At 59.1% G+C, this 46,371-nt stretch carries 50 protein-coding genes; 45 read left to right on the plus strand and 5 right to left on the minus strand.

Going from position 1 to position 46,371, the window contains the following annotated elements; translation table 11 throughout:
- Positions 1 to 86: 86 nt before the first annotated feature.
- From spoIIAB to HIJ39_RS08770, 19 genes are all read left to right on the plus strand, one after another.
- A complete protein-coding gene (gene spoIIAB, locus HIJ39_RS08680) occupies positions 87 to 527 on the plus strand; it encodes an anti-sigma F factor (protein ID WP_338055121.1) in 441 nt (146 codons plus the stop codon).
- Positions 528 to 534: 7 nt separating this feature from the next.
- Positions 535 to 1,281: a SigB/SigF/SigG family RNA polymerase sigma factor gene (locus HIJ39_RS08685; RefSeq protein WP_338055122.1), complete on the plus strand. Its 747-nt coding sequence runs from the start codon at positions 535 to 537 to the stop codon at positions 1,279 to 1,281.
- 73 nt (positions 1,282 to 1,354) lie between these two features.
- The gene (gene spoVAC / locus HIJ39_RS08690) at positions 1,355 to 1,804 is read left to right on the plus strand and encodes a stage V sporulation protein AC (protein ID WP_169098732.1); all 450 of its coding nucleotides are present in this window, start codon (positions 1,355 to 1,357) and stop codon (positions 1,802 to 1,804) included.
- On the plus strand, positions 1,804 to 2,829 hold the full coding sequence (locus tag HIJ39_RS08695) for a stage V sporulation protein AD (protein WP_243239462.1): 1,026 nt from the start codon (positions 1,804 to 1,806) through the stop codon (positions 2,827 to 2,829). Before spoVAC ends, HIJ39_RS08695 begins: the two co-directional genes overlap by 1 nt.
- The gene (spoVAE, locus tag HIJ39_RS08700) at positions 2,826 to 3,176 is read left to right on the plus strand and encodes a stage V sporulation protein AE (RefSeq protein WP_169098734.1); all 351 of its coding nucleotides are present in this window, start codon (positions 2,826 to 2,828) and stop codon (positions 3,174 to 3,176) included. Before HIJ39_RS08695 ends, spoVAE begins: the two co-directional genes overlap by 4 nt.
- 25 nt (positions 3,177 to 3,201) lie before the next feature.
- Complete coding sequence (locus HIJ39_RS08705; protein ID WP_169098736.1) at positions 3,202 to 3,771, plus strand: stage V sporulation protein AE; 570 nt, start codon at positions 3,202 to 3,204, stop codon at positions 3,769 to 3,771.
- On the plus strand, positions 3,758 to 5,293 hold the full coding sequence (locus HIJ39_RS08710; RefSeq protein ID WP_169098738.1) for a spore germination protein: 1,536 nt from the start codon (positions 3,758 to 3,760) through the stop codon (positions 5,291 to 5,293). Before HIJ39_RS08705 ends, HIJ39_RS08710 begins: the two co-directional genes overlap by 14 nt.
- 92 nt (positions 5,294 to 5,385) lie before the next feature.
- Positions 5,386 to 6,708, plus strand: a complete 1,323-nt coding sequence (lysA, locus tag HIJ39_RS08715; RefSeq protein WP_169098740.1) for a diaminopimelate decarboxylase — start codon at positions 5,386 to 5,388, stop codon at positions 6,706 to 6,708.
- On the plus strand, positions 6,708 to 7,385 hold the full coding sequence (locus HIJ39_RS08720; RefSeq protein ID WP_169098742.1) for a hypothetical protein: 678 nt from the start codon (positions 6,708 to 6,710) through the stop codon (positions 7,383 to 7,385). Before lysA ends, HIJ39_RS08720 begins: the two co-directional genes overlap by 1 nt.
- Entirely contained in the window at positions 7,366 to 7,890 is a 525-nt protein-coding gene (gene scpB, locus HIJ39_RS08725; RefSeq protein ID WP_169098744.1) for an SMC-Scp complex subunit ScpB, read from the plus strand. The genes HIJ39_RS08720 and scpB overlap by 20 nt, the downstream gene beginning before the upstream one ends.
- Before the next feature lie 28 nt (positions 7,891 to 7,918).
- A complete protein-coding gene (locus tag HIJ39_RS08730) occupies positions 7,919 to 8,533 on the plus strand; it encodes a hypothetical protein (RefSeq protein WP_169098746.1) in 615 nt (204 codons plus the stop codon).
- Positions 8,496 to 8,963, plus strand: a complete 468-nt coding sequence (ytfJ, locus tag HIJ39_RS08735) for a GerW family sporulation protein (protein WP_169098748.1) — start codon at positions 8,496 to 8,498, stop codon at positions 8,961 to 8,963. The genes HIJ39_RS08730 and ytfJ overlap by 38 nt, the downstream gene beginning before the upstream one ends.
- A 4-nt stretch (positions 8,964 to 8,967) precedes the next feature.
- Positions 8,968 to 9,738, plus strand: coding sequence for a non-homologous end joining protein Ku (gene ku / locus HIJ39_RS08740; RefSeq protein WP_169098750.1), 771 nt, complete (start codon positions 8,968 to 8,970; stop codon positions 9,736 to 9,738).
- A complete protein-coding gene (locus tag HIJ39_RS08745; protein WP_169098752.1) occupies positions 9,710 to 10,585 on the plus strand; it encodes an ATP-dependent DNA ligase in 876 nt (291 codons plus the stop codon). The genes ku and HIJ39_RS08745 overlap by 29 nt, the downstream gene beginning before the upstream one ends.
- Positions 10,512 to 11,384, plus strand: a complete 873-nt coding sequence (locus tag HIJ39_RS08750; protein WP_207711562.1) for a DNA polymerase domain-containing protein — start codon at positions 10,512 to 10,514, stop codon at positions 11,382 to 11,384. The genes HIJ39_RS08745 and HIJ39_RS08750 overlap by 74 nt, the downstream gene beginning before the upstream one ends.
- Positions 11,374 to 12,975, plus strand: coding sequence for a DEAD/DEAH box helicase (locus tag HIJ39_RS08755; protein WP_338055123.1), 1,602 nt, complete (start codon positions 11,374 to 11,376; stop codon positions 12,973 to 12,975). Before HIJ39_RS08750 ends, HIJ39_RS08755 begins: the two co-directional genes overlap by 11 nt.
- Positions 12,976 to 13,027: 52 nt before the next feature.
- The gene (locus HIJ39_RS08760) at positions 13,028 to 13,717 is read left to right on the plus strand and encodes a thioredoxin family protein (protein ID WP_169098758.1); all 690 of its coding nucleotides are present in this window, start codon (positions 13,028 to 13,030) and stop codon (positions 13,715 to 13,717) included.
- Positions 13,692 to 14,546 carry a pantoate--beta-alanine ligase gene (panC, locus tag HIJ39_RS08765; RefSeq protein WP_338055124.1) on the plus strand — a complete coding sequence of 285 codons (855 nt, stop codon included), beginning with the start codon at positions 13,692 to 13,694 and terminating at the stop codon, positions 14,544 to 14,546. The genes HIJ39_RS08760 and panC overlap by 26 nt, the downstream gene beginning before the upstream one ends.
- 41 nt (positions 14,547 to 14,587) lie before the next feature.
- The gene (locus tag HIJ39_RS08770) at positions 14,588 to 15,199 is read left to right on the plus strand and encodes a nucleoside recognition domain-containing protein (protein WP_169098760.1); all 612 of its coding nucleotides are present in this window, start codon (positions 14,588 to 14,590) and stop codon (positions 15,197 to 15,199) included.
- Here the strand turns inward: HIJ39_RS08770 and HIJ39_RS08775 are convergent.
- Entirely contained in the window at positions 15,196 to 15,732 is a 537-nt protein-coding gene (locus tag HIJ39_RS08775) for a spore maturation protein (protein ID WP_169098762.1), read from the minus strand. The genes HIJ39_RS08770 and HIJ39_RS08775 overlap by 4 nt on opposite strands.
- A 136-nt stretch (positions 15,733 to 15,868) precedes the next feature.
- Here HIJ39_RS08775 and HIJ39_RS08780 point away from each other — a divergent pair, with 136 nt between their 5' ends.
- From HIJ39_RS08780 to HIJ39_RS08790, 3 genes are read left to right on the plus strand one after another with little or no spacing between them, the layout of a single operon-like run.
- Positions 15,869 to 16,330, plus strand: coding sequence for a RidA family protein (locus HIJ39_RS08780; RefSeq protein ID WP_169098764.1), 462 nt, complete (start codon positions 15,869 to 15,871; stop codon positions 16,328 to 16,330).
- Positions 16,331 to 17,191, plus strand: coding sequence for a pseudouridine synthase (locus HIJ39_RS08785; protein ID WP_169098766.1), 861 nt, complete (start codon positions 16,331 to 16,333; stop codon positions 17,189 to 17,191).
- Positions 17,076 to 18,143: a nicotinate phosphoribosyltransferase gene (locus HIJ39_RS08790; RefSeq protein ID WP_169098768.1), complete on the plus strand. Its 1,068-nt coding sequence runs from the start codon at positions 17,076 to 17,078 to the stop codon at positions 18,141 to 18,143. The genes HIJ39_RS08785 and HIJ39_RS08790 overlap by 116 nt, the downstream gene beginning before the upstream one ends.
- Here HIJ39_RS08790 and HIJ39_RS08795 read toward each other — a convergent pair.
- Positions 18,103 to 19,194 (minus strand): hypothetical protein, encoded by a 1,092-nt coding sequence (locus HIJ39_RS08795; protein WP_169098770.1) that lies wholly within the window; start codon positions 19,192 to 19,194, stop codon positions 18,103 to 18,105. The genes HIJ39_RS08790 and HIJ39_RS08795 overlap by 41 nt on opposite strands.
- A gap of 121 nt (positions 19,195 to 19,315) precedes the next feature.
- Here HIJ39_RS08795 and HIJ39_RS08800 point away from each other — a divergent pair, with 121 nt between their 5' ends.
- The 10 genes from HIJ39_RS08800 to HIJ39_RS08845 all read left to right on the plus strand — a co-directional run bounded on the left by HIJ39_RS08800 (position 19,316) and on the right by HIJ39_RS08845 (position 27,370).
- A complete protein-coding gene (locus HIJ39_RS08800; protein WP_169098826.1) occupies positions 19,316 to 19,468 on the plus strand; it encodes a DUF2197 domain-containing protein in 153 nt (50 codons plus the stop codon).
- 22 nt (positions 19,469 to 19,490) lie between these two features.
- Complete coding sequence (gene aroH, locus HIJ39_RS08805) at positions 19,491 to 19,868, plus strand: chorismate mutase (protein ID WP_169098772.1); 378 nt, start codon at positions 19,491 to 19,493, stop codon at positions 19,866 to 19,868.
- Entirely contained in the window at positions 19,861 to 20,547 is a 687-nt protein-coding gene (gene cmk, locus HIJ39_RS08810) for a (d)CMP kinase (protein WP_169098774.1), read from the plus strand. Before aroH ends, cmk begins: the two co-directional genes overlap by 8 nt.
- Positions 20,548 to 21,132 (plus strand): lysophospholipid acyltransferase family protein, encoded by a 585-nt coding sequence (locus tag HIJ39_RS08815; protein ID WP_169098776.1) that lies wholly within the window; start codon positions 20,548 to 20,550, stop codon positions 21,130 to 21,132.
- A gap of 103 nt (positions 21,133 to 21,235) precedes the next feature.
- Positions 21,236 to 22,483, plus strand: a complete 1,248-nt coding sequence (gene rpsA / locus HIJ39_RS08820; RefSeq protein ID WP_169098778.1) for a 30S ribosomal protein S1 — start codon at positions 21,236 to 21,238, stop codon at positions 22,481 to 22,483.
- Between the two features lie 162 nt (positions 22,484 to 22,645).
- Complete coding sequence (locus HIJ39_RS08825) at positions 22,646 to 23,602, plus strand: inorganic phosphate transporter (protein WP_338055125.1); 957 nt, start codon at positions 22,646 to 22,648, stop codon at positions 23,600 to 23,602.
- A 28-nt stretch (positions 23,603 to 23,630) separates the two neighbouring features.
- Entirely contained in the window at positions 23,631 to 24,260 is a 630-nt protein-coding gene (locus HIJ39_RS08830; protein WP_169098780.1) for a DUF47 family protein, read from the plus strand.
- Positions 24,261 to 24,504: 244 nt separating this feature from the next.
- On the plus strand, positions 24,505 to 25,503 hold the full coding sequence (locus HIJ39_RS08835; protein ID WP_169098782.1) for an NADP-dependent oxidoreductase: 999 nt from the start codon (positions 24,505 to 24,507) through the stop codon (positions 25,501 to 25,503).
- A 9-nt stretch (positions 25,504 to 25,512) separates the two neighbouring features.
- On the plus strand, positions 25,513 to 26,892 hold the full coding sequence (locus HIJ39_RS08840; RefSeq protein WP_169098784.1) for an aldehyde dehydrogenase family protein: 1,380 nt from the start codon (positions 25,513 to 25,515) through the stop codon (positions 26,890 to 26,892).
- Between the two features lies 1 nt (position 26,893).
- Positions 26,894 to 27,370 (plus strand): YbaK/EbsC family protein, encoded by a 477-nt coding sequence (locus HIJ39_RS08845; protein ID WP_169098786.1) that lies wholly within the window; start codon positions 26,894 to 26,896, stop codon positions 27,368 to 27,370.
- On the opposite strand, the gene HIJ39_RS08850 is transcribed toward HIJ39_RS08845, so the two are convergent.
- Positions 27,360 to 28,652: an MFS transporter gene (locus HIJ39_RS08850; protein ID WP_169098788.1), complete on the minus strand. Its 1,293-nt coding sequence runs from the start codon at positions 28,650 to 28,652 to the stop codon at positions 27,360 to 27,362. The two genes, HIJ39_RS08845 and HIJ39_RS08850, sit on opposite strands and share 11 nt — an antisense overlap.
- Positions 28,653 to 29,322: 670 nt before the next feature.
- Between HIJ39_RS08850 and HIJ39_RS08855 the strand changes: the two genes are divergently transcribed.
- The 3 genes from HIJ39_RS08855 to HIJ39_RS08865 all read left to right on the plus strand — a co-directional run bounded on the left by HIJ39_RS08855 (position 29,323) and on the right by HIJ39_RS08865 (position 32,323).
- Positions 29,323 to 30,297: a sulfotransferase gene (locus HIJ39_RS08855; protein ID WP_169098790.1), complete on the plus strand. Its 975-nt coding sequence runs from the start codon at positions 29,323 to 29,325 to the stop codon at positions 30,295 to 30,297.
- Positions 30,298 to 30,404: 107 nt separating this feature from the next.
- Positions 30,405 to 31,529: an acyltransferase gene (locus HIJ39_RS08860; protein ID WP_169098792.1), complete on the plus strand. Its 1,125-nt coding sequence runs from the start codon at positions 30,405 to 30,407 to the stop codon at positions 31,527 to 31,529.
- 59 nt (positions 31,530 to 31,588) lie between these two features.
- Entirely contained in the window at positions 31,589 to 32,323 is a 735-nt protein-coding gene (locus tag HIJ39_RS08865; protein WP_169098794.1) for an SGNH/GDSL hydrolase family protein, read from the plus strand.
- Positions 32,324 to 32,325: 2 nt separating this feature from the next.
- On the opposite strand, the gene HIJ39_RS08870 is transcribed toward HIJ39_RS08865, so the two are convergent.
- The gene (locus HIJ39_RS08870) at positions 32,326 to 33,558 is read right to left on the minus strand and encodes a metal-dependent hydrolase family protein (protein WP_169098796.1); all 1,233 of its coding nucleotides are present in this window, start codon (positions 33,556 to 33,558) and stop codon (positions 32,326 to 32,328) included.
- A 121-nt stretch (positions 33,559 to 33,679) separates the two neighbouring features.
- On the opposite strand from HIJ39_RS08870, the gene HIJ39_RS08875 reads away from it, so the two are divergent.
- The 10 genes from HIJ39_RS08875 to HIJ39_RS08920 all read left to right on the plus strand — a co-directional run bounded on the left by HIJ39_RS08875 (position 33,680) and on the right by HIJ39_RS08920 (position 45,539).
- Positions 33,680 to 35,791, plus strand: coding sequence for an MMPL family transporter (locus HIJ39_RS08875; RefSeq protein ID WP_169098798.1), 2,112 nt, complete (start codon positions 33,680 to 33,682; stop codon positions 35,789 to 35,791).
- Between the two features lie 16 nt (positions 35,792 to 35,807).
- A complete protein-coding gene (locus tag HIJ39_RS08880; RefSeq protein ID WP_169098800.1) occupies positions 35,808 to 36,059 on the plus strand; it encodes a hypothetical protein in 252 nt (83 codons plus the stop codon).
- 245 nt (positions 36,060 to 36,304) lie between these two features.
- Positions 36,305 to 37,591 carry an ergothioneine biosynthesis protein EgtB gene (gene egtB, locus HIJ39_RS08885; RefSeq protein ID WP_169098802.1) on the plus strand — a complete coding sequence of 429 codons (1,287 nt, stop codon included), beginning with the start codon at positions 36,305 to 36,307 and terminating at the stop codon, positions 37,589 to 37,591.
- Complete coding sequence (gene egtD / locus HIJ39_RS08890; RefSeq protein ID WP_169098804.1) at positions 37,584 to 38,522, plus strand: L-histidine N(alpha)-methyltransferase; 939 nt, start codon at positions 37,584 to 37,586, stop codon at positions 38,520 to 38,522. The genes egtB and egtD overlap by 8 nt, the downstream gene beginning before the upstream one ends.
- Before the next feature lie 151 nt (positions 38,523 to 38,673).
- A complete protein-coding gene (locus HIJ39_RS08895; RefSeq protein ID WP_169098806.1) occupies positions 38,674 to 39,459 on the plus strand; it encodes a COG4705 family protein in 786 nt (261 codons plus the stop codon).
- Positions 39,460 to 39,852: 393 nt separating this feature from the next.
- On the plus strand, positions 39,853 to 40,218 hold the full coding sequence (locus tag HIJ39_RS08900; protein WP_169098808.1) for a metal-sensing transcriptional repressor: 366 nt from the start codon (positions 39,853 to 39,855) through the stop codon (positions 40,216 to 40,218).
- Positions 40,215 to 43,079, plus strand: a complete 2,865-nt coding sequence (locus HIJ39_RS08905; RefSeq protein WP_169098810.1) for a heavy metal translocating P-type ATPase — start codon at positions 40,215 to 40,217, stop codon at positions 43,077 to 43,079. The genes HIJ39_RS08900 and HIJ39_RS08905 overlap by 4 nt, the downstream gene beginning before the upstream one ends.
- Before the next feature lie 88 nt (positions 43,080 to 43,167).
- Entirely contained in the window at positions 43,168 to 43,347 is a 180-nt protein-coding gene (locus HIJ39_RS08910) for a YHS domain-containing protein (protein WP_169098812.1), read from the plus strand.
- Between the two features lie 405 nt (positions 43,348 to 43,752).
- A complete protein-coding gene (locus HIJ39_RS08915) occupies positions 43,753 to 44,772 on the plus strand; it encodes an LLM class flavin-dependent oxidoreductase (RefSeq protein WP_169098814.1) in 1,020 nt (339 codons plus the stop codon).
- 50 nt (positions 44,773 to 44,822) lie between these two features.
- Complete coding sequence (locus HIJ39_RS08920; RefSeq protein ID WP_169098816.1) at positions 44,823 to 45,539, plus strand: SDR family oxidoreductase; 717 nt, start codon at positions 44,823 to 44,825, stop codon at positions 45,537 to 45,539.
- Between the two features lie 161 nt (positions 45,540 to 45,700).
- On the opposite strand, the gene HIJ39_RS08925 is transcribed toward HIJ39_RS08920, so the two are convergent.
- Positions 45,701 to 46,371 (minus strand): hydrolase (locus HIJ39_RS08925; protein ID WP_420824568.1); only part of this gene is annotated, 671 nt, incomplete at its 5' end.

The raw sequence follows: 46,371 nt of genomic DNA on the forward strand, positions 1-46,371 counted from the left end.
CTGACCACCGCTACATGTGTTGTAGTTGCGTCAGTTCAGGCCCTAAATACGGTACAACAAATCTTTTTTCAAGGGAGCGAAGCCAGGTGAATCGCGTGCAGTTACGTTTTCTTTCGGTTGCGGACAACGTCGGGCTGGCCCGGGTAACAGCGGCCGCGTTGGCGGGTCAGGCCAATTTTTCTCTTAACGACATTGAGGAAATTAAGGTGGCCGTGTCAGAGGCGGTATCCAATGCGGTCATTCATGCCTACCGAGGCCGGCCGGATGGCTGGATCCAAGTGGATTTAGAGCTGGATTCGACCGGTATCACCATTGACGTGGAAGACTGGGGCGTGGGCATCAAAGATATCGAGCAAGCCCGCGAGCCGGCCTATTCCGAAGATCCTGAACGGATGGGGTTGGGCTTCGTATTCATGGAGTCCTTTATGCACGGTTTCGATGTGGAGTCGACCTTGGGCAAGGGCACGCGAGTCCACATGCGCCGGTTCGTGACGTTGTCTGGGGAACTGTCGCGCGATGCCCAATGAGGAGGTTGTGGGCGAAGGCGGAGTGGACGAGCCCGGTCTCTACCGTCGAGCCCAAGCTGGGGACGAAGCCGCTCGTCAGCAGCTGGTGGAGCGTCATTGGAACCTCATCTGGCACATTGTGCACCGTTTTTCAACGCGAGGGTATGAGCCGGACGATTTGTTTCAGGTGGGAGCCATTGGCCTCTTAAAGGCCATTGACCGTTTTGACGTGGATCGCGGTCTCAAATTCTCGACTTATGCGGTTCCGCTCATTATGGGGGAAATTCGCCGCCATCTGCGAGACGATCAGCCTATCCGGGTCGCTCGTTCGCTGCGTGAACTGGGAATGAAGGTCGAGGCCACGCGTGCGCAGATGGCCCAGCGGCTGGGGCGGGATCCGACCGCCCAAGAAATTGCGGAGGCCCTGAACGTTGAGGTGAGTGACATTACCGAAGCGTTGGAAGCGGTGCGCCCTTTAGCATCGCTCAATCAGACGGTGGAGACGCCCAACGGGTCGGAAACGCCCATTGGAGACAACATTAGCGACTCCCGCGCGGAGGGCGAATGGCTAGAGCAATTGGCCCTCTCACAAGCCTTTCAACTGCTGGATGAGCGCGAACGCTTTATTTTGCGCCTGCGCTTTGTGGAGGGCCGGACACAGGTGGAGGTGGCGCGCCGCCTTAATGTATCCCAAGTGCAGGTGTCACGGTTAGAGCGGCGTGCGCTGGAGCGGCTCAAAGCGGCCCTGAGTGACGAGGAAAGTCAAAGCTCCTGAGTAGGCGCTAGCACCTTTGGTCACACTACTCCCGAACCCAAGTTCGGGAGTTTTCTATGACCGGAGGGGACTTATGGATTCCGAGAAGAAGCAATATCAAGAGCTAACCCAGCGCATGATGCCTAAGCGGCCCATTCTGCGCAATGTGTTGTGGGCCTTTTTTGTTGGCGGGATTATTTCCGAGGTGGGTCAATGCGTCCAGTGGTTCTTTATGCACCAGGCTCATCTAAGTGCGAAAGCTGCGGGAGCGCCGACGTCGGTGGTGATGATTGGGGTCGGAGCCCTCTTGACGGGGCTCGGTTGGTACGACCGAGTCGTCAAACGCGGGGGCATGGGGGGCTCGCTGCCCATTACTGGGTTTGCCAACGCCATGGTCGCGCCGGCGATGGAATATAAGACGGAGGGCCTGGTTATGGGCATTGGGGCCCGTCTGTTCACCGTTGCCGGACCGGTATTGGTCTATGGTATGGCAGCGGCTTTTGTGGTCAGCGGGATTCGTTACCTGATTACGGGGGTCGCCTGATGGCGGTGGATAAAATTGGCCAGGCCACCTACGCCGTGCAAGGAGTGTACATCCAAGGAACCGGTTCCGTGGTGGGACCCAAGGAGGGTCAGGGTCCGCTTGGTCAACAGTTCGACCGCGTGTGGAAGGATGAGCGGGCTGGGCAAGCCACGTTTGAAAAAGCGGAGCAGGCGCTCTTGATTGAGTCCTATGACGAAGCCCTCAAGAAGGCCCAAAAGCGTTGGGAGGATATTGAACTGGTGGTGGGTGGCGATCTGCTGGATCAAATTATTACCACCAACTTCAGCGCCCGCCAACATGGACGGCCCACCTTGGGGCTGTTTTCCGCATGTGCCACCTTTACGGAAGCGTTGGCAGTGGGCGCACTACTCATAGGTGGGAACGGTCCCAAGACTGTCCTGGCTTCCGCGGCTAGCCATCATCAAACCGCCGAGCGGCAGTTTCGCTTTCCAGTGGAGTTGGGGTATCAAAGGACCCCGACCACCGCTTGGACCGCGACGGCAGCCGGCGCGGTGGTGTTGTCGGAAGATGTGGGGCCCTTAGCCATCGAGGCCGTGACCGTGGGGCGGGTAGTCGATATTGGCGGGAAGGATCCCAACGACATGGGCAGCGCCATGGCGCCGGCCGCCTTTGACACCATCTCCCAGCATCTTCAGGATACCGGCCAAGAGCCCGGGGATTTCGACAAGATCTATACCGGGGATCTGGGCCACTTCGGCATCAAAATGCTCATCGAGTATGCGGCCCAAAAAGGTCTTCAGTTTGGGGACGAATTGGATGATTGCGGCCGGTCCCTATATAACCAGGCAACCCAAGATACGCATAACGGCGGATCAGGGCCTGGTTGTTCCGCTAGTGTCTTTGCAGGTCCGCTAGCCCGACGACTGGTTCGGGGCGACTGGGACCGTATTTTGCTGGTGGCCACCGGCGCTCTCTTTTCCCCCACCACCTATCAGCAGGGCGAGACCATTCCCTGCGTGGCCCACGCTGTGGCGATCAAAGCGGTAAGGGGGGCAGGCCAATGATGTTTTTGTGGGCCTTTATCATCGGAGGGCTCTTGTGCGTGATAGCCCAGCTGGTGATGGACTTTGGTCGGTATACGCCCGGGCAAGTGCTGGTGCTGTTTGTAGTGTTGGGCGCCATCGCGGGCGGGATCGGGCTCTATGGCAAGCTGGTGAACTTTGCCGGAGCCGGAGCCACGGTACCCCTTCCGGGATTTGGCTACACGATGGTGGAGGGAATTGGGCAAGCTGTTCGCGAGAAGGGGCCGTTAGGGCTTTTTACCGGAGGACTGACGGCAGCGGCTGGCGGCATTAAAGCGGCCGTACTGTTTGGTTTGGCGGCGGCATTAATCTTCAAGCCGAAAGCCTAGTATCCGACAGACGGGAGGTTACAGGGTGGAAAAGAAGCGTGTCATCATACTGACGGATGGAGATCAAACCGCTTACCGGGCGCTGTCCGAAGCCTGCGACGAGTTGGCATGCCACCCGCTGCGAGCCTCGGAAGGGAACCCCACGCCCCTTTCAGGCCAGGAATTGGTGGAAAGGATATTAAAGGCGCCTAAGGAACCGGTGGTGGTCATGGTGGATGACCGGGGCGACGCCGGATTGGGCCAAGGCGAGCGCGCCTTGGACGTACTTATCAACTCCCCGGAATTGGATGTGATGGGGGTGGTGGCCGTGGCGGCGAATACCCATCCCGTCGAGGGGGTCCAGGTGGCGGAGTCTGTAGACCAGGACGGCCGTGTGGTGGAAAAGGCGGTCGACAAGGACGGACATCCGGTGGCTGATGCCGTGCTGCGGGGCGATACCGTGGATGTGCTTCAGGGTTATAAGGGACCCATTGTGGGACTCGGCGACCCGGGGAAAATGGAGGGCCACGATGCGGTAGGCCGGGGCGTACCGGCCACCCGCAAGGCATTGGAGGAAATCTTGCAAAAGGGGGGCAGCGGCCGTGCCCACGGTTAAATACAAAGTGCATGGCAAGGGGGCCGTTGCCACCCCGGAGATTTCCGACAAGCTTGAAGACAATCTCAAGTGGATGAAACGGTATTTAGGATATAAGGAGTCCTTCGATATCTTAGTTCGGGAGTTCGAGGTGGCGGGGCACAAGTGCGCGTTAATCTGCGTGGACTCCTTTATAGACTCTACCGTGCTGACACTTATCATGAAAGAGCTGGAGGCTCTGCCCGAGAGCGCCCTCACGCACCCGACCATGAACGGGCTCTTGAACCACGCGATTCCCTACATTGAGGTCTCGCCGGTGAGTGAATTGGATTCAGCTGCCAACCAGGTGCTGGCTGGGCCCGTCGCCTTTTTGGTCGACGGCGTAAAGCATGTGGTGGTTGTGGATGTGCGGAAGTATCCGGACCGAAAGCCCAGCGAGCCGTCGTTGGAGCGTGTTTTACGGGGACCGCACGATGGATTCGTTGAGACTTTGGTGTTCAACACCATATTGGTCCGCCGCCGGCTTCGCGATCCTAATCTCCGCATGGAGGCCCTGCAAGTAGGTCGCCGATCCAAGAGCGACGTGGTGATAATGTATATCAAGGACATTGCCGATGATCGGTTGGTGAAACTCATCCGGCAACGTTTGAAAACGATTGATGGCGATGCTATGACCATGTCAGAAAAGGCGCTGCAGGAGTGGGTTATCAAAAAGCCCTGGTGGAATCCATTCCCCAACGGAAAATTCACTGAACGTCCGGACGTGGCCGCTGAGCATCTAACCGAAGGGCATGTCTTAATCATGATTGACACGTCCCCCAACGCCCTGATCCTGCCGGTGACGCTGTTTTCCTTCTTGCAGTCGGCCGAGGAGTACCACGAAGATGTGATGGTTGGGACCTATCTCAAATGGGTCCGATTTCTGGGCATTTTGTTTGCCTGGGTGGTTCCGCCGCTCTGGTATGCTCTGGTGATCACCCATACTCACTTGCCTGGCAAGATGGATATTCTGATGAAGCCCAAAGTCACTGACATCCCGCTCTTCTGGCAATTGGTGGGCCTGGAGATTGGCGTGGACCTCTTGCGGTTAGCCCTGACCTTTAGCCCGGATCCGCTGACCCAATCCATGGGATTTTTTGGCGCCATCCTTTTAGGCAACGTGGCCATCAAGGCCAAACTGATTGACGCTGAGCCCATGGTGCTGGTTGCTCTGGCGGCCGTGGGAACATTCACAGCGCCCGACATTGACTTCGGCATGGCGATCCGCATGCTGCGCGCCTTCCTCTTGGTGTGTACGGGTATCGGCGCGATGATTGCGCTCCCGTGGGGGGGCTTTGCCGCCGGCATGATTATCCCCTTGATCATCATGTTCACCAATGATTCCTTTGGCGTCTCCTACATCTGGCCCGTGATTCCGTTCAACGGTCCGGCAGCGTTGGCTCAGTTCACCCGGAAGCCGCTCAACATGAAAATCTATCGCCCCTCCTTAACCCATCCCAAGGATAAAACCCACCGGCGGCCGCCGGGAAAGGAGTCGGTTTAGCGGTTGACCCAATGGGGGGGCGATGCTAGTCTGGAGACAGAACGGGACGCGATCCGTCGCGTCCCTTACTCTCTGGATAGGGGTTGGGCAGTTTGCGCCCGGACACATACACGAAAAATCCCGATGGCTCGATCGCCATTGGCGGGATTTCACTACAAGATTTAGCACGGGAATTTGGTACCCCCTTATATATATTGGATTACGCGTCCATTGTGCGGCGCATGCAGCACTATCGCGATGCACTCCAGTCCATGAGGCCCGCTGGCCGGGCGGCGTACGCCGGCAAGGCTTTTCTGTGTCGGGCCATGGTGGAAGTGGTGCAGCAGCAAGGGTTGATGCTCGACGTGGTATCTGGCGGAGAGCTGTTCACGGCCCTCAAGGCGGGATTTCCGGCTGAGCAAATTATTTTTCATGGCAACGTCAAGACAGATGAGGAATTGGAATTAGGCTTAACCGCCGGTGTCGGACAGTTTGTAGTGGATTCCCTTAGTGAGTTGGAACGCTTGGATCGCTTGGCGCGGCGGTTTTCGCGGCAGGCACCGGTGCTGCTCCGCATCACCCCCGGTATTGATGCCCACACGCATGATTTCATCCGTACGGGTCACTTCGACTCCAAGTTTGGATTTGGCCTGGCCGACGATATCGCCGATCAGGCTATGGAATTGGCGCTGGCGTCGGAGCATGTGACGACAAACGGATTTCACGCCCATATCGGCTCGCAAATTCTTGAGACCGACCCGTTTGTGGCCAATGCGGAAGCCCTGTTGCGCTTTAGTCGCCGGTGGCACGAGCGAGCGGGCTTTTGGCCGCGGGTGTTGGACATTGGCGGAGGCATCGGTGTGCGTTACGACGAGACAGACACGCCACCCGTGTTGGACGTCATTGTGCAGCGTGTGGAACGCGCTCTTGAAGCCCTCACGCCGCCCGATCTTGAGCCGCCTCAGGTGATTATGGAACCGGGGCGGTCGATTGTCGCCGAGGCGGGCGCGACTCTCTATACGGTGGAGGCTGAAAAGACGGTGGCCGGCGGCAAGATGTATGTGGCCGTGGATGGCGGCATGGGCGATAATATTCGTCCGGCCTTGTATCAAGCGCGGTACGGAGCCGAGGTGGATGGCAAGCGGGACGACGCCCCCGACTGTGTGGCAACGCTGGCCGGCCGCTATTGCGAAAGCGGCGACATTCTCATTGAGGGGGCGTCCTTAAAACGGCCTCAGGTTGGCGACCTTGTCGCGGTTTGGGCGACGGGCGCCTACAATTACTCCATGGCCTCAACCTATAACCGTGTACCGCGTCCCGCGGTCGTGGCGGTTTATGAAGGAACAGCGGACTTGTGGGTGGAACGGGAGACTTGGGAGGACGTCATGCGGTTGGACAAGCCTTTGAAGTTCGCCCAGCGGCGCGTGAACGCCTAATGGCTTCTGAGGAGGGGCTAGGACTGTACGCCCTGGCCGACCGCATTCGCCGTCATCCAGAATTGGCCCGAGAACTTCAGGTCTCTGCGCTGGCCCAGGAAGTGGGTGAGCACTGGCGCGAGCATAGCGACATGCTGGCCATTAGCGAGGAAATGCCGGTGGCGGCCTGGATTGTCAAAAAGAAGGTCGAGGGACTCATTCGTCCTGAGGAACCCCAGGTAGAGGAACCCGGGTTTGATCTAAGTCTGCGGCCCCCTTGGCTTGACGAGGCACTCTGGGTGCTTCAGGAGCAGGTACAGCGCGCTGCCGCCCGATGGGATCGGCCGGGGCAGGAAATTGTCCGCCCTGCCGCGCCGGTGAAGGACAGCAGCCCCTGGAAGTTATCCTGGGCCTATCCTAATGTGCGTCCTAAGCCCGTCCCGCCGGAACGTCGGGTAGCACGGGAGGTCGAGCCCCTCAGCGACCATATTCGGTCATTATCGGAGGCGGTTGCTCGCCTCGGCCGGGTGAATCTTCAGGCCAGCTTGGCGGATCGGCCACGCCCGGAATGGGTGGCGCGTTTTTTGGCGGCCGTTCACCTTTGGCACACGCGGGCGGTGGAGGTCGAGCAATCGGCGGCGTTCGCCCCTATTCATCTGACCCCCGGAGGTGAGCGTCGTGAATTTGGACCTTCTTGAGGCCCTGTTGTTCGTTCATGGCGATCCGGTCTCGGTTGACCAACTGGCGCTATGGTTGGACCTGCCCAGCACCGGCGTGGAGCAGCAATTGCAGGCGTTGGATGAAGCCTTGCAATCTCGCCAGTCAGGCCTCAGTGTTCAGCGCGTCGCCGGTGGGGTGCGACTGACCACGCATCCTCGGCTTCAAGATGCACTGGCCGCACGGCTCGGCCGGCGCGCGCCGGAACCGCTGTCGCATGCCGCCTGGGAGGTACTGGCGATTGTCGCCTATCGCCAACCCATCACCCGCCTGGAAATTGAAGCCATTCGTCAAACCGGATCGGAACGGGCCCTGGACACCCTCCTAAACCGCGAGCTGATTGAGGAAGTCGGACGCAAGGAAGCTCCCGGCAGGCCCATTTTATATGGTACTACGGCGCGCTTTTTGCGGGAATTCGGATTGGACAGCCCCTCGGATTTACCGCCGCTCAGTGTCGGTGGCGAGACAACCTCGTCCCAGGAATAGAAACCAATCGCAGGGGCACGCTAGCGCCATGGACTGGACTTGGGCGGTAATTGTGGCGGCTTTAGCGATCGTTGTCATTTGGGCGGTTTCCCGTCCCATCCGCCTGGTTATGGCGGCTGAGGTTGACGGTCTTACAAGTCGTCTCTCCATAGAGGTCCGCTATGCCTACATCCACCGCCAAAAGGAGTGGAATCCGCCGGTATGGCCGCAGTCTTCAAAGCATCATAACCCCAAGGAACCGTCTTTTTCGCTCACGCCGCACCTCATCGACGAAGCCATTTGGGCGTTTCGCGTTCTCAATCGCATCACCGACCAGCTCTGGCACCGCATGCGAGTGGAGAGGTTCGACTTATGTATTCGCGTGGGACTGGGCGACGCGGCCGCCACTGCGCTATGGATGGGACGGCTGACAGATCTTGCCGCATGGTGGATTGGTTTGCGCATCGCGCCGCGCGCCCAGTCGGCTCCCTCCTGGGTGGTCGTGCCGAGCTTTGACGAGCCGCTCGTGGCAGGGGAATTTACCAGTATAATTCGGCTTCAGCCCTCCGATATTATCCTCGCGATCGTATACGGCCTCTTAGGCCAGCCTAAAGGAGGGCACACCTATGGACAATCCGTCCAACACCACCAGCAGCACGCCTAATCCGTCCGTGCATCCCATTGAAGGCTTGATGAAGACCGCCATGGAGTCCATCAAGGGGATGATTGATGTCAACACGGTGGTCGGTCAACCGGTCGAGACCCGCGACGGCGGCACCATCATTCCTGTTTCACGGGTATCGTTTGGGTTTGCGGCTGGGGGCGGCGAATATTGGAGTCGGCCTACGGACAACGACGGCCACCCGTTCGGGGGCGGCAGTGGGGCGGGGGTTACCGTACACCCAGTGGGGTTCTTGGTCATGCATGGCGACAACGTCCGCCTCCTGTCCGTGGACAAGGGCGATATCTGGGAGTCGCTGGCGAACAATGTGCCGCAGTTGATTGACCAGCTGCAGAGCATGTGGAAGGACCGCGAGAATCCAGCCAGCAAGCGGCAGCGGAGCACCATCATCAACCCAGATACGGTGTCCTGAGCCTATGAGGAGCCTTTACAAGGGGATTATCGGCTTTGGGTTGGTCTCGATCCCTATTCAGGTTTTCAAGGCGATGGAAAGTGAGCGGGTGACCACCCATTGGATCCATGAACCATGCCGAACCCGCATCCAATACCAGAAGTTTTGCCCGACGTGCGAGCGCCCCGTCCCCGCCGAAGAAGTGGCGACGGGGGCGCCGTTGCCGGATGGGCGTTTTGTGGTTTTGCCTCCAGCAGATAAACTGCAGCCGGGCGACCATACCATCACCATTGTCAACTTTCCCGAACTGAAGGAAATTGATCCGGTGTTCTACGAGACCGCCTATTGGTTGAAGCCGGGTCCCGGAGGACAAAAGGCCTACCGCTTGCTGACCCGCGCCATGCGCGACATGGGGCGGGTTGCCCTGGCTGAAATGACATTACGGCAGCGGCCCTCGCTGGCGGTCGTGCGCGCCTACAACGAGACAACCTTGATGCTGCACCGCATGTACTATCCCGAAAGCCTCCGCCAGGACGGGGCATCGTTTGGGCCGCCGGTCGAAGAAAATATTCCGGACAAGGAATTGGCGATGGCTCGCACCCTGATTGAGCATATGGCCGAGCCATTTGAGCCGGAGCGCTACCCCAATCGCGCCCGCCTCGAACGTCTGAAACAAATCGAGGAGCTGATGCCCTCGGCAGTCATGCCTCAGACCACCCCCGAACGCGAAGTCATGGACCTGATGGAAAAGTTGAAGGCCTCGGTGGATGCGCGGGAAAAACATGGCGCCGGCTAATCTTTCACCCGGCGACTTTGTCCCGCCCATGTTGGCGGTGACAGCCGATCGCCCCTTCTCGCGCGCCGGCTGGTGGTTTGAAACCAAGTGGGACGGGTACCGCGCCATCATCAGCCACGGCCGGACGTTTCATGTCTACTCCCGCCGCGGACATGATTTGATGCGCTGGTATCCGGTTTTGCGCCAGGCCGCCCCATACGTACCGCAAGACACCGTCTTGGATGCGGAGCTGGTGGCCTGGGAGGACGGCCAGCCTAATTTTAGCGCGCTTCAGCAGCGACGGGCGGGCCACTATTTGCTGATGGTCTTCGACTGCCTGTATGCCCACGGCCGATGGCTGATGCATGAACCTTTCAAGACGCGCCTGGAAATTTTGCATCAAGTGGTGGCCACCCGGGGAATGATTGTGGTGTCAGAGGGCGTGGCGGAGCGTGGCGAGGACTACTTTCGCGCCATTGAAGACATGAACCTTGAGGGTGTAATGGCCAAGCGGCTGGATGGCGCCTACTTGCCTGGCCGCCGAAGTCCCAGTTGGCAAAAGTTTTTAGCGTTAAAAAGCGCCTGGTTCTGGGTGACGGGCGTCCAGCAAAGCGACCATGAGCACTGGCTTTGGCATTTGGCCCGCGAGCAGGAGGGACGGCTGGTGGCAGCGGGCCGGGTGTCGGCGCCCGCGGGATGGACGGCATCGATGGAAACTGGGGCTGGCCGGCTATCTTCACCCTTGGCCGTTGAGGTCGCATATCGGGAAATCACGCATGAGGGGCATTTACGGCATGCAAGAGTCAGACAGTGGCGTCAAGGCAGCGTGGCCCAAAGTCTCCCACCCATACCGGATTCTCTATCCTAAGCCTGGGCTGACACGGATGGACGTCCTGGGGTACTACGCGGAGGTGGCGCCGTATCTTCTACGGCTTGCCAAGGGCCGAGCCATTACGGTTAAGCGATGGCCGCACGGCGTGGATGGGACCATGTTCTATCAGAAGCATCCGCCGGAGGGCGGTCCCATCCTGGTTGAGGATCTGCCCAGTCTGTTAACCTGGGTGGCACAAGGGGCCCTGGAGTTTCATGCGCCGCTGGGGCATGTGGACCAGCCCTTGCAACATGATTGGGCCATTTTAGACCTCGACCCCAACCCACCAGCCGGTTGGGAGAGTGTGATGGCGGTGGCCCGCGTGTTCCGGTCCCTCTTGGACTTGTTGGAGATCCCCTTTCTTTTAAAGACCTCGGGGCAACGGGGCCTACATTTTTACATTGCTATAGAGCCATTAGACCATCGGGAGGTCATGGCCATTATGGGGCGGTTGTCGGAAATGATTTGCCAGACGGTGCCTGAACTCGCCACGCTGGAACGGTTGAAGCGCGACCGCGGCAATCGGGTATATCTCGACTATCTGCAAAATGGCTACCAGCGCACCACCGTGTTGGCGTATAGCCTGCGTGCGACCCCCAATGCCACCATATCCACACCGATTAGATGGGAAGACCTGGCGACTCCGGCGGACGGCTGGACCATGGAGCGGGTGCGGGCGCATCTCGGACGTCATGGGAATCTGTTTGAGTGGCAAGGACCTCGGGTCGATTTAGAGGGCGTGGCCCGCCGCCATGGCCTGCGGGCACAAGAGAGGAGGATGCCGAGTGACCGTTGAGCCGGAGGCGCTGGCGATGGCCCGGCAACTGGAAGCCTGGCCTCATCTGAAAGGGCATGTGAAACAGGGATTAGATTTGCACGCCTATCAGGTGGAAAGTGTTCTCAAGGTTGTCAACGATTTGCAGGGACGGGCCATTTTGGCGGACGAGGTGGGGCTCGGGAAGACCATTGAGGCCGGATTGGTCGCGGCGGAGTTGAAGGCGCGCGGCGCCGTTCAGAACGTGCTGATTTTGGTCCCCGCCGGTCTGCAAACGCAATGGGTGGAAGAGCTGGGGGCCAAGTTCGGTTGGCAAGCGATGCGGGGGCCCAAAGATCCGGGATGGCTTTGGGTTCTATCCATCGACACCGCCAAGCGGCCGCCGCTTTTGCACCAGTTGCAATACGTGCAATGGGATTTGGTGATTGTTGACGAGGCGCATCACTTAAAGAACACGCGTACGCAAAACTATCAGCTGGTGGAGGGGTTGAAGTGCGAACATCTCTTGTTGCTCACCGCCACTCCGATGGAAAATCAACTCACCGAACTATATACCCTGGTGAATCTCGTCAAACCGGGGTTGTTTGGCCCGTATCTTCGCTTCTACCGCCAATTCATTCTTGATAAGCGCACGCCCAAAAATGCCGCCGAACTCCGAAAGCTGTTGAGTCAGGTGATGGTGCGAAACCAACGGCAATCGGTGGGGATTCCGTTTCCCGAGCGGGAAGTGACGCTGGTGCCGCTGAAACTGGGCCAAGCGGAACAGATGTTATACGATGAAATCTCGCATGCGTTGAAGCTGGAATATCGGCAGCGCATCGGGGCCGACCAGACGGTGCTGCCTCTTCTCATTTTGCAACGGGAGCTCTGTTCCTCGCCCCGGGCGCTGCTGCCGACATTGCGCTCATCGAGCTGGATCGGGGAGGGGCTTAATGGGTTGGTGGCCTTGGCCGAATCCATTGGCATCACGGCCAAAATGCGAGCGGTGCGCGATTTGGCCCGCCATGTGCAAGACCGCATGCTCATTTTCACTGAATATCGCGGCACCCAGGAAGCGCTAGTCGAATTTCTGCGCGACCAAGGGTTTGAGGCGGAGGCGTTCCACGGTGGGTTAAGGACGCGCGATCGGGATCAACTGGTCGAGTGGTTCCGGTCCGGCAAGCGCATTTTGGTTTCCACGGAGGCCGGCGGACAAGGCATCAACCTGCAGTTTTGCCACGTGGTGGTAAATTTCGACTTGCCCTGGAATCCCATGCGGATTGAGCAACGCATCGGCCGCGTCCATCGAATCGGTCAAACCCATCCGGTAGAGATTTATAATCTTTACGCCGTCAATACCGTGGAGGAGAACATCTTGCGGCTCTTACACGAAAAAATTGACCTGTTCCGCACCGTCATTGGGGAACTGGATGTGATTCTTCGCCATATTGAACGCCGCGGCAGTCTCGAAAAACGGCTCATTGATATTTTCTTCTGGGAGGATGACCAGGACAGCGTAATCGCACGTCTTGACCAATTGGGCAACGAGTTTTTGGCCGCCCGCCGGCGGCTGAGTTGGCCCAACCCTGATACGGTGGTCGACGCCTCCGAGAGTGGCCAATCCCTGCTCTAGCCGATACAATGGGGCGAGGAGATGGTGGCATGAGAGTGTCCCGAGAGCGGGGATGAGTGTATTTAGTGTCCGAGACCGCCGCATGTTGCGTGAGATGTTGGCCGATGTGACGCGACCCGTGGGCGTTTTGGCCTATGCAGAGGATAGCCAGCGACCGGCGGTGGAAGATTTGATGGGGGAATTGGCGCGCTTAACCCGTGGGCCGCTGTCCGCCCAGGTGTTGAATGACGACCACGATGGCGCGCTTATCCGTGCTATTGGATTTCAGAGAACTCCAAGCTTTGCCTTTGTTAATGCGCATGGCGAAATCGCCCCCGTGGAGATGGTGGGCTTGCCGACCGGCTACCAGTTTGGGGCTTTCTTGAACATGCTTTTAGTGTTGAATCGCGGTCGCCTGAATCTGTCCCATGCCGTACAGGGGGCCTTAAAAAACGCCGGGCGCGACGTTCGGCTTGAGGTTGTCGTGGCCGCGACCTGCCCTAACTGTCCTGGGGTGGTGCGGTTGGTTCAGCAGTGTGCGCTGGCCAACCCAGCCCGTATACGGGCGGTGAGCATCGATGCCATCCAGCATCCCGATTTGGCAGGCCCTGGGGTGGAGGCGGTGCCGCTCACGCGTATCTGGGTTGAGGGTCGGATGGCCGGGGAGCACACCGGTCTCATGTCAGAACAGCAATTATATCAGCTGATCCAAGGAGCGCTGAAAGGAGTACGGTGGCGTGACAGAACGATTGGACAACATTGAGGAGGCGCGGGCCTGGGCGCGGCGCCAGCGATCGCGGGGCGATTCGGTGGCGTTGGTTCCGACCATGGGGGCGCTCCACCGGGGCCATTTAGCGTTGGTTGAAGAAGCCCAGCGGCGAGTCGAGCGGGTCGTGGTGTCGATTTTCGTCAACCCGCTGCAATTCGGGCCGATGGAGGATTTGGCCCGCTATCCCAGGACCTGGGAACAAGACTGGGAGCGGTTGGCATCGTTGGGTACGGATGCGGTTTTTGCCCCCTCCGTGGACGTCATGTACCCCAACGGGCCGGCCTTGACGCGCGTCAATGTGGAACCCCTGTCGGGGGTGCTCTGCGGGCGGACCCGCCCTACCCATTTCCAAGGGGTGGCCACGGTGGTTAGCAAGTTGTTCAACATCCTTCAACCAGATGTCGCGGTCTTTGGGGAAAAGGACTGGCAGCAGTTGGCAATTATTCGTCGGATGGTGGACGATTTGAATTTTCCCGTGTCGGTGGTGGGGGTGCCGACGGTGCGGGAAGAGAGTGGATTGGCGCTGTCCTCGCGAAACCAATATTTGACCGATGACCAGAAAACGCAGGCCACCGCCCTTTATCGTGGGCTGGCGACGGCCCGGGACCGTTATCGCGCCGGTGAGCGTCGGCGGGAGCCATTGCGCCAAATCGTGCTGGACGTATTGAGCGGGGCGGGCATCGAGCCGGAGTACGTGGAATTGGTTCATCCTGACACCCTCGCTCCCGCGCCGGACATATTGGACGGGCCGACCCTCTTGGCGCTTGCGGCGCGCCTCGGCAAAGCGCGGCTCATTGACAATGTGATTCTTGGCAGGAGTTAAGCCAAGCCCGCATATACTCCCCTGGACAAGGGGGGAGCGGTTTGGTCAATGTTGTCTGGCTGGTTCTGATTGTCGGCGGCATTATTGTCTCAGGACTCCACCACACCATGTTGCCGGTCACGCAAGCGGTTGTCACGGGAACAGAAAAAGCCGTGGAGGTCGCTTTTGGGTTCATTGGCATCTTGACGCTCTGGCTGGGCATGGCCCGTATTGCCGAGGAATCGGGGCTAATGCGCGCCTTCGCCCGTTTTCTGGCGCCTATTGTTTCACGGCTCTTTCCCGGCATTCCCGCCAATCATCCGGCGATGGGCAATATGGTGATGAACATGGCGGCCAACATCTTGGGCATGGGAAGCGCCGCCACGCCGTTTGGCCTAAAGGCCATGGAGGAGCTGCAAAAACTCAACGATGTCAAAGATCGGGCATCGGCCAACATGATTACCTTTTTGGCCATCAACACCGCATCGATCAATCTGGTCCCAGCCACTGTCATTGCACTCCGGGTGGCCGCCAATTCTAAGGATCCAACCACTATTGTCGGTCCGACCATTATTGCCACCTGCTTTTCCACGTTGGTCGCGGTGGTGGCCGACCGCATCTTCCGCCGGATGAGCCGAGATGATACGGCTCCGCCTCCAGATGGCGGCGTCTAATGATACATCCAGTGAGAAACAGCCACGGCGGCCACGAAGCCGGCCAAATCGCCAATCAAGGCCACGGGCAGCGCATAGCGGGTGCGTCGGACGGCAATGGATCCGAAGTAGAGGGTAATGACGTAAAACGTCGTGTCGGTGCTGCCCTGAAGTGTTGAGGCGAGCCGCCCCACAAAAGAGTCAGGGCCAAAGTGGTGCAGGATGCCCGTGGTAATGCCGAGTGCCGCCCCGCCGGAGAGCGGCCGGACCAGCATTAGCGGCACCACCTCGGCGGGAACGCCGACGTAGGCGAGCGGTTTGGAGAGCATCCGGATGACAAAGTCTAAGGCGCCGGACGCTTGGAAAATGTTTAATGCCACCAAGATGCCCACCAGGAAGGGGATCATTTTGATGGCCATCTGAAAGCCTTCCTGGGCGCCCTCGACAAAGACATCATAGATTTTGATGCCCCGAAGCCAGCCATACAGCGGGATGGCGGCCAATAAGAAAGGGATGGCCCAAACCGAGATTGTATCAATAATGTGATTGAGCATTTGTCTCCTCCGGACATACCCCAAAGCAATGGCTCCTGGTATACTGAACCCGCGCTGGTTAAATGCTAAAGAGTGGATCAGGGCCTGTCTCAACATATACAAAAGTGGGCCGATCCAGAACGGAAGGAGCGTCATCATGTCTATCAGCGAACGGTTGGAGTCCTTGGGACTTACTCTGCCTGAGCCTCCCAAAGCCGTAGCCGCATACATACCCGCCCTCGTGAGTGGGACGCTTTGCTATACGTCGGGGCAGCTGCCCTTCAAGGACGGCAAACTGGTTGCCGAGGGGCAAGTTGGAGCCACGGTGGAGCCGGCGGCCGCCTACGAAGCTGCTCAACAGGCGGCTTTAAACGCCATCAGCGTAGCGGCGCAAGCGGCAGGAGGATTGGAGCGCTTGAAGCGAGTGGTCAAAGTGGTCGGATTTGTGCAAAGCCACCCGGATTTTCATGGGCAGCCGCAGGTCATCAACGGAGCCTCTGAACTCTTGGAGAAAGTGTTTGGCGACAACGGACGCCACGCCCGTTCGGCGGTGGGGACCAATGCCTTGCCGCTCAATGCTGCCGTTGAGGTGGAAATCATTTTCGAGGTTGACGCTTAGATGGTGATGCGCGTTCAGCGGGTTTTGCAGCAAGCTGGTTTGGCATCGCGCCGTACGGCGGAGGCCTGGATTCAGGCCGGGCGGGTGAAGGTTAACGGCCGCGTCGTGGAGCTCGGTGCGACGGCAGACCCCGAACGCGACACCATTACGTTGGATGGGCGGGTGGTGGCGCTCGGCGAGCGCCCCCCGGTCTATTTGGCCTTGCACAAGCCTCCCGGCTATACCACCTCGCTCAAGGATCCGCATGCTGAACACTTAATCACGGAGCTGGTACCCGAAAAGTTTGGACGTGTGTTTCCCGTGGGCCGGCTGGATCGCGATAGCGAGGGCCTTATTTTGCTGACCAATGACGGACAGTTGGCGCATGCGCTCATGCATCCCTCCAGCCGCATTGAAAAAGTCTACGAGGTGTGGGTTGAAGGGGTGCCGCGAAAGGCGCACTTGAACCGCATTCGGGACGGGATTGAGCTGGATGACGGTCTAGCTCAAGCTGATCAGGTGGACCTGGTCAAGAAAGAACCTCAGCGTGCGTTGCTACGCATGACCCTTCATGAGGGGCGCAAGCGTGAGGTGCGGCGCATGTTGAGCTCTATCGGACACCCGGTGCAACGATTGGTGCGGGTGCGGTTTGGCAACATCCGCCTCGAAGGGCTAGAGCCGGGAAAAAGTCGGCCGTTGACGCATCGTGAGGTGCGAGAACTAAAAGCGCTGGTCCGGGAAGGACAAGAAAGGAATCGAAGAACCCATGGATTCACGAAGCCAGGTGGTAGCCAACATTACCGCCGTGAGCCAATTTCACCCCGAGGATCGCGGAATTCGCTCGGCCACGCCGGAGGAGATTCGCGCCGGCCTCACCGCTGATGTGTACTTTGTCGGCACACAGCAGATATTGCAGCATCTCCATAAACAAGAGCAGGTGGTTGCCGCTGAAGTGTTCGCGAACCATGCCGGGATATTGGCGGGGGTCGAGGAGACGCTGGCCTTGCTGGCGCCGCTGCCCGTAACCGTAGAGGCTCTGGAGGAGGGCCGGGCGGTCGCGGAGAAGGAGGTGGTGATGCGCATTACCGGGCGCTATGGCGACTTTGGGTTGTTTGAAACAGCCATCTTAGGGATTTTGGCGTCATCCTCGGGCTGGGCCACCGCCGCCCGTGAAGTGGTGGAGGCCGCCCATCCTGTGCCCGTCTTTTCCTTCGGCGCCCGCCATGTGCACCCGGCCGTGGCTTCGGTCATGGATCGGGCTGCACTGGTAGGCGGCGCGCAAGGTGCCAGTTCCATTTTAGGGGCTCGCCAGGCGGGTGAAACCCCCTCCGGGACCATGCCGCACGCGCTGTTGTTGATGGTGGGGGATACGGTTGAGGCGGCCCGCGCCTATGACCAGGTCATGCCCCCCGAGGCCCCCCGGGTGGTGCTGGTGGATACCTTTAAGGATGAGGCCGAGGAAGCCATTCGTGTGGCGGAAGCGCTTGACGGGCGGCTTGGGGCGATTCGGCTCGACACCCCGCGTGAGCGGGGCGGCGTCACCCCGGGGCTGGTGCGCGAAGTGCGGGCGCGCCTGAAGCAGGCCGGATATCCCGATGTCGGGGTGTTTGTTTCCGGGGGGTTGACCCCGGAGCGGATTATCGCCTTAAAGGAGGCTGGGGTGACGGGGTTTGGCGTGGGCAGCTACATTGCTGCAGCCTCTCCTTTGGACATGACCATGGATCTCAAGATGGTGGAGGGGCGGCCGGTGGCCAAACGTGGACGTATCCCGGGACTGACCGATAATCCCCATCTTACCGTGAAACTGGCCAACGCTCCTGAAATGCGCGGTTAAAGCGCTCCCAGTCGCCGCGGGGCATGTGCTCGGCCACACCATTAAGCCATTCGCGGGATCCGGTCTCCAATGCCTGGGCTAGTCGATGCGGCAACGCCTCTGCCGGCGGCAACCAGGCGATGAGGCGGGCCCGCGCTCTCTGGCGGGCTTCGAATGAGGTGGGCAAGTGCTCTTCCAACAGTCGACAGGCGGCCTGGGGATCCCCCGCTAGGTAATAGGCCTCGGCTTCGGCCAGGAAGTCCGGGTCGTCATGTCGAAAGAGATTCCAAAGAGGTGCCGCTTCGGCACTGACCAGGGTGAGCGACCGCAATATGATGCGTCGGCGTTCGGGGGTGGAGACCCAGTAGCTTTCGGTGCTGAAGAGGCGTGTCGCCAGAGCACGCGCCACATGCGGCAGCTTCCCCCAGTGGATCCACACCGGATCGAGGGGCAAGCCAGGCTGAAACCAGGCCAACGCAGCCCACTCCTCGGGGTCTTTGAGGCCCCGCTCGATGCGGCGGTCTCGCCATCGCTGGACGCGCTCTTGAACTGCCGCTGAGGATAGCCACGCGGGGTGCATGTCCGCCCAAATTTCCGCGGCGGGATCCCGCTCAACCGGTAAGGACGGATCACCGTCGGTTAGCCAATCGGGACCTTTCTCCCCCGGCGGGTAACGCCAAGCGGGGACTTCGGCCGGGATTCGATCCCAGGGAAATCGCTGGTCCAGCAACCAAAAAGTCGGCATGTTGCCAATGTGCGGGCGAATGCGCCAGGAGAGCTCCGGGTAGAGACGCTCAGGCCGGGCGAGATCGAGTAGCAGGGCGACGGCATGGGCACACGGCATGCGTCGTTCGCAGCCGCAGCGAATCCGAATATCTCCGGTGCCAGCGTCGACGGCCGGATGATATCGATCTTGATATCCCATGAGCTCTGCGGTATAAAGAGCCCCCATGTGCACCCGGCGATTCAGCCGCTCGTCACGGAGATAGTCGCGGGCTTGGTTGACCACTGCGATGGGAGCCCGGTCAACCCAGCGATATAGCGCATCAGCCTCGGGAGGCATGCTTCCCATTCCCTTCCGTTGTGTTCAATGCGATTCTACCAGATTTGTGCCTTCCCCTTGCGGAACGGCCAGAATGTCGGCACAATGGGAAAGATAGGCGGCAGAATTGCGAAAAAGGGGGGATCTGGTGATGGAACTCAAGTGCCGAATTTGTGGGCAAGCGGTGGAGGTGCCTGTATGGTCGGAGGAGTACGAGCGGCTCAAGTCGTCGGACGATCCCGCATATATTTGCAGTGCCTGCCAAGAAAAGATTCGTTTTGATGCGCAAAAGGAGCAGCAATAGGCTAAAAGGGGGATCGATTCGGGTGATTCGGGGAATTCGCGGCGCGACCACGGTGGACCAGGATGATGCGGATGAAATATTGACCCGTACCGGGGAATTGCTTAAGGAAATGGCGCGGGTAAATCGCTTGGATCCTGAAAACATGGCCAGCATTTGCTTTACCCTTTCCCCGGACTTGCGGGCCACGTTTCCGGCGGAAGCGGCTCGTCGGATTGGTTGGCAATATGTGCCTGTTATTTGTATGCGCGAATTGGACGTGCCGCATGGGCTCAAAAAGGCCGTGCGGGTGTTGATGCACGCGGAAACGCCCCTTGGACAGCGAGAAGTTCAACACGTGTATCTTCGCGGAGCCGTGGTTTTGCGAGAAGATTTGAAGGCAGACGTGGGAGCCCGTGACTAAAGAGACCGGCGCCGGCGTCATTGCTGTGGATGGGCCGGCGGGCGCTGGCAAGAGCACGGTGGCTCGTCGATTAGCCGCCGAGTTGGGGTTTTTATATCTCGACACCGGGGCCATGTATCGGGCCCTGGCCCTGAAGGCGTTGCATGAGGGCGTGGATTTGCGGGACGAGGCGGCACTCGCTTCACTGCTGTCTGACACAACCATTGATCTCTATCCTGCGCCCGAGGGGCGGGTCCGGGTGATTGTCGATGGTGCCGATGTGACGGATCACCTGCGCTCGCCGGAGGTCAACGCGAGTGTGGCGCTGGTGGCAGGATTCGCCTCGGTTCGCAGCGAAATGGTGTCTCGGCAACGGGATATGGCCCGGCAGGGAGCGGTGGTTATGGATGGTCGGGATATTGGAACCTTTGTGCTTCCCGATGCGGAGGTGAAATTCTTTCTGACCGCGTCGTTGGAAGCGCGGTCGGAGCGGCGTTGTCAAGAGTTGACGCGGCTAGGGTATGACGTCTCCCTAGAACGCATTCGGGAGGAAATCCAGCACCGGGATTTGCTGGATTCCAGTCGGCCCTACGCGCCGCTCGCTATGGCGGAGGACGCGGTCTTGATCGACACTACCCACATGGAGGTTAATGAGGTCGTGGCGCGCATGTTGGCAATTTGCCGCCATCGGCTGGGATAAATGGTCGTATATTGGGCTTTATATTGGGCTGTACGCGTAGTCTTGTCGCTCTATTTCCGCGTGCGAGTGTATGGCTTGGAAAGGGTTCCGCGAGAGGGACCGCTTATTGTGATCGCCAATCATCGAAGCGGCTTCGACCCGCCCATGGTGGGCGCCTTAATGCCTCGGCCGGTGCATTTTATGACCAAAGTCGAGCTCTTTTCCTATCCTCTTCTGCCTCTTGTCTTTAAGTACGTTCAAGCCTACCCGGTGCGCCGAGGTCGGCCCGACCGCCAGGCGATTCGCCACTCGCTGGATATTCTCCGGCGGGGCGAGGTGATTCTGCTGTTTCCGGAGGGCCACCGCACGGAGACCGGGGATTTACAGGAGGCGCGCTCGGGTGTGGTATACCTGGCACAAAAGACGGCGTGTCAATTAATTCCGATTGGTATTAGCGGCGAGTATCGATTTCGCCGCACTATTCGTTACGTAGTTGGGGAACCTTTTACCATCGATCCGCAGATGTCGAGACGGGAAGCCCAGACACTTGTGATGGAGAAAATTCGGGACCTCGTGCAAGAAGGCGAATCGATGGGACGCCGTTGAGCTTTTTGGGTGAAATGGTTGGATATTCCTTCAATCCGTTGTAAGATGTGAGAGAATAGCCTTCCCTGGCTGTTTGGGAATGGAACTTGGGAGGTCGGCACTGATGGATGAGCGTAAGGAACAGGAAGGAGCTTCGAACGGCGCCCGCAATGAGATGGAGGAAGCCCTGAACATGGAAGATTCGCTGGCATATGGGCCCGCAGGCGACGCGCGCCCCGGCGATATCCTCCAAGGCAAGGTGGTGCACATCTCACAGGATGGGGTGCTCGTGGACGTCGGGGCAAAGTCCGAGGGCATCATCCATCTGCGCGATCTCAGCCATCGGCGCGTGGAGCGGGCTGAAGATGTAGTGCAGTTGGGTGACGTCATTTCCGTCTACGTTTTGGGCCACGAGGGTGAGGAGGGCGCCTTGAAGCTATCCAAGCGCCGGGCCGATGAAGAGGTGGCCTGGGAGCGGTTGGAGGAGGCCCAGAAGAACAACGAGGTCCTGGAAGCCCCAGTTGTGGAAGTGGTCAAGGGCGGCTTGGTGGTGGATGTGGGTCTTCGCGGTTTTGTTCCCGCGTCACTCATTGCCCCCGGGTTCGTGCATGATCTGGAACCGTTCTTGGGGCAGCCGGTGCGTGTTCGGGTAGTGGAGATTGACCGCCATAAGCGGCGTGCCATCTTGTCCCGCAAGGACGTCTTGGCCGAGGAAACTAAAGCCAAACAGGAAGAGATTTGGTCCAAAATTGAGGAAGGCCAGATTTGGGACGGAACCGTTAAAAGCATTACCGATTTTGGCGCCTTTATCGATTTGGGCGGTGTGGATGGGCTCCTGCACATCAGTGAGATGTCGTGGACGCGCATTAACCATCCCTCCGAAATATTAGAAGTGGGTCAGCCTATCCGCGTCAAGGTGATTCGGCTCAACCCGGAAAAGGGCAAGATTTCGCTCGGACTCCGCCAAGTTGAGGGAAGTCCTTGGGACAAGGTGGCTGAGCACTATTTAGTAGGGAACATCTACCGTGGCCAGGTGGTCCGATTGGCGACCTTTGGTGTGTTTGTGCAGTTGGAGCCAGGAGTTGACGGGCTAGTGCACATCTCGCAGCTGGCCGATTACCGGGTCACGAATCCCTCTGAAGTGGTGCAGATTGGGGATGAAATTGCAGTCAAAGTGCTGCAGGTCGATCCGGAGCGCAAGCGCATCTCGCTGTCGAAACGGGAGGCGGATGCTGAAGGGGGCTTAGATGCGGTGGTTGAGCCGGAACCGGAGGCACCCGAGGAGCCGGACTCACCACGCCGAATGGCCGCCTATCACGCCGGGGACTGGGACGACGAGTTAGGCGAGGATCAGGAGCCAGACCAGCAGTAGACCCAAAGAGATCCCTGCGGGGATCTTTTTTCTTTCTGTCACGCATAATTTCGGACGGAATATGAATACGATCAATCCGATTGTGTTAAGATTGTGTTAAGGAAAGGTTATGATTCGATTAAGGGGTGAAAGTGACTGACCGTCGTCGCCGGAATTATCTTCGTGCTCATTGCAGCGTTCGCCGGAATTTCCGGGGTGAACGACGGGGGCAATCTTATCGGAACCTACTTGACGTCCAATAGCGTGCGACCGCTAGTGTCAATGACGTTGCTTTTAGGAAGCGTGCTTGTCGGCCCGCTCTTATTCGGGACCCGGGTGTCGCATACCATCGCGGTAGAAATTGTCAATTTCCAAGCGGCGGGCCACCAGGTTCTGGCTGTTTCTTTATTGGCGGCGGTGGTCACCTTGTTGGTCACCTGGCGGCTGTCCATCCCTACCAGCACGACCATGGCGCTCGCTGGGGGCATGGTGGGAGCAGTGATAGCTGATGGGCATTTAGGCCTCATTCAATGGCCGGGGGTATTGAAGGTCGCTATCGGACTGGTGGGTTCCGTCCTGGTGGGGTTTTTTGTCGCGTTCCTGCTATCATCCTTTCTCTGGATGCTCATGCGCCGATATCCCCAGATTGGGTTTGCAGGCGGGCGCGCGCAGATGGCAACCATTGTGTTCCAGGGACTCGCCTATGGGGCCAATGACCAAGAGAAAGCTATTGGCCTGATGGCGGTGCTGTTGATGCTCGTCGGCCACCACGTCCGATATCAGGTGTCCCTTTTGGCTATTGTGTTGCCTTGGCTATTTTGGACGGGCGGACTTTTTGTTGGGGGTCTTCGCATTGCCCGTACAGTTAGTGGTCACGTGTTTAAGTTGGTGGACATGTCGGCCGTTAGCACGCAACTGGGCGCGGCGCTCACGGTCGGTGCGGCCGCGCTGCTGGGACTGCCGGTGAGCACCACGCAGACGACCGACGGCAGTTTGTTTGGGACCGGCACCGCTCTCAAACCCTATCATGTGCGGTGGCATACGGTGGGAAAGTTCTTCCGGGTGTGGGCGCTGACATTGCCGCTTGCGGTCGTGATGGGCATGGTCATGATGGGGCTGGTACGAGTCGTAGGACTGTAATGAAGAAGGCTGATAGGAGGCATGAGACGTGCGGTGGCGCGACTTACTAACCGGCACTGGCGACAGCTTTCCCCAATTGCTCTCACGCCAGTTGGAGGAGACGCTGTTAGTGGTGGAGGCAGTGTTGGACTATATCAAGGCGGACAATTTTGAGGACAAGGAGTCTATCGCCGCGACCGCTGGCGAGTTGGAGCATCAGGCGGACGCTGCACGGCAAGAACTCATGGACCGCTTGAGCCAAACGTTTGTCACGCCTTTTGACCGCGAGGACATCAACGAACTGTCGCGCGCCATTGACGACATTGCCGATTATGCGGAAAACACCATTAAGGAAATCCGCCTCTATCAAGTTGAGACCGATCAGTTCATCCGCGACATGGTGCGGACCTTGCACGATGCTGTGCAGGCGCTCGCGGAAGCGGTGGCCATGTTGACTCAAGATGGCCAGGCCGCCAATCGCGCCGCGATGGTGGCAAAGTCTCTGGAAAACAAGATGGAAGGGCTGTATCGAAAGGCGATCGCGCACTTTTCGCCGGAAACGCCGGTCCATTATCTCATTAAAATGCGGGAAGTCTATCGGCATCTTTCCAATGCCGCCGACCGGGTTGATTTGGCGGCCAATGTCATTAACTCCATCGTCGTCAAGCAAAATCTCTAATATAGGGATGCGTCCACACCTCGGCTGGCTGCCGAGGCTTTTTGTTTCATGCGGCAAGCCCGTGACGAGACCGGAGGTTAAACAGAGGTGGCGGACAGGGTGGACCTGTGCCGTCGGCGAGGGCTTCACCAGATTCCGGTGGCTCGCTCATATTCTTCCCGCGCCTGTGCCACCCTTTCTAATGACGCAATTTCAAGCAGGGAATTTCTTTTTGGGTCCCGAAGTAGCCAAAGAGGTGATCAGAATGGCAGTCAACCGCGTCGTCTACTTCGTCAAGCGGCCAGAAGGAATGATCTCAGAGTCCTGTTTTGAGATTCGCGAGGAAGCGTTTCCGACACCCGAAGAGGAGCAGGTGATTGTGAAGAGCCTGTATGCCTCGGTGGATCCTTACATGCGAGGGCGCATGTCGCTCGGCAAGTCTTATACCGACCCCTTCCCCCTCAATACGCCTATGCAGGGCGCTATGATTGGCGAGGTGGTGGATGGAGGCGACACCGATCTCAAGGCGGGCGATCGGGTCAGCGGCGTGTGGCCCTGGGCGGAGCAAGCTCGTATAGCCCGCGCCAAGTTGAAAAAGCTAGACCCGAGCGTTCCGCCGACAGCGGCCTTGCATGTGCTGGGCATGCCAGGCCTGACCGCGTACATAGGCCTCACCAAATTTGGACAGCCCAAGCCCGGCCAGCACTTGGCGGTATCGGCGGCCGCCGGGGCTGTGGGCAGTCTGGTAGGCCAGATTGGCAAAATTTTAGGGCTCCACCCGGTGGGCATTGCCGGCAGTGACGAGAAGTGCCAATCGCTTCTAAAGCTGGGATTTGAGGGCGCTGTCAACTACCGGCACGCGGAGTTCCCGGAGGAGCTCAAAAAGGCGCTCCCGAATGGCGTCGACATTTACTTCGACAATGTTGGGGGGCCGGTCACCGACGCGGTGATGGCGCTGTTGAACCCCCATGCGCGCATTGCCATCTGCGGCCAAATCGCCACCTATAACGGGGATCCGGCGTCGTGGCCAAAGCGGCCGCTGTTCGCCGACTTGTTGGTGAGCCGAGCCCGGGCTGAAGCCTTCATCGTGGGCGAGCACCAAGCGGACTTCCCGGCAGCACTGACGCAACTGCACAACTGGTACCGGCAAGGGCGGCTGCGGGTGGAAGAATCTATCAGCGATGGTTTTGATCAATTGATTCCCGCCTTAGTGGGGCTTTTTCACGGCGCCAACCGCGGCAAAGCTATCGTCAAAACGAATTAGGGGGCGCGTATGGAACGATGGGGAGCTTGGATTGAGGGCAGCGGCGTCTCCGGCAATTTTTGGAGCCCGATCGTGAATCCCGCTACCGAAGAGGTGGAGGCGGAGGTGGCAGACTTGACAGCGGCCGATGTCGACCGCGCCATCGCCATTGCGCGGCGGGCCGGCCGTGATTGGCGGGCCCGGGACGTGAAGGAACGCCATGCTCTTCTCATGCGCTGGGTTGAACACCTGGCTTCTCAAGCCGAGGACCTGGCCCAGCTGGAATGCCGGCAAACGGGGCAGCCTATCAGTCTAGCGCGCCAGAGCATCGCCGCTGGCATTCGCCTCTTGCAGCAGTGCGCGAGCGCCGTCCAGCCGGAGGTCTCGCCCGGCCTCTTGCGCCGCCGTCCCCGGGAGGTGGCAGCGGCGGCGCTTCCGGGCCGCTATCCGTTCTTGGAGGCGATCTATTACGCCGCGCCAGCACTGGCTGCCGGATCGGCGGTGGTGTTGAAGCCGGCCTCGCACGCGCCGCTGACACCGCTGCGTCTGGCCGCGGTGGCCAGTCTTGCTGGAATCCCAGGGGGGGCTCTAAACCTGCTGAGTGGACCGGACTCGGTGGTTATGGCCCGTCTCTCGGAGCATGTCTCGGCGGATCTGGTAGTTTATCCCGCTGGTCCCCGCGCCTTCGGCAAAGGAGCCATGCTGGTGTTTGCTGATGCGGACTGCGACGCCGCCGTGGAGGGGGCGATAAACGCCGCTTTTGTCAATGGGGGACAAGACCTCTTGGGCGCATCGCGCATTTTCGTGGAGGACGCCCTGTTTGGGCCCTTCATGGATCAACTGGTGGGATTGGCCGACCAGTTGCTGGTCGGTGCGCCGACATCGGCTGAGGCTGAGATCGGCCCGCTTGCCTCCCGCCGCCACCGGGAAGAGTTGGTCCAGCAGGTGATGGAATGCGTCGAGATGGGGGCTCAGACGGCGCTCGGAGGACAACGGTATTCGCGCCGGCAATTCCCCCAAGGCTATTACTACCCGCCCACGGTACTGTTTCACACCGACATCAGTTGGCCTATTGTGGAGCGGGGCGTGTTTGGACCGGTGGTCACGGTGATGTCCTTTTCTGGCCTTGATCAGGCGCTGGGCCTTCTTGGCCAGTTGGAAACGCCCGCCGCCGTATCTGTGTGGACTCGTGACGGTAAGCGGCTGGGCGCCATCGCCTCCGCCGTGCCGGCGCCGCTGGTTACCTTGAATCGTCATCTGACCTCCGTTCCCGCCGCCCGCCTGTTGGCGTCGGACGCTTCCTTGGGCCGTGCGCATCTTGACCGGTTCCGCCCGTGGCAAGCAGTCGGGGACGGGGAGCGAGAGGGCAGCGAACAGGAGTGGCGCATCTTTACCCGAAGGGAGTTGTAGCATGAGTCAGGGATTGGACCGGGTGCGCACCGTGTTGGCCCAACATGGCCTGGGAGGCCGCATCCGCGTGTTTGAGGAAGGGAGCACCCACACCGCCCGCGAGGCCGCGGATGCGCTTGGCGTAGATCCCGGCCAGATTGCCAAATCCGTGGTGTTTCGCGCGGCGCGGAGCGATCGCCCGGTGGTGGTGATTGCCCGGGGTGATCGCCGCATTGATGAAAAAGTCCTCGCGGATTGGCTGGAAGAGCCGATTGAGCGCTGTCAGCCGGACTGGGTGCGCGAGCGCACCGGGTATTCGGTGGGCGGGGTATCGCCGTTGGGTCATCGCGCCGAGACGGTGATTGTGTTGGATCCGAGCTTGTGGGAATTTGACAGCGTCTATGCCGCGGCTGGCGCCCCCAATGCGGTCTTTGACGTGCGCCCAGAAGAACTCCAAGCCATGACCGGAGGTCAGCAAGTGGCCAATATCAGCCATTAGCAGGCTGATCAAAGGCCGGCCAAAACGGCTCCTCCGCTGGCTCATAACGCAGCATGCGGCCCACCATTAACAAGAGTCCAGACGCCATCAGCCCCAGGGCAGCCAACCAAAAAGCGCCACGTACCCCAAGCCAGAGCGCGAGCGGCGCGGCGGCCAAAGCGCCCACCACTTCCACGCCCCCGGACAACGCCCGGAAGGTGCCATGCACCCGCCCAAGCCAGTGGTCCGGGGTGACGTGTTGTTCCACCGTGGCCGCCCCAATCTCAAAAATCGTCGCCCATAAATCACCCCCGAATTGCGCGATGAAGAGTAGCAAAAACTTCACCCAGAGAGTGCCGTGGGCCGCTGGCACGGCCAGATTGAGGAGTGCGAAGATAAAATAGGCCGCGGCCATCAGACGGCCCAAATTGAGGCGTCGGCGCAGACGGCGAAAGAGCCGGGTGCCGATTAAGCTCCCCAGTCCTCCGGACGTAATTAAGAGGCCAAGGAGAAACGGGGAGAGGTGGAGGGTTTTCAGCACATAGAGCTCATATAGGGTGGAGAAAAACCCGCCCGCCAAAGCGCCCACCCCTGCGTTTAAGAAAAGCGGCCCCAAGATGGGATGGCGGAGCACCCGCGACCAAACATGCCCGATTTGGATTCCGGTTCCGGCGCCCGAGGGCGGCGCCGACGCTACGTTGGGCTCCGGGCGGGACAGGCTTACCAAGGAGGCGGCCGCGATAAGGTTGGAGAGCGCATCAAAAGCCATCGCCAAGGGAGCCCCTACCGCTTGGATGAGAAGCCCCATCAGGCCGGGTCCCGCCGTCTCACCAATCGATTCGGCCGTCCCCACCCACTCGTTGCCTTCTTCCAAACGATGTCGGCCCACCAGTGTGGGTAAATAGGCGTGGCGCGCCACCCGCACCACCAGCGCGGCCAACGCCGCCAGCACAGTGACCGCCGCAATCCCGGCCATGGTGAGGTGGTGGGTGAGGTAGAGAACTGGAATCGCGAAAAGAATCAAGGCGCGCGCCACATTGGCGCCAATCAACAGGGGACGCCGCCGCGTGCGGTCCACCGCCTGGCCCACAACATTGCCAGCTAAAAGCGAGGGCAGGGTGGCCAAGGCGGCCAGCAAGGCAAGCGCAGGTGCGCCCGCCCCAACGCTGACAATGGCGACAATAGGAAGTCCTTCGCGGCTAATGCGCGAGCCGACTTCTGCGCTCAACTGGCCAGCCAAATAGCGTTTTACATCGCGGTCTCGGAGGAGCGAGGTCCTTGGGGGATCGGACAGTGTACTCATACCGTCCTATCATAGCAGATCAGCGGCGCCTAGGACGACTGGTTCAGAATCTGCATCAAGGGGACTTTTTGGCTGTGATTCCGGTGACATAAGTGCAGTGAGAGTATCGAGGCAAGCGGGTGCCCGTTGAGCGCACGGCGGGGGATCGGCGTGATGACTTGGCGCGGCTAAGACCCGAACCGTTTGATCGTGGAAACAACCTGCTACCTATGCCCGCGTATCGCGCCCCGACCAGAAAGATGATCCGGACCAGCAAACGTGGGCGTTGGAGCTCTAGGTTGTCGCCGACCTCGGGTTCGGCGATGCACGATCACCAAGAGGGCTCCAGAAAACTTCTCAATGACATTCTTGCCGACTGCATCGGTCGGCTCGTCGTTACCCACAAAGACCGACTATTGCGCTTCGGTGCGGAGCTTGTATATTTGCGAGGAAAGCTAGGCACGCGGTACCGCATCGACTATCACGCCGGCATGTTCCCAAGCCTTACTATGCAAAATGCTGCCCACTCTCGCACAGGGTCCCCGGCTTCGAATGGGTTGTGCCCCCATCCTTCAAACTGAAGTTCCGCTAAAGTCTCTCGCAGAGCCAAAAGCCAAGGCCGCTAATGATATACGATTAGAAGAGTGTCCGAATTCCCTAAAGTTCATCACGGTGACGGAGGAGGACCTCAGTGGATAACCATTCGCCGATTTTTGTGACCGGCATGCCGCGTTCGGGAACGACGTTGCTGGCCTCCTTGCTGAATGCCCATAGCCAGGTGGCGATCACGCCGGAGACGGACTATTTTAATCGAGTCTGGAAGCCCTTGGCGCGAAGAGGTGGGCTTCAAAACTGGCCTTTCGTGGAAGAAGTGCTGCAGTCATTTTTTTCTAAGCCGTCCGTAAAGCTCATGGAACTTCCTGAGGAGGACCTTATCGCACGCTTTCACGAAAAGTGGCAGCAAGGCATCCTGACGCACGCCGACATGCTTTCGGAGATGCTCTCGTTGTACGCACGACGCCGACAGAAGGCGGTGTGGGGCGAAAAAACCCCGGATCACTTCATGTATGTCCCGGTGATAAAACAGGTGTTTCCGGCGTCACGTGTTGTTGTCATTGTGCGCGATCCGCGGGACGTCCATCTATCGCTGGAGAAACTGCCCTGGAGTCGGGGCAATTCTCTGAACCATGCCTTGCAATGGCGCGGGTATCAAAGTTTAGCGCGCGCCTACTGCCTCAAGTATGGGTTTGAGTTCGTCCAGATCCGCTACGAGGATTTGATTGCCGATCCTGAAGCAACGCTAAGATACCTGTGCGAAAAGCTGGAACTTCCGTTTGAGCCCGAAATGCTGAACCGCTACGGGCAGGAACTGCTATTCGACCCCAATCGGGAGCCTTGGAAGCTCGGGGCGGCGCGTACCATCGACCCGAACAACCGCAACAAGTGGCGGCAGCGCATGCCTGCCGCGGAGGTAGCGCTCTTCTCGAAGATTTGCGGGAAGTATCTTCGAAAGCTGCACTACGACGCGCCTGATCCAGCGCCAACCATGCCAGGGCCCATTTTCCCCGGTCTCGAATGGCGTTCGGTGATCTGGTGGATGCGCACGAACTGGCGGGTGAAGCATGGCCGCGAGCCATGGATGGGGCAGCGCATATCCCTTAAATGAACGCGTGCGACCATTTTTTGGGGCCTAAAGACTTGCTGAAGTTGACGATAACTTCAGCAAGCGCTCAGGCTCGCTCCGTACAATGGGGCCGTAATAGGAGGGATGAAATGGGGCATGCCGATGGAAAGCCGACATATGTCTACAGCTTGGATTGGGTTCGTGCGCTCACTATCGTAGCGGTGGTTGCAGTGCACGCGGTTCGATTTGGTCTTGTCCCGTCGCGCCCTGACACGGGAAGTCTCGTGCAGGTGTTGTTTCAGTTTGGACGGGTGAGTTTTATGGTGGTGACGGGGTTCATTGTGGCCTATCAGTATCGGAGCCGGACCCCGCGATGGATGCTCTTTTTCCAACGGCGGGCCAAGAGCGCCGTCGCGCCATATCTCATATGGCTGGCGGTGTTCTTATCGTTAAGCGTCCCCGTGTGGCCAGCCGCAGGATTCTGGCATCAGTACAGCCGGGTGCTATTTACCGGCAATGGGCACTTGTACTACCTTATCATTACCTTCCAGATGTATCTTTTGGCCCCGGTGTTAATCTGGGGACTCGGCGCGTTGAAGCGCCGCTTGGCATGGCTGGCGGCCGCCAGCGTGATCTGGGAGGCCGGTTCCTGGACGATGGCCGGCTACCTGCACCAGTCTGGCTGGGCGCCTGCCCTTTTGGTCATTACCTACGTGGGATACTTTGTTCTAGGTGGAACGCTCGGCTATGCGTGGGAGGCGGTTCGCGCCTGGCTTCGTCCCCGGCGCCGCTGGCTCGCCGTCTGGATGATCCCGCTATGGGCGGCCGTCATCCTCATGTTTTTCACCAACCTCCATTGGATCGGCGGACTGGGCGTAGCGACCAGCGAGTTTCAGCCCATGAGCGCCGTCTACTGTTTGGGCGTCACCATGGTTCTTTTGGCCACTGGCACCTGGTTTGAAGAGGCACGTGTGCAGCGACCGCAGTTGGCGTGGATTGTGGGCCTAGTTGCCGACGCCTCCTTTGGCATTTATTTGGTGCACCCGCTATTTGTTCACGGGTGGCTCAATCTGGCCAGCCGGATGGGATGGTCGGTGAACCCGGTTCTCAACACGGCCATCGCCCTGGTGTTGGGGGTGGGCCTCAGCATCGTGGTCGTTGTTACGATTCGCCTGTTGCCATTTTCCGAATATGTTGTCGGCACCAAGCGGCGCATCCGGGCGACAAAGGTGGCCGCTTCGTCCTCCGTGTCTGATCACATGGCGGCATCATAGAAGCGCACGAGCCAAAGGGCCATTTCTGTGTGACGACAAGGACATGCCGGGGGGATGCTATGCGTCGATCGGTGGGGCGAGCTTGGGCCGCCTCTCTCGGGGTTGTTGCAGCTAGTGCTGCTGTTGCCATTCCATGGAATGTACAGGTTCCCCCAGTGCCCACCGTTATTATTGGTGGGTCGGCGGCCAAGGGGTGGCATGATCGGACCGGGGAAAGTTATATCGACCGGGCGCTGGCTCAATATGCGGGGCAGGCGCATGTCGGGTTCAAACTGGAGAATCGGGCGATCCCGGGGGCCCCGGTGACGGATGGTGCCATCAAGGCCCAATTCCCCCGATGGATGACAACCACCCGCGGCGGGGTGGTTGTCATCGCGTGGGGACTTCTGAACGATATTCGCCTGAAAACCCCGCGGAAAGCCATCTTGCAGCAGGTTCACCGCGAGATCCGGTTGGCGCTGGACACCCACCATCGGGTTCTGGTGGTCAGTCCCCCGGCCACGTTGGCGACGCTAACCTTTGATCGGGCCAGTCAGGCGGGGCTCTGGAGCCAAATTATCCGTGAGGCCACAGATTTTCACAACCCAAATGTGTACGTCGCCAATGTTATGGCGCCCATGGAGCGCTATATCGCAGCGCACCACCAAAGCCCTAAACTGTATATGGACGGGAAGTGGGATCCCAACACACGGGGGCACATCCTAGCCGGTCAATTCTTGCTTAAGCAACTGGATCGCTTGTGGAAGGGTGGTATTCCGGCCTATTACCCGCCATCGACCCGGAGCGCGCGCTAACCCTAATGCACGATCAATTGGCCGTCCTTCATGACGAGGGCGATGTTCTCCCGATCAGCCAGACTCTTGATATTGTCGAGCGGGTTTTGGCGGACAACCACCAGGTCAGCGAGCTTTTCCGCCTCCAGCGTCCCCAGGCGATCACTCCATCCCAAACACTCAGCTGCGGTCTTGGTGCTCGCTACAATCGCTTCCATAGGGCGCATGCCGATTTGGGTGAGCCAATACAACTCTTCCAGATTGGTGCCATGGGCGCCCACGCCGCTGTCGGTGCCCATGGCAATGGTAACGCCAGCCCGATAGGCGCGGGCAATACTCTCGTGATGGGCATCCATGACGCGTTTGGATTTTTCCACGGCATACGAAGGCACCCGCCGTCCCGCTTCAAAGGCCTTAATCACGGCTAAGGGAGCCACGAGGGTCGGGACCAAATAGGTACCATGTTCCAGCATCAAGTCGATGGCCTCATTATCCAGGTAGATGCCATGCTCGATGGAGTGAAAGCCCGCCCGGACCGCGTTTTTAATGCCTTCGGCCGCTTGGGCATGCGCCATGGCCTTGATGTTACCGTGCATACGCGCCTCATCTACCAGGGCTTCGAGTTCGGCCAACGTAAAATGGGCGTCCTCAGGGTTGTCCGTGGGACTGAGCACGCCGCCTGACGTGGCTGCCTTAATCACTTGCGCTCCCGCGCGAATGACCTCCCGCACTTTCTTGCGCACACCGTCAGCCCCGTCGCACACCCCGCTTACCTGCAAGGGGTTTTCTAGCGCCCGGCCCAGATGCGGCGAATAATCATCCCCATGACCTCCTGTGATGGACAGCATGGTCACAGAGATTTGGCTTCGCGGGCCGCGGATAAGTCCCTCGTCGATCGCGCGCTGTATGCCCCGGTCGGCGCCTCCTGCGTCGCGCACTGAGGTAATTCCGGCATCGAGGGTCGCGCTCGCATATTGGGCGGTCTTGAGCACGTGGTAGGTATAAGGAACAAAATAGGGGTCCTGGTCACCGAACGATTGAAAGGTCAAATGGACATGACAATCGATAAATCCCGGAAGAATGGTTCCGCCGTGAAGGTCGATGCGCTGACATTCTTTCCCCAAGGGGGGCAAGACGGCGGATTGGGGTCCCACGGCTCGAATCACATTATCTTCGATGTACAACGCGGCATCCGGGACGGGGGCGTGGCCGGTACCGTCAATTAGGGTGCCGTTGTACAGGTATGTTGCTGACATAGCTACCTCCTTATGAAAGATAGGAGGCATTTCCACGGCCCGCCCCGGAGATCCTGCCAAGGTGCGGCAGGAAATGTGGTATAGTCCAAAGAGATCATTTCGTGACGCGAAGAGGTTAATGATGATTGCCAAGTGGAGCCAGTTTGTTGTTCGCCACCGCTGGGTGGTAATTGTTTTGTGGGCGGTCTTGGTGCTGGCCACCGTTCCCCTTGCAACCCAAGTGACCAAACATCTCACCACCAACGGGTTTGACCGCAAGAACAGCCAGGTGGCTTGGGCTACCAACGCCGTAAATGAGATCCATCCGCTGCCGAGCGCCAAACCTTTATTGATTGAGGGAATGGGCCGAAAAACAGCCGAAGTGCTAGGGGCGCACTATGGGGCCTCGGCCGGCGACTTTCATGCGCTGACGCCTTCGGAGACGGTCTTTTTACCACCAGCCAGCATGACAGCCTCTCACGGCAAGCGGTTTGAAGTCCAGCTACGGAATCGGCACGCTACCGTCACCGAGGTTGGACAACTCGCCATTGGCAAGAAGGTCACCCATGATGTCTCGAAGACGCTCACGCAAAGCGGGTTGGTGGCTCTTCCCGTATTGGCGCTGTTGTTGATGGTCTTTGGTTCGGTGATGTCCATTGCGTTGCCGTTCATCATTGCCCTAGCGGGTTCTGAATTGGCGCTGGCGGCGATTGCCATCATCTCGCGCCATATGACCTTGTCGGTATTTCTGACCGACATTGTAAGCTTCTTGGCTCTCGGCGTGGGGATTGACTACGCTCTTTTCATCAGCACCCGCTTTCGGCAAAACGTCGACGCCGGCCAGAGCATTGAGGAGGCGGTCGCCGACAGCATGTCGCACGCCGGGCGCTCGGTGCTCTACTCGGGGATTGCGGTGGGGCTGGCCGTGGCGACGCTTCTCTTGGGTAACAACGCCTACTGGCGCGGCCTGGCGATGGGAGGAGCGGTCGCTCTATTCGCGGTGCTGCTGGCCACCCATAGTTTGCTTCCGGCTGTGATGGGGGTGTTGGGGCGGCATCTGAATTGGGGCCGGGTCCGGCGCCCCGATTTTGGCCTGTGGTCATGGCTCGCACGGGTCGTGGCGACGCGGCCTGTTTGGTCGATGCTGGTTGGGCTGGTCATATTGGTGCCGCTGGCCACCTTAGCGCCGTCCATCCGTATGAGTACGCCAGCAAATCTTGCCACCATGCTTCCGCCAACCAACCCGCTTAGACGGGCCGTCGCGGTGCAGCAGCGGGTTAATGGTCCTGGCAGCATTGCCCCCATCGCGGTGATGGTGAGGCTTAAGGATTCGAAGGATACGCCAGCCGCCTGGAGCGCCCTCGGCCGGTTGACCAACCATCTGAAGACCTTGCCTAATGTGCATTCGGTGTCCTCGGCCACCGGCCTCGGCCTTTCACCGGCCCAACTGGCTCTTATGGCGAGCGACCCAGCGCGGGCTCCAAAGCCCGTCTCGGAGGCCCTAACCAATTATCTCGCACCCCGCAACTCGCATTTATTTGCGGTCTATGTGACCGCCAAAACGGGGCCCAATGATGCGCGCACCAGTCAACTGGTCGGAGATATCGACCATCATCTCCCACACTGGCTTCCCAGTGGATCGCGCGCTTACGCGGGCGGGCTGGTGCCCGTGCTCCGGGACTTCAATGACTTGACCAGCCAACGGCTGCCATGGATTGTGGCGGCGGCGCTGGTGGTCGCGTTGGTGGTTTTGACGGCGGCCACCGGCTCCCTGTTGCAGGCCGTCTTAGGGGTGTTGTTTGACGGGTTGGTGGCCATGGCCACGGCAGGATTTTTGGTGCTCGTATCGCATCAACAATGGTTCGGGTTCCAAAATCAACCGTTAGACTCGTCTATTACTCCGTTAATCTTCGTCCTATTGTTTGGTTTGTCGATGGACTACGAGGTGATTCTGCTCCATCGCATTCAGGAGCGGGTACGCGCCGGGGTGGCAATGCAGGAGGGGGTCCGCCAGGGAGTTGCGACCACCGGGGCCATGATTACTGGAGCGGGCATGATTATGGTGGTGGTGTTCTTGGCGCTTCTCATTAGCCCCTTGCAAATTATGAAGACGCTCGGAATTGGGTTGTCGTTTGCCGTTTTGGCGGATACCTGGGTGGTGCGTTCCTTATTGGTGCCGAGTGCCACTGCTCTTTTCGGCAAATATGGATTCTGGCCGTGGCGTCCACGGCAATCGTCGGCGGACATGCTTTAGCAACAGGAGGGACCCGGTGAGCACAATGGCCTGGATTCAGCCTTTGCGGGACGACCGGGACGGGGCACGGCGCCAGCAAAAAATGGTGTTTCTGGATCTGGTCACGAAGCCCGGATGCCGGGGCTTTTCTCAACGGATGATGCGGCCGCCGAGGGTCTCTTTGGGGCGGGCGTGGCCGCGTCGCGAGCGCTTTCTTATCCACTGGGCGCAACTTAAACGGTTTCCCCAGAGTCATTGGACTAGCCGCCCCTCATTTTTATCTGAATGAACTTATCGCCTTGGCGCTAGGCCGGGCGGTGATGGTCGATGCAATGGGGCTTATGAGAGATTGAATCTCTGGGATATTGTCCATGGCAGAGGACCGCGCCTGCCCCAAGGGTCTGCGCGTTTGGCCACAAACAGCCTTCACCGTCTAAAAGGTTAACCCGATAGAGGAAAAATTTTACGGTTTGTGGCACAATGACAGCATTCATCTGCACCACCGTGACTGAAACCTTTTTGTGAAGGAGCGTCATGATGGAAGATAGGATTCCTGGGATGGGTGAGCGAGGCACGCTTCTAGACCGATATCGGACCGTCCGGACCACGACCGAGGCCTTGTGCGCACCACTAGCCAATGAGGATTATGGACTTCAGGCCATGCCGGACGCCAGTCCGCCAAAATGGCATTTAGCCCACACCACATGGTTCTTTGAGACATTCATCTTAGAACCGCTAGGCGTTCCCCTCTTCAACCCCCAATATCGTTACCTCTTCAACTCCTATTATGAAAGCGTGGGCCGCTTTTGGCCGCGTAGTCAACGCGGGCTGTTGTCACGACCTACCGTATCAGAAATCTATCAATACCGAGCGACCACCGATGAGCGCCTAAAAGAAACTCTACTCTCCATCAATGAAAAGCAGTTTGCGGATCTCTATCCGGTGATGGTATTGGGCCTAAATCACGAGCAGCAACATCAAGAGCTCTTAATGACGGACATCCTCTATAATTTCAGCATCAACCCGCTGCGTCCGCGGTATCGTGCGTTGCCGGAAGCCGTCGGTGGGCAAGCTCCTTCGTCCGCGTGGCTGTCGTTCCCCGGCGGATTAGTCTCGATCGGGTTTTCGGGGGATGGCTTCTGTTTCGATAATGAGAGGCCGCGCCACCAGGTGTGGCTCGAGCCTTTCGAAGTGCTCGATCGCCTGGTCACCAATGCGGAGTATTGGATGTTCATGGAGGATGGCGGGTATCGCCGCCCCGAACTGTGGCTGTCTGACGGATGGCGCCAGGTGCACGAATTCGGTTGGCAGGCGCCGTTGTACTGGTATCAGGAAGAGGGCGAGTGGTACCATTTCACACTGGGCGGGCCCCGCCCGGTGGACTGGGATGCGCCCGTCGCCCACGTGAGCTATTATGAGGCGGATGCCTACGCACGCTGGTCCAGCGCTCGTCTTCCCCGCGAGGCAGAGTGGGAAGCGGCAGCGGACACGGTGTCAGGAATTAGCGGAACCTTCTTGGAGAGTGGCCGATTGATGCCGCAGCCGGTCGAGTCGGGAGAAGACAGTGTAGGCCTCCACCAAATGTATGGTGAGGTGTGGCAATGGACGGAAAGCGCCTATGCTCCCTATCCCGGGTATCGGCCGCTAAGTGGCGCACTAGGGGAGTATAACGGCAAGTTCATGTCTAGTCAGCAGGTGCTTCGAGGCGGATCCTGCGTCACGCCCCATGAGCACATCCGTCCCACCTACCGCAACTTCTTCCCGCCGCAGGCGCGATGGCAATTTAGCGGCATCCGGTTGGCGAGGGATGCTCATGGCTAAGCCGGACATGTTGTCAGGCCAATGGCAAGCGGTTTATGAGGGACTTTGCGAACGCCCCCCACGACTCAATCCCAAATGGTTTTATGATGCCCGAGGTTCGGCCTTATTCGATGCCATCACCCGTCAACCCGAGTATTATCCGACCCGCGCCGAAGAGGAAATTCTTGCCTCGCAGGGAGACTCGATCGCGCGGTGGATCGGACCTGATGCGCAAGTGGCGGAGTTGGGGGCCGGAAACGGCGAGAAGGCCGTGATGCTGCTGCGGCATTTAGAGAGGCCCCGATCCTATGTGCCGACCGATATTTCTTCGGCAAGTTTGGAGGCCGCGGTTCATCGCATTCGCCAGGCTTATGCGGGGTTAACGGTCGAGGCGGTGGCGGCTGACTTCTTCGATGGACTGCCCTGGCCAGAGACCCTTTCTGAGGAAGGGCGCTGTTTGGTCTTTTTTGGATCGACCATCGGCAATATGGAACCCGCCGAGGCCGAGAACTGGCTCCGACGTCTTCGACGGTCCTTAAAACCGGGCGAGCATTTTCTTATCGGCGTCGACTTAAAAAAGGACCCGGCTATTCTTAATCGGGCCTATAACGACGCGGCTGGCATCACAGCGCGTTTTAACCTCAACGCCTTAGTGCATTTAAACCGCGTCTTGGGAGCCGGCTTTCACCCCGAGCGCTGGCATCACCAGGCCGGCTATAACGCCGAACGCGGTCGCGTGGAAATGTACTTGGTGGCGACGGAGCCCGAGCGAATTCGGGTTGGGGAACATGAGATTTCGTTTCGTCCGGGTGACCGTATTCACACCGAAAACTCGTACAAGTACACGATTGAGGAGTTTCATCAAATGAGTCGGAGGGCAGGATATCGGATTGACGCCGTCTGGACGGATCCTCGGAAGTGGTTTAGTCTTCACGGCATAAGCGTGGAGTGACGGTGGAGGCATCCTCTCACGTGAAGGGCTCCGGCATTGATGGGGCTTCTTAAGGCAATAACATGCAATGGCGTGTCAGCTTTTCGCAGAGGAGACAGGTTTCAAGGACAAGATGCTAGGACCAATATTACTATCGGGAGCGCCGTTTTAAATGCAACAAAGTCGGGAACGAGTCACATCGCGGCGGCGGCCGCGCCGATCGAAAGTGCCGGAGATCACCCTTTATTTTTGGATCGCAAAGCTGCTGACAACGGCAATGGGGGAGGCCACATCCGACTTTTTCGTCTACCACATGAACCCGTATTTGGCAGTAATTTCGGGCGGCGTTGTTTGGGCTCTAGCGATGTGCATTCAGTTTAAAGCGCGGCGCTACTATGCGCCTTTGTATTGGTTTGCGGTGACCATGGTGGCAATCTTTGGTACCATGGTGGCCGACGCAACCCACGTGGCATTGGGGGTGCCGTATTATGCGTCGAGCTCCGCCTTTGCTGTGATTTTGGCTGTGGTTCTCATGGCCTGGCACGCCTCCGAGCGCACGCTGTCCATCCATAGTATTTACACGCCCCGGCGCGAATTTTTCTATTGGGCCACGATCTTGTCCACCTTCGCCTTGGGAACGGCAACCGGCGATATGACGGCCACCACGCTTCGCCTCGGCTACCTGGCCTCAGGAATTCTCTTTACCGTACTCTTTTTCATCCCGGGCATTCTGAAGCGCTTCGGAGTCTTGAACGGCATTGCGGCGTTTTGGATCACCTACATCCTTACCCGACCGTTGGGCGCATCGTATGCCGACTACTTCGGCATGCCCAAGAGTTTTAGCGGACTGGGATATGGCAAGGGTCCGGTGGCGCTTGTGCTCACCGCCGCCATTATTCTCGTGGTGGGCTTTTTGACGATTACCCATCTTGACATCCAAGAGCGCAGCGCCGGTTGAGCGACACCCGATGTTCGCCGGAATATGTGAATACCGGGCGTTCATAACCCGCCTGGGTTGATCCCCACCGTCACTATGTCGGCGGCTTCCGTCATGGGCTTGGGTTGCTTCGTCCCTGAGTAGGCGATACGCCGCTGGACCGACGTCTGGCTGTCATGCGCATGGGATGCCCATAACCATGGCCTCGCCATTCGGCCGTCCCAGCGAAGCTCATGGACCTTACCGCGCCATGAGGCGTGATCGCCGCGTGTCGACCGACTGAGACCCCAACAGTTCAATGAACTCACCAAGGCCCGGCGTGCTGAATAACGTCGCTCTTATGGATGTTGACCCACCCCCCGGGGGGTGGGGTATGATTGTGTTAAAGGATATTTGTTCGGAGGGGGTGTATGCGTGATTCCCGAGTACAAGCAGGACGCCAGCCACCGATTGAGGGCCGCCATCGGACATTTGAAGGCCGTGTCCGCTATGGTGGACGATGAGCGTTATTGCGTCGACATTATGAAGCAGTTAGCGGCGGTACAGGCGAGTCTTGAGGGCGTACAGCAGGTTTTGTTAAAAAATCACCTGTCCACCTGCGTCACCGATGCGATCCTGGCGGGATCAGGGGAAAGCTTAATTACAGAATTGGTTTCCGCGCTTCGGTACAGCAAGGGCATCCCGTCGATGGAGCCGGCGGGCCGCGCCGGGACGACACCCCATCCTCATTGCGGGTCGGGCGAAACCGTTCCGGGAACGGTTGAAGGAGGGACAGCATGAGCGTACAACAGACGGACGACACCCGTCACACCGCCCACATTCAGGTCGGCATCAGCGGCATGACGTGCGCGAGTTGCGCCTTGCGCATCGAAAAGGGATTGAGTCGATACCCAGGTGTGGCTGATGCCCATGTCAATTTTGGAACCGAAAAAGCGACTGTGACGTTTGATCCGACGGCGGTCAACTTGGATGCCCTGGTTTCCAAAATCCAAGACATCGGGTATAAGGCTATCACCGATACCATGCGCCTCAAGCCCAGCGAACCGCTCGAACCAGCCAACGCCGCGGCTTTCACCGAACGCCTCAAGAGGCTCGACGGCGTGATTCAGGCACGGTTTGAAGCTTCGGCGGAGTCATGGGTGGTAACGTACCTGCCCGAGTCCATCCGCCCAGCGGACGTACGGCGGCAACTTAAAGACTGGGGTGTGCCCACGGAAGATTTAAGCGCCCAGCGCGATGCGGCCCAGGAAGCGCGTCAGCAGGAGATTCGCCGGTGGCTGACCCGCTTCATCGTCGGCGGGGTCTTTTCGTTGCCGTTGGCGATATGGCTGATTACCCGGATTGCGGGCGTCCCCAGATTGGGGAACCCCTGGCTCCAATTCGGGTTGGCCACGATGGTGCAGGCTTACGTCGGCGGGTTTTATTACCTCGACTCCTATCACAACTTGAAGAACAAAAACGCCAATATGTCTGTGCTGGTCGCCATGGGAACGACGGCGGCATACGGCCTGAGTGTTGGACTCTTGTTCTCGGGATCCCACCGGGCGCTCTACTTCGATGATGCTGCCATCGTGTTAACGCTGATCAGCCTCGGGAAGCTCATCGAGGCACGGGCCAAGGGAGCCACGTCGTCGGCGATGAAGCAACTGATGGGGTTGGCTCCTCGGGATGCGCACGTGATGATCGCCGGCGAGGAACAGTCGCTCTCCATTGACGATGTGGAGCCGGGTATGGAACTGGTGGTGCGGCCCGGTGAAAAGATACCGACCGACGGCATCATCGTATCGGGTCGCAGCCACGTCGATGAGTCCATGCTCACCGGTGAACCGATGCCGCAAGCAAAGGAAGCGGGCGATGCGGTAGTAGGCGCCACATTGAACCAAACGGGAACCCTTAGGGTGAAGGCGACCAAGGTGGGTCGTGATACGGCCTTGTCGCAGATTGTGGCGGCTGTGGAAGCGGCCCAGGCGCAAAAAGCCCCGATTGAAGGACTGGCCGACCGCATTTCCGGGATCTTTGTGCCGGTCGTCATTGCCGCTGCCATCGTGACCTTCGGGTTGTGGTGGCTGGTGACGGGACACGTGGTCTCCGCCCTGTTGCCGGCGGTCGCGGTCTTGGTGGTGGCTTGCCCGTGTGCGTTAGGCCTCGCCACCCCGACGGCGATCACCGCCGGGGTCGGAGTGGGGGCCAAACGCGGCCTGTTGATCCGCGGTGGGGAATATTTAGAAACCGCGCGGACCATTAATGCCGTGGTGCTAGACAAGACGGGAACCGTGACCCGGGGCAAGCCGGCCGTAACGGACGTGATAGGGGAAGCGTCAGAGCCCAGCGGCCAGGATTGGGTGCGTTGGGCAGCCGCGGTCGAAGCGGCTTCCGAACATCCGCTGGGCCGGGCGGTGGTCAATTACGCTCGGGAACAGGGCTTCAAGGTGCCTACCGCGGCAGAATTCAAGGCCGAGCCGGGGCAGGGTGTACGAGCCGAGGTCGAGGGGCATTCCGTTATGGTAGGCAGTCGTCGCGCAGCGGCGGACGCTCTGGTTTCCGTACATGACCTTGACGTGGTCATCGAACGGCTGGAACAGGAAGGCAAGACGCCTTTGTACGTCGTCGTCGATGATGCCTATGCGGGTCTCATCGCTGTCGCGGATACCATTAAGGACACGGCCAGTGAGGCGATCCAGGCTTTGCATGCAGACGGTGTCGCCGTGTACCTCTTAACCGGCGACACGCGACGAGTCGCGGAAGCTGTCGCCGCGGAGGTGGGCATCCCGGCCGATCACGTGAAGGCGGAAGTCTTGCCTACCCAAAAAGCGGAGGTCGTGCAAGCCCTGAAGGACCAAGGCCAGCATGTAGCGATGGTGGGCGATGGGATTAACGATGCGCCGGCGCTGGCGACCGCCGATCTCGGCATTGCTATCGGCACCGGAACTGATGTGGCGATCGCCGCCGCGGGCATCACGCTCATGAGTGGTGATTTGCGAGGCGTTCCCGCGAGCCTGCGGCTATCCCGGCAGACGATGCAAAAGATCCGGCAAAACCTCTTTTGGGCCTTCTTCTACAACGTGATCCTCATTCCCATCGCGGCCGTGGGATGGCTCGCCCCGGTGATTTCGGGTGGCGCCATGGCTGTGTCATCGATTTTAGTGACCAGCAATTCGGCGCTGCTTAAGCGCTACAATCCGTTCGCGGGCCTCACGGCCACCGAGGATCGCTGGGCCGCCGAGCTCGCGGCCGAAGAGGCCGCGATACCTCAGCCAGCGGGACCAGTTCAAACCGCCGTAGACCCCGTCTGCGGCATGACCGTGACCATTGGGGAAGAGGCGGGGCAGATGGAGTACCAGGGCATGACCTACTACTTCTGCGCCAAGAGTTGCCTGGCCGAGTTTCGCGAGGACCCCGACGGCTATCTTGCCGGGACGAAATCGGTGGCGATGGACGGCAACGCCGCGTCTATGACTGCGGTGGATCCCGTGTGCCAGATGACCGTCACGATTGGCGAGGAAGCGGGAAAGACCGAGTACGCGGGCCAAACGTACTATTTCTGCAATGCCGCGTGTCAGCGGGCCTTCGAAAAAGACCCAACGACCTACGCGAAGTCCGACGCCCTCATGGCGTCTGGGCATGATCACGGTCCCCAGTAATCCCGGCGCCCTGATGCCGGACGGATCGGGTCGCCTGTCGTGGACCTGACAACAGGGCTGCCGACTATCGTTTAGGAGGGTGAAACCAATGGACCACAAGTCGGATGCGCAACACGCAGGCGGTAAGGTTGTTGACCCTGTCTGCCATATGACCGTCGCTGTCAACGACACTACACCTCGTAGTACTCACGCCGGGAAGACGTACTACTTCTGCGCGCCGGGCTGCAAGACCCGCTTTGATCAAGACCCCGCAAAATACGCGGGTTAGCACCGATGGCGGCAGGGAGGGCCGAGAAACGCTCGGCCCTCTTGCCCTGCTCGTCCAAGCCATGCTCTAGGTTGCCGTTGTCCTTTACTCCACTCCGGACCCACCAATGCGTTTGCTGCGTTCCGGCGAGTGCCGATCGTGATTGTTTTCGCAACCCACGGTCCTGGTTCACCATCGGGGTCGTTGGCCGGTATTTTGGCGATGTGTGGCCACAGCGGTTTCCTGATTCCCTCCTAAAGCCGCACGCAGATTTGGCTCTGGAGCCCATGCTTGCGCGGCGCTTAGCCCCATTCGAGCGTGACGTTTGGGGCATGATGGAGTGATTGGAAATTATAGACGGGACAGAATAGGGGAAATCGTGATGTCAGCGCTCTGCGAAGTGAGGATGAAGGGAGCAAGTCCGCAATGACGAATTCAGCAAAGAACCTCCAAGATATCTCCTTGTCCGTTTTGGACCTCTCTCCGGTGATGGTTGGCGGGACGGTGGCGGATGCGTTGCATCGCAGTCTCGATTTGGCGCAGCATGTGGAACAATGGGATTTCAAACGGTACTGGCTTGCCGAGCACCATAACATGGCGGGGATCGCGAGCTCGGCAACGGCTGTGGTGATCGGATACATTGCCGGCGGAACCTCCACGATTCGTGTGGGATCGGGAGGAATTATGCTTCCTAATCATGCGCCCCTCGTGATCGCTGAGCAATTCGGGACCTTGGCGGCATTGTATCCGAATCGGATTGATTTGGGCATTGGGCGGGCGCCCGGGACCGACCCACTTACGGTACGCGCTTTACACCGCGACCCGCGTGCGCACGCCCGGGATTTTCCGGACTTGCTGGAGGAGTTGCGGGGTTACTTCAGTTCCCAGGCGTCGACTCGAGCCGTGCGGTCCATCCCCGCTGAAGGAATGAACGTACCGATTTGGCTATTGGGGTCCAGCGACTATAGTGCGCAATTGGCCGGATATCTCGGGCTGCCGTTCGCTCATGCGGGCCAGTTTGCCGCTGAGAATACCCAAATGGCGCTTGACGCCTATCGTAGCAGTTTTCGCCCCTCTGCGGTGTTGCAGGAGCCCTATGTGATGCTTGGGGTCTCGGTGGTCGCCGCTGACACGACGGAAAAGGCGCGTTACCTGTCTACGACGCAACAACAGAAGTTGCTGCAACTGATTCGGGGCCGCCTCAAAACGGCTCAGATGGCTCCGCCGGTGGCGAACATGGAGCCGCTTTGGGATGATCAGGAGAAAGCCATGGTCGAGGGGAGACTTAGGGCGTCCATCATTGGGGATGCGCCAACAGTCCGCGCTGGGCTACAGTCGCTGTTGGATGCGACCCAAGCGGACGAACTCATTATTACCTCAGAAATATATCACCATGCCGACCGCCTGCGCTCGTACGAGATTGTTGGGTCGGTGTGGAAGTCATAATGGGGATGAACGAAAGAATTTGATTTGGATTGACGAAGGAGGAAGCCCGGATGGCATTGCAAGGTAAGCGTGTAGTATTGGTGGGTGGAACATCGGGTATTGGTTTGGCGACGGCGCAGGCGTTTCTGGATGCCTCGGCCCAGGTTGTGATTGCGAGCCGTTCTGGTGAAAAGCTTGCAGAGGCCCAAAGGATATTGTCCGGGGAGGTTACAGCGGCCACACTGGATTTTCGGCACGAAGAACCGCTGGCCGCCTTTTTTCAGCGAGTGGGTCCCTTCGACCACCTGGTGGTTACGGCCGGCGATGGAGTCATGGGCAGTATCTCGGATGTTCCCGTCGAACAAGCTAAGGCTGCTTTTGACAGTAAGTTCTGGGGGCAGTACTTGACCGTGCGGGCGGCCGTCCCCCATCTTCGTGGCGGGTCCTCGATTACGCTGACCACCGGCGTGTACGGCATTCGGCCGCCGCGGGGCGCTTCCACGTTAGCTGCCATTAACTCCGCCGTTGAGGGGTTAGTTCGGGGATTGGCTGTAGAGCTGGCGCCTATCCGAGTTAATGCGGTGTCGCCGGGTATTGTCGACACCCCGATCTATGGAGGAATGCCTGCAGAACAACGGGAGGGGATGTTCCGAAATCTCGCTGATCAATTGCCGGTTGGTCACGTGGCGACGCCGCACGAGATTGCTCAAGCGTATGTCTACTTGGCGGAGAATGCGTTTACGACTGGGTCGGTCGTGCTCATTGACGGCGGTGCTCACCTGGTGTAACCTCTCACGCGATGGAGGGTCGACTCTTCGTTCTATCCAGGGGATGCGCGGCTATACGAGTGACGTCTGGCGCATTATGACAGCTCACCCGCGGATGCTGGAGAGTCTCAAGAGAAAACCCGCTCCGGGAAAAGGCCGGAGCGGGTTCCTGCTCTGCTCTGTTATTTGGAGAGAGCCTTCAAGACCTCGTCGGTCGACCGAACCCGACCGATTCGGGCCAACACATGATTGATAGCAAAGGCGTGAGCTTCCTCGGAAAGGTCGGAGCACGCGTCTTCAACAAAAATTTGCTGATATCCACGCTCATAGGCGTCTCGTGCGGTGCTTTCCACACCAATGTTGGTGGCGATTCCCGTCAGGATGATGGTATCGATCCCGCGACGGCGCAACTGTAAGTCCAGGTCGGTTCCGTAAAAGGCACCCCACTGGCGCTTGCGCACGACGTGATCGCCGTCTTTTGGCGTCATTTCAGGAACAAATTGGTCCCAGTCAGCAGGTGGGTTGCCCGATCGTAGCGGTGCGTTGTCGGTAATCGGATGGAGCGCATCCTTACCGTCGGGGGAAGGTCCAACGTGAACAAGCACCACAAATCCCCCCACTTCGCGAAGATGGTCCGCAATTTGAGCGGTGCGCCGAATTACGTCAGCGGCAGAATGAGGGGCGGTCGGCATCCCGGCGATGCCTTTTTGCAGGTCGATGACGACCAGCGCCGTTTTCTGAGGGTTAAGTTCCAAGCTGTTTGCCACGTGGCGTACTCTCCCTTGAAAAAAGATTTGTTGTACCGTATTTAGGGCCTGAACTGACGCAACTACAACACATGTAGCGGTGGTCA

The sequence above is a fragment of the Sulfobacillus harzensis genome, from assembly GCF_012933365.1.
GTDB classification, from domain to species: domain Bacteria; phylum Bacillota; class Sulfobacillia; order Sulfobacillales; family Sulfobacillaceae; genus Sulfobacillus_B; species Sulfobacillus_B harzensis.

Bases quoted from the DNA above. Each gene is read 5' to 3' on its own strand.
- HIJ39_RS08750 (WP_207711562.1), top strand. From the start codon at position 10,512: ATGCAAGAGTCAGACAGTGGCGTCAAGGCAGCGTGGCCCAAAGTCTCC.
- ytfJ (WP_169098748.1), top strand. From the start codon at position 8,496: ATGGACAATCCGTCCAACACCACCAGCAGCACGCCTAATCCGTCCGTG.
- HIJ39_RS08845 (WP_169098786.1), top strand. From the start codon at position 26,894: ATGAGTCAGGGATTGGACCGGGTGCGCACCGTGTTGGCCCAACATGGC.
- HIJ39_RS08695 (WP_243239462.1), top strand. From the start codon at position 1,804: ATGGCGGTGGATAAAATTGGCCAGGCCACCTACGCCGTGCAAGGAGTG.
- HIJ39_RS08840 (WP_169098784.1), top strand. From the start codon at position 25,513: ATGGAACGATGGGGAGCTTGGATTGAGGGCAGCGGCGTCTCCGGCAAT.
- HIJ39_RS08775 (WP_169098762.1), bottom strand. From the start codon at position 15,732: ATGCTCAATCACATTATTGATACAATCTCGGTTTGGGCCATCCCTTTC.
- HIJ39_RS08815 (WP_169098776.1), top strand. From the start codon at position 20,548: ATGGTCGTATATTGGGCTTTATATTGGGCTGTACGCGTAGTCTTGTCG.
- HIJ39_RS08745 (WP_169098752.1), top strand. From the start codon at position 9,710: ATGCGCGGGAAAAACATGGCGCCGGCTAATCTTTCACCCGGCGACTTT.
- HIJ39_RS08795 (WP_169098770.1), bottom strand. From the start codon at position 19,194: ATGGGAAGCATGCCTCCCGAGGCTGATGCGCTATATCGCTGGGTTGAC.
- HIJ39_RS08835 (WP_169098782.1), top strand. From the start codon at position 24,505: ATGGCAGTCAACCGCGTCGTCTACTTCGTCAAGCGGCCAGAAGGAATG.
- egtD (WP_169098804.1), top strand. From the start codon at position 37,584: ATGGCTAAGCCGGACATGTTGTCAGGCCAATGGCAAGCGGTTTATGAG.
- HIJ39_RS08865 (WP_169098794.1), top strand. From the start codon at position 31,589: ATGCGTCGATCGGTGGGGCGAGCTTGGGCCGCCTCTCTCGGGGTTGTT.
- HIJ39_RS08895 (WP_169098806.1), top strand. From the start codon at position 38,674: ATGCAACAAAGTCGGGAACGAGTCACATCGCGGCGGCGGCCGCGCCGA.
- HIJ39_RS08800 (WP_169098826.1), top strand. From the start codon at position 19,316: ATGGAACTCAAGTGCCGAATTTGTGGGCAAGCGGTGGAGGTGCCTGTA.
- HIJ39_RS08920 (WP_169098816.1), top strand. From the start codon at position 44,823: ATGGCATTGCAAGGTAAGCGTGTAGTATTGGTGGGTGGAACATCGGGT.
- HIJ39_RS08850 (WP_169098788.1), bottom strand. From the start codon at position 28,652: ATGAGTACACTGTCCGATCCCCCAAGGACCTCGCTCCTCCGAGACCGC.
- HIJ39_RS08790 (WP_169098768.1), top strand. From the start codon at position 17,076: ATGGATTCACGAAGCCAGGTGGTAGCCAACATTACCGCCGTGAGCCAA.
- HIJ39_RS08915 (WP_169098814.1), top strand. From the start codon at position 43,753: ATGACGAATTCAGCAAAGAACCTCCAAGATATCTCCTTGTCCGTTTTG.
- HIJ39_RS08760 (WP_169098758.1), top strand. From the start codon at position 13,028: ATGAGTGTATTTAGTGTCCGAGACCGCCGCATGTTGCGTGAGATGTTG.
- HIJ39_RS08875 (WP_169098798.1), top strand. From the start codon at position 33,680: ATGATTGCCAAGTGGAGCCAGTTTGTTGTTCGCCACCGCTGGGTGGTA.
- HIJ39_RS08730 (WP_169098746.1), top strand. From the start codon at position 7,919: ATGGACTGGACTTGGGCGGTAATTGTGGCGGCTTTAGCGATCGTTGTC.
- spoVAE (WP_169098734.1), top strand. From the start codon at position 2,826: ATGATGTTTTTGTGGGCCTTTATCATCGGAGGGCTCTTGTGCGTGATA.
- HIJ39_RS08720 (WP_169098742.1), top strand. From the start codon at position 6,708: ATGGCTTCTGAGGAGGGGCTAGGACTGTACGCCCTGGCCGACCGCATT.
- HIJ39_RS08905 (WP_169098810.1), top strand. From the start codon at position 40,215: ATGAGCGTACAACAGACGGACGACACCCGTCACACCGCCCACATTCAG.
- HIJ39_RS08860 (WP_169098792.1), top strand. From the start codon at position 30,405: ATGGGGCATGCCGATGGAAAGCCGACATATGTCTACAGCTTGGATTGG.
- HIJ39_RS08910 (WP_169098812.1), top strand. From the start codon at position 43,168: ATGGACCACAAGTCGGATGCGCAACACGCAGGCGGTAAGGTTGTTGAC.
- HIJ39_RS08780 (WP_169098764.1), top strand. From the start codon at position 15,869: ATGTCTATCAGCGAACGGTTGGAGTCCTTGGGACTTACTCTGCCTGAG.
- rpsA (WP_169098778.1), top strand. From the start codon at position 21,236: ATGGATGAGCGTAAGGAACAGGAAGGAGCTTCGAACGGCGCCCGCAAT.
- HIJ39_RS08785 (WP_169098766.1), top strand. From the start codon at position 16,331: ATGGTGATGCGCGTTCAGCGGGTTTTGCAGCAAGCTGGTTTGGCATCG.
- ku (WP_169098750.1), top strand. From the start codon at position 8,968: ATGAGGAGCCTTTACAAGGGGATTATCGGCTTTGGGTTGGTCTCGATC.
- spoVAC (WP_169098732.1), top strand. From the start codon at position 1,355: ATGGATTCCGAGAAGAAGCAATATCAAGAGCTAACCCAGCGCATGATG.
- egtB (WP_169098802.1), top strand. From the start codon at position 36,305: ATGATGGAAGATAGGATTCCTGGGATGGGTGAGCGAGGCACGCTTCTA.
- HIJ39_RS08870 (WP_169098796.1), bottom strand. From the start codon at position 33,558: ATGTCAGCAACATACCTGTACAACGGCACCCTAATTGACGGTACCGGC.